Here is a 57,671-nt window from a genome sequence, read left to right on the forward strand (position 1 = left end):
GCATAAAAATAGATATAAATAAAAATTGAAAAAACTCTTTGGTGAGACACAAGTATCATGATTCAAGACACAAGACCTCTTTAATTTTAATAGCAATTGACAATCAGCAATTAGATAAAAAGTGAGCTGATAGAGTCATGGGTAACCACGTTGCTGATAGCCCGGGCAAACAGGTCTGAGAACGTCAATACCTTAATTTTTGGAGACTCATGCCTTAAAGGAATAGTGTCTGAAATCACCAACTCCTCTAACACAGAATTCTCAATACGCTCATAGGCCGGGCCAGATAACACGCCGTGCGTGGCAATGGCTCTCACGCTTTTTGCGCCTTTTTCTTTCAGCAACTCGGCGGCTTTGGTGATGGTGCCGGCAGTGTCTACCAGGTCATCTACCAATACCACGTCCATGCCTTCCACGTCCCCGATCACCTGCATAGAGGCAATCTCATTGGCACGTTTCCGGTGCTTGTCGCAGACTACCATCTCCACGCCAAATACTTTGGCAAAGCTTCTGGTTCTTACCACTCCTCCCACGTCTGGGGAAGCAAAGATAAGGTCCTGGCCCAGGTTCAGGCTGCGCAGGTAGGGCACAAAAATGGCCGAACCGTCCAGATGGTCTACCGGGATATCAAAGAACCCCTGGATCTGGCCCGCGTGTAAGTCACAAGTCATTAAGCGGTCTGCGCCTACGCACTGAATGGCGTTGGCCATTACCTTGGCCCCAATAGACACGCGCGGCTTGTCCTTGCGGTCTTGGCGGGCGTAGCCGTAATACGGCATTACCACTATCACTTTGTGCGCCGAGGCCCGTTTGGCCGCGTCTACCAGCAGCATCAGCTCCATAAGGTTGTCAGCGGGCGGAAACGTGGACTGAATCAGAAACACTTCACACCCACGCACTGACTCATTGTAATGGACAGAGATCTCTCCATCTGAAAAATGCTGAACAGTGAGATCGCCTAAGGGCACGCCATAAGCGGCAGCTACTTTTTCAGCGAAATATCTGGATGAACTTCCAGAGAAAATCTTAACCGTAGGATTCATGGGGAGAAGAGGTTGCTGAATGAAGTCGCAAAACTACTGCTTATTTTGGTAGGCTCAAACCCAAGAGGCAAAAAAGAACAGGTACTTTTTCTGAAAAAGCACCTTCGCAGAGCGCTGACTGTAAGGGATTTTATATTTTATAGTGGGTGTTTTTGCAGGTAGGCCGCGGTAAACGGATGTTCTTTGGTAACGCCTTCTTTCATAATGTGTTCTATGCGCCAGCCTTTTTCCTTGAGTACATCTGAGATGATAGCGCGGTGACAACGCCACCAAACCGCTTCAGAGCACATATAGGCGGTACGTTTTTCGGCTGCCACTTGCATGAGCGTGGTCAGGCCCGTGTTAAATTGCTCTGTCTCTGTGTAATCTGCATAGCCCCTAAATGATTCGCTCCGCCAAACGGTGTTCTTAGAATTGGGGTGGGGCTTGCGGCGTCCGCCTAACTCAATTTCTGGCAGGTACTCAATCCCCACCCCTGCCAAAGCTGCCTGCAACGCTTCTACGTTGAACTGAGGGTACTTTTTAGAACCTGGGTACCTTCTTACATCGGCAAGCACTTTAATCTCAAAATGGAGTAAAGCAGCCAGAAATTCTTCTGTGGTGCGAGTAGAATGACCAATAGTCCAAATAGTGGGGTGCGTATCTGCCATGGGTGCAAGCGAGAGGAAAGGTTTAAAGATCAGTAGTTCCCGAGATCTTTTCCTTCAGGGCTTTTACCAATTCATCTGTGGCGGAGTCACTATAGATACCGTAGGCGTTGACCAGGATCCCTTTCAGATGGTGCTTTTCAGAGGAGATGGCGTACACCACGGCCTCGTCGCCGGGGTCTGTGTTGCCTTCAAACCGGTAATGCTTGTCTACCACAAATTCCTCAGGAAAGAGCTGCAATGAGTTGCCGTGGCAGACCAGGCAATTGTCACTCAGGTTGAAATCCTCGGTGTACCCTTCTGCTTTGAGATGGTTCAGGACTTCTGAAACACTTGCCATGTTGTTCATAAAGAAAGGGCTTGCGTGAGAAAAGAGAGAAAAAGCCTGCAGTAGAAAAAGGAGATCGCTTTTCTGTTACCAAAGGTTTGTTTCTGTTCTTCGTAGAAGCACCGGGAAAGGTTTTATTCTGTTGCAGAGGCGAGCGAGGGCAATACAACAGTCTTCCGTCAGAGAATGGTAGACGACGGCAAGGGTCAGGCGGGCTGCTGAGAGCAAGCTGAATGGAAACAAAAAAGCCTTTCAGATTTCTCTGAAAGGCTTTCTAGGTTGTCCGACCAGGTTTCGAACCTGGACTCTTCTGAACCAAAATCAGACGTGTTGCCAGTTACACCATCGGACAATCTCCCTTAGACAGCATTGCTATCGTTTGGTGATGCAAAGGTAGGAAAGAATTTATTCAGCGCAATAGGCCCCGCTAAAAAAAATCAGAAAATTTATTCCATAATCTGCACCAGCGCGGTGCCATAGCTGTTTTTGATGGCCTCCATGCCATGGAAAACCACGCCATTTACCACCACATCCTCACCTTTTCCCACGCCAAGTTTAGTGAAAGTCAGGCTATTGACTGAATCTGCTTTTTCAAATGCCTCCTGTTAGGCGGACTTCCTGCTCGCCTCCACGCAGCTCGGGCTCTCGCCAAATAAATGAATATCTTTTCTAAAATCGGGGCCAGTTGTCTCCTGACAACCCAGGTGCTGGAAGACGTATGAAAGACTAGGCACGGCAATCATGGGTTTGTGAACCTGCGCAGCCAGTATGAATGGGAACGGGCTATGGCCTGCCTGGCGTCTACCATTTGACCCCTTCGCCTGCTGCGAAATTCACCTTTATCTTTCCTGCGGGAACCAGGCATTACCCCATTATATAAATAGTGTGTCGTAGTTCAACTTGCTTCACCACTCGCTGACCAACCAAAAAGCCTGGCCCGCAGTTTTCGCTTATTTCCGGAAAAACGCCCTTTAAACGGCTTTAATCCTTATATAATGTAATTCCCTCCTTCCCATTCTGAGCCCCCTGCTTACTCTCCAAAACTTTTTACCTACTTCCATGGAATTGCAGAGATAAACCTCTATTTTTGCAGCCTGAAAGAAGTGAGTACTATCTAAATAATTATAAACCAACCAAATGGCGAATATTGGCAGAATTACCCAGGTGATCGGTCCGGTAGTGGACGTAAGCTTCTCGGGTGAGAATTCTAAGTTGCCCAACATCATGGATGCCCTGGTAGTGGTGAAAGAGAACGGTGCCCGCGTGGTACTGGAAACTCAGCAGCACTTAGGCGAGGATCGGGTACGTACCATCGCGATGGACGCGACCGAAGGCTTAACCCGTGGCATGGAAGTAACGGATTTGGCGTCTCCTATCTCTATGCCTACCGGCGAGAATGTGTTAGGACGTCTGTTCAACGTAATTGGCGATGCCATTGACGGTATCCCTCAGCCCGTGAGCGAGATGGATCTGCCAATTCACCGCAATGCCCCTCGTTTTGAGGACCTTTCTACTTCTTCTGAAGTATTGTACACCGGTATCAAAGTAATTGACCTGATTGAGCCTTACTCCAAAGGGGGTAAAATTGGTTTGTTCGGGGGTGCCGGGGTTGGTAAAACCGTATTGATCCAGGAACTCATCAACAACATCGCCAAAGGCCATGGTGGTCTTTCTGTGTTTGCTGGTGTGGGTGAGCGTACCCGTGAGGGAAATGACTTGCTGCGTGAGATGATTGAGTCTGGCATCGTGAAATACGGTGACGAGTTCATGGAATCTATGGAGCACGGCGGATGGGATCTATCCAAAGTAGACCAGGAAGCCCTGAAAGAGTCTAAAGCTACCTTCGTGTTCGGTCAGATGAACGAGCCTCCTGGGGCCCGTGCCCGTGTAGCCTTGTCTGGTTTGACCATTGCGGAGTCTTTCCGTGACGGTGACGGTTCTGGCGCTGGTCGTGACATCCTTTTCTTCATTGACAACATCTTCCGTTTCACCCAGGCAGGTTCTGAGGTATCGGCCCTTTTAGGTCGTATGCCATCTGCGGTAGGTTACCAGCCAACGCTGGCCACGGAAATGGGTGCCATGCAAGAGCGTATCACGTCTACTAAGCGTGGTTCCATTACTTCTGTACAGGCCGTTTACGTTCCTGCGGATGACTTGACTGACCCGGCTCCAGCGACAACCTTCGCTCACTTAGATGCTACCACTGTACTTTCCCGTAAAATCTCTGAGCTTGGTATCTACCCTGCGGTAGACCCTCTGGATTCTACGTCCCGTATCTTGACCGCTGACGTGGTAGGTGCTGAGCACTACAACACGGCCCAGCGCGTGAAAGAGATCTTACAGCGTTACAAAGAATTGCAAGACATCATTGCCATCTTGGGTATGGACGAATTATCTGAAGAAGATAAATTAGTCGTACACAGAGCACGTCGGGTACAGCGTTTCTTGTCTCAGCCGTTCCACGTGGCCGAGCAGTTCACTGGCTTGAAAGGCGTGTTGGTTGATATCAAAGACACCATCCGCGGTTTCAACGAGATCATGGACGGCAAGCATGACAACCTTCCAGAAGGTGCCTTCAACTTGGTAGGAACCATTGAAGACGCCGTTGTGAAAGGTCAGAAAATGATGGCCGAAGCGAAATAGTTTTAATGTGCTAATGTGTTAATGTGCTGATGGAATAATTAGCACACTAGCACATTAGCCAATTAGCACATTAACAGATGTATTTAGAAATCATCACCCCAGATAAGAAAGTATTTGAAGGCGAAGTGATCTCGGCGCAATTTCCCGGCATTAACGGTGGGTTTGAAGTGCTGAACAATCACGCTCCCCTGATAAGTGCGCTGGCCAATGGCCCGGTACGGGTAACACCACCCGCCGGTGCGCAACTGGTCTTCCAGATTGACGGGGGTGTGGTAGAAGTTCTGGACAACAAAATCATTGTCCTGGCCGAAGCCGTTATCGCCTAACGATTTCCTGTTTTCATTCTGAAAGCCCGTTCTTCTGCAAAGAAGGCGGGCTTTCTCTTTTAGGCCCGTTTTCCTGAAAACAGGCCTAAAACGCATTTTCAACTTTCCCCGCTTTCTGCTTACCTTTAGAATTGTTAATTGCTGATTGTTCAATTGCTGATTGCTAATAATTTAATTTAGAAGTGTCCTTAGTTCTTTTGCCCTTGTTGGTGTTCTCACCAACAAACTGAATGCAGGGACTTTTCTACTTATCAATTGCTGATGGTTGATTGCTTAAAATTGAATTTATAAACGACTTCAGTTCTTACGCAGCCAAACCAAGCAACCAACTAAATTGTCATCCTGAAAGGACCTTGTGGGCGAACTAGAAAAGCCTTAGCGCACCGTCACTACCGCTCGCCACCGAGACCCTTCCAGGATGACAGAAAGGAAATGTCACCTTATTTCTTGTCCATTTTGGACTTAATTCTTAATTCCTAATTCTTAATTCATACGCTGTGTCAATATCGCCTAAAACCACGCCTATCTACCAGACTTCTGTGTTCACGTTTGAGGACCTAAATGCCCTGGAAGCCTATTTCTCTGAGCCGGGGCCGCAGTACATGTACACCCGGTATGGCAACCCTAACACAGATGAGCTGGCCCAGGAAATAAACCTACTGGAGCAGGGCCAGGGGGCGGTGGTCACGTCTTCGGGCATGTCGGCGATCTTGACGGCGGTGCTGGTGTATGCCAAGGCCGGGGACCATGTGCTGTGCGCCGAGGAAATCTACGGCGGCTCCTCTTCCCTGCTTTCGTCAGAGCTCACCCGCATGGGCGTGGAAGTGACGTATGTACCCACCGCCGATATCTATTCCCTGGAAGGATACGTGCAAGACAATACCAAACTGCTGCTGGTAGAGACCATCAGTAACCCCATGATGACCGTCATGGACCTGGCCCAAGTGGCGCAGGCATGCCAAGCCAAAGGCTTGAAACTGATTGTAGACAATACCTTCGCCTCTCCTATTCTCACCAACCCCTTGACGCTGGGCGCCGATATAGTGATTCATAGCGTCACCAAATACCTGTCGGGGCACAGCGATGTAACGGCCGGCGTGGTAGTGGCCAAAGAAGCGGCAGATGCCCAGCGGGCCGCCCAGATCATGCGCACCTGGGGCCTGAACCTGAGTCCGTTTGAAGGTTGGCTAGCGGCCCGGGGCCTGAAGACCCTGAAACTGAGAATGCGTGAGCACAGCGCCAACGCCCTGGTCCTGGCCCAATGGCTGCAACAGCACCCCAAAGTACAGGCGGTGTTCTACCCGGGCTTACCAGATCATCCGCAGCACGCCTTGGCCAAAGAGCAAGGCAAGGGAATGTTTGGCGGCATGCTTTCCTTCCGGATTGCAGATGATACGGAGTCTGTGAACCGTTTCATGCGCGCCTTAACCCATATCCCCTTCGCACCATCGCTGGCCGGCGTGACTACCTCTATCTCCTACCCCGTAGGCACCTCGCACCGCGGTTTAACCCCTGCCCAGCGCGAGAGCCAAGGCATCACGGTGGGGCTTATCAGGTTATCCGTGGGCATAGAAGAAGTAGAGGAGCTGCGGGCAGATTTGGCGCGCGGACTGGCGGCTATTTAGTTGTTCGTGTTTAGTTGTCCGGCTTTAGTTGGAAGGAAGCGGTTAGGGGGAATTTTCTTTGCTCGCAAAAACACCTCGGCTTTTCTAAAACGCAGCACTAACAACTAAAAACAGACAACTATCAACTAACTTCGCAGAATGTTTAAAAATGTAATGAGTTGGTTTGGTGGCAAGAAAGAGCCTTTGCCGGCAGATGATACTCCTTCTGATATGAAATACTTACTCGTGGGCCTGGGCAACATTGGCCCTGAATATGCCAACACGCGGCACAACATAGGCTTTATGGTGCTGGACCACTTGGCCAAAAAACACGGCGTTTCTTTTGATACCGGCCGGCATTCTTTTGTCACCGAATTCAAGACCAAGGGCAAGCATTTTACTTTGGTGAAGCCTACCACCTTCATGAACCTGAGCGGCAAGGCGGTGGCACATTGGCTGAGCGTGCTTAAAATTCCGGCTGAGCAGATGCTGGTGGTTACTGATGACCTGGCCCTGCCCTACGGCAAGCTGAGAATGAGGGCCAAAGGCAGCGCCGGCGGTCACAATGGGCTCAAGCACATTGAACAGACGCTGGGCAGCAATGAGTATCCGCGCCTGCGGTTTGGGGTAGACTCGCAGTTCTCTAAAGGACGGCAGGTAGATTATGTGCTCAGCCCGTTTTCAGAAGATGAGAAGATTGACCTCTCCACCCACATTGAGAAAGCCGCGGAAATGTGCGAGTCCTTCGGGACGATTGGCATGGAGCGGACCATGAACTTCTACAACAAATAATCCATTTCCCGAAAAACTTTGTTTTGGGGACGTTTCCCAATAATCGGCCCCAAAACAGGGAATCACGCTATAAAACTACCACCCTATCAAGGGGTTACCTCAAAAGCAGAAATGCGGCAAATCCACCTCCTGTACAGTATAAATACCGATACATCTCAGGTCTATTCTTTTTTAATAAGTAGCAAACAAGAACAGGGAATTGCCGCCCAAATAGAAACGTCAGATACCCCTTCTTTGGAATTATCCAAAAACATCTCCATTTTGTAGTGGATTTTCAAAGAATTGTATGATCCTTTCCCTTTACCGCAATGCCTATGGTGGTCTCTCCCGGGAGTCTTGGCTCCTAACGGCTGTCATCTTCATTAACCGTGCCGGTGCCATGGTGGTACCGTTCCTGAGCGTGTACCTCACAGAGGGGCTGGGCCTTCACATAAAGCAGGTGGGCATACTCCTGAGCGTGTATGGCATGGGAGCCATGGTGGGCAACTGTATTGGCGGGTGGCTCACAGACAAGATAGGACATTTCAAGGTACAGTTGTGTAGCTTCCTGTTGGTGGCGGTTTGGCTGATAGTGATGCTCTGGGTGCAGCGGTTTGAGTTTCTGGTAGGCGGTCTGTTCCTGCTGAGTGCCCTCACCGAGTGCCTGAGCCCGGCCACTGCCGCTGCGGTAAGTTCTTATTCCCCGCCCCAAAACATAATCCGCGCCTTCTCTTTAAACCGGTTGGCCATGAACCTGGGCTTCTCCATTGGCCCGGCCCTGGGCGGAATTTTGGCCATGGTTTCCTATCAGTTGCTCTTCGTGGTAGACAGCCTCACCTGTATTGCGGCCGGGGCCCTCTTTTACTTCTTGTTCCGGCAAAGGCAAGATAGCGTGGGGCCAGAAACGGAGCCAACTCAACCGGCAACCGTGGCGCCAGAATCCCACTCAGAGCGGTCCCCGTACCGCGACGGCCTGTTTCTCCTTTTCATTGCCTTGTGCTGTTGCTTCCTGATCTCTTTTTCGCAGGTTTTCACCACCATGCCTCTGTATTGGCACCAGGTGTACAGCCTGTCTAAAATGGAGATTGGCGCCCTGCTGGCTTTGGATGGCCTGATCGTGTGCCTAATGGAAATGATTATTGTCTACCTCATTGGCAACCGACCCGCCCCCTGGAAAATGATTGTGAGCGGGCTTTCCCTCATGGCCTTGGCTTTTTTGCTCCTGAACCTGGCCCATGGCCTGCCGGTGCTGATACTCTCCATCTTGTTGTTTGGCCTCTCTGAAATACTGTCCTTACCGTTCATTGCTTCGCTTACTGCCAGGCGGTCTGGCCCGAAGAACCTGGGGGCCTACATGGGCCTTTACACCCTGGCCTACTCGGCGGCCTATATTGTGGGGCCCCTGGCAGGCACCACCCTTATAGACAGCTTCGGGTTTGGGACCCTTTGGGCGAGCGCCGGCGCCTTATGCATGGTCACCGCCGGCGGACTGTTTCTGGTGGTGCGCAGACTGCAGATGTCCTGAGGAAACCCATCTCTGAAATAGGCTGTACTAAAGCTGTTTTGGAAGTGTTTTACCAAAAACAGCCCTAAAACGCCATCCTTGCTATTTTCCGTTTAACCTATCCCTTTCCCCACATAAGCCACTGTTCTTATCTAGGGCAGGCTTTTGGATTGGCCGCATTTGCCTACTTTTGTCCTTTGCAGCACCCCATGACCAGTATTCTTTCCCTTTACCGTAACGCCTTTGGCGGCCTCTCCAGAGAAGCCTGGCTGCTGGCGGCCGTCATGTTCATTAACCGCAGCGGGGCCATGGTTGTGCCGTTCCTGAGCGTGTACCTCACCGAGTCCATGGGCTTCAGCCTGAAACAGGCCGGTATTCTGCTGAGCTTGTTTGGGGTAGGTTCTATGTGTGGTACGTTTCTGGGCGGCTGGCTCACCGATAGAATTGGGCATTTCAAGGTGCAGTTCTTTAGTCTGGTGCTGGGCGGAGCCTGGTTCTTTGTGATGGTGCAGCTACAAAGCTTCGCATTTTTCGCCGGAGGTATCTTGATTCTGAGCACCCTCACCGAATGCCTTCGGCCCGCCAACGCCTCCTCGGTTTCTTCCTACGCCCGTCCCGAGAACGTGACCCGCGCCTTCTCGCTCAACCGGATGGCCATTAACCTGGGCTTCTCTATTGGGCCGGCACTGGGCGGGGTGCTGGCTACTATCTCCTTCAAATGGCTGTTCATGGCAGATGGCCTTACCTGCCTGGCCGCTGGGGCCTTTTTCTTCTTTTATTTCCGGCACCGCCAAGGCCATGCGCCTGTCCCCAAAGCACAACGGCCGGTGTCTTCCACCCCTGCCCGCACCCCCTACCGCGATGGGCTGTTTCTGCTCTTTGCCGTTCTGTGCTGCTGCTATGCGGTGGCGTTTTTCCAGTTCTTCTCCACCATGCCGCTGTACTTCCGGCAGGTGTACCAACTCTCTAAGCTTGAGATTGGCGGCTTGCTGGCCTTTAACGGATTGTTGGTGTTTCTGCTGGAGATGGTGATTGTCTACCTGCTAGGCGATAAGCACGCCCTTTGGAAACTGATTGTGGTGGGCTTACTGCTGTTGGCCACGGCCTTCTCGCTGCTCAACCTGGTGCATGGGTTTTGGGTACTGGTTCTTTCTGTGCTTCTGATGAGCCTTTCTGAGATGTTTGCTATGCCGTTTATGAGCACGCTCACGGTGCAGCGGTCGGGGCCGTATAACCGGGGCTCTTATATGGGCTTGTACAGCCTTTCTTACTCCGCGGCCCACATCCTGGGCCCGTACGTGGGCACCACCACCATTGCCAACCATGGCTTTGAAACACTTTGGTGGGGCGCCACCATGCTTTGCCTGGTAGCGGCGGTGGGTTTCTACGTGGTGGTGAAAAGGCTAAGTGCGACGAATTGATATTTCTGTTTCTGGCCTGTTTTCCGAAAAACGGCGCTAAATCGGAAAAGCCTTTTCTCCTTTCCCAACTTTTAGCCATCTTTCCTTAAACACCGTTTCCGTTATGAAATTTCTCTCTGCTTCGCTCCTATTAACCATAACCCTGGCCGCCTGCACCACCGTTAAACCAAGCCAAACCCCTAAAGAAATGATGGTCTACGTAGGCACCTATGCAAAACCAGACGCTGAAAGTATTTTTGGCTATCGGCTAAATGAGGAAACCGGCGAACTCACCCAGGTCCTGGCCGTGAAAGGCGGCGAAAACCCATCGTTTTTGGCTCTGGCCGCTGACCGAAAAAACCTGTATGCCGTCAACGAGACCACCGAGTACCAGGGCCAGAAAAGCGGGGCGGTCAGCGCGTTTGCCATAGACCCCAAAACCGGCGGACTCTCCTTCCTGAACAAGCAACCCTCTTTGGGCGGCGCGCCCTGCTACATCAGCCTGGACCCGCAGCATAAGGTGGCCATGGTGGCCAATTACGTGGGAGGAAACGTGGCCGCTTTTCCTATTGAATCTGATGGACGTCTGGGAGCCGCCTCTTTTACGGAGCAGCACACCGGCCAAGGGCCGAAGAAGCAGCAGAACGCCCCGCACGCCCATTGCATTATCCCGGACCCTTCACATGAGTTCGCGCTGGCCGTAGACCTGGGAATTGACCAGATTGTGCGCTACCAATGGGGCCCCGAAGGAAACCTGACCAAGACGGCTCAGCCCGCGTTTAAAGTCCAGCCAGGCGCAGGACCGCGGCACCTCACCTTTCACCCCAATCGGCGCTTCGCCTACGTGATCAATGAACTGAATTCCACCCTTTCGGCCTTGACCTATGATGCCGTGACCGGCACGTTCACTGAGGTAGAGACGGTGTCTACTTTGCCGGCTGGGTTCTCGGGGGAAAGCTTCTGCGCCGATGTGCACGTTTCTGCCGACGGCCGCTTTGTGTACGGCTCTAACCGGGGCCACAACAGTTTGGTGGTGTTCGCCATTGACGCTAAAACCAATAAACTCACGTTGGTACAGCACATAAGCGTAGAAGGCAACTGGCCCCGCAACTTCGCCCTCAGTCCTTCTGGTAAAACCTTGCTGGTGGCCAACCAACGCTCCAATAACATCACCAGTTATAAAGTAGATACTGCCACCGGTAAGCTCACGTACACCGGCCATTCCACTAATTTGCCGTCGCCGGTTTTCCTGCAGGTATTGCCCGCTTTCCCAGGCACGCCCAGAAAATAACGCCTTTCCTGTTTTAGGCTTGTTTTCCCTAAAACACCTCTAAAACACCTTCTCATTGGTAACTGCACCTGACGACTGCAACCTCTTCTCCCAGAGACGGTATAGCTGTACCAGATGTATTCCCAGAAAAAAATCATGAAGGCAGTTGTGATGACGGCGACTGGCGCGCCAGACGTGTTAAAACTCCAGAAGAAGAACGTTCCCGCGTTGCTCTCCCACCAGGTATTAGTAAAGGTGAAGGCCGCCGGCATCAACCGCCCAGACGTGGCCCAGCGGAAAGGCCATTATCCGCCCCCGGCGGGTGCCCCGGCAGACATTCCGGGCCTGGAGGTAGCGGGCATTGTGGAGGCCTGCGGTTCTGAGGTGACCCGTTGGCAGCCCGGCGATGCCGTCTGTGCGCTGCTGCCCGGGGGCGGCTACGCCGAATACGCCGTGGTAGACGCCCGCCATTGCCTGCCGGTTCCGCCTGACTGGACTTTTGCCGAGGCCGCCTCGCTGCCCGAAACCGTATTCACGGTCTGGCACAACGTTTTCCAGCGGGGCAACTTACAGCGCAGCGAGTCCTTTCTGGTGCATGGCGGAAGCAGCGGCATTGGCATCACAGCCATTCAACTGGCCAGGGCCTGGGGTGCCAAGGTGTACGCCACGGCCGGCAGCGAGGAGAAATGCCGGGCCTGCGTGGACCTGGGCGCCCATGAGTGCATCAACTATAAAACCCAGGACTTCGCCGAAGCCCTAAAGGGGAAAGGCGTAGACGTGATTCTGGACATGGTGGGCGGTGACTACATTGCCAGAAACCTTGATTTGCTCAAGCCAGACGGACGGCTGGTGTTCATCAATGCCATGCACGGCGCCAAAGGCGAGTTTAACGTGATGCAGGTCATGCAGAAGCGCCTCACCATTACCGGCAGCACCCTGCGTCCCCGCGACGCCGATTTCAAAGCCGCCCTCGCCGCCGACATTGAGCGCCAGGTATGGCCACTGCTCCTGGCCGGAAAATTCAAGCCGGTCATCTACCAGACCTTCGCGCTTGCAGAGGCCGCTCAGGCGCATGAACTATTGGAAAGCAGCCAACACATAGGTAAACTGGTGTTGCTGGTAGAGTAAGGAAGTTTTTGAAACCACTCAGCAAATAGAAACCACTGAGCACCCAATCAAGTAACTCATCACCTTCCTTCTTTTGTCATCTTGGAAAGATCTTGTGGACGGATGGTAGTAGCGTTTACTACAGTGCTTTTCTAGCTCGCCCACAAGGTCCTTTCAGGATGACAATAAAATAGGATGAAACAGAATAAAGCAGAGAGGCTCACCGTTTCTGACGGTGAGCCTCTCTGCTTTATTCTGTTTCTGTTTTGGGCCCGTTTTCCTAAAAACAGCCCCAAAACAGAAAACTCTTAACTCTTCTAAGAAACGCCTCCCCCGTTCACCACGGGTTTAGAGGGTTGCATGAAGGCCAGGCTACCGTCGGCGTTCTCGGCCATGAGCAGCATGCCCTGGCTTACAATGCCTTTGATCTCGCGCGGGGCCAGGTTCACCAGCACAGACACCTGCTGCCCGATGATCTCCTCGGGGTTGAAGTGCTCGGCGATGCCGCTCACGATGGTGCGTTGGTCCAGGCCGGTGTCTACTTTCAGCTTCAGAAGCTTCTTGGTTTTGGCTACTTTCTCGGCTTCTAAGATGGTGCCTATTCGGATGTCTATTTTAGAAAAATCCTCAAAGGTGATGTCTTCCCTGGCCGGCGCGGCTACGGCGTTTTCCAGCTCATTGGCTTTCTTGGTGTCCAGGAGTTTCTGCACCTGGGCCTCAATCACGCTGTCCTCAATCTTCTCAAACAACAACGCGCCTTCACCAATCACGTGACCCGCCGCTAGCAGTTCCGGGGAACCGGCTACATCCCATTTGCCGGCTTTGTACTGCAGCATATTAGCCAGCTTTCCGGCAGTTTCGGGCAGGAACGGCTCTGACAGGATGGTCAGGCTGGCGGAGATCTGCAGCGCGATGTTCATGATGGTTTCCACGCGCGCGGCATCGGTCTTGATGAGTTTCCAGGGCTCAGTGTCTGCCAGGTACTTGTTACCCAAGCGGGCCAGGTTCATGAGTTCGCCCAGGGCTTCCTTGAAGCGGTATAGCTCAAGGGAGGCAGCAATCTTTTCGGGGAAACCGGCCAGCTGGGCCAGCACTTCCTGGTCATAAGTTGTAAGCTCGCCGTGGGCTGGAATGGCGCCGTTGTAGTATTTGTGGGTAAGCACCACCGCCCGGTTAATGAAGTTCCCGAAGATGGCCAGCAGCTCATTGTTGTTGCGGGCCTGGTAGTCTTTCCAGGTGAAGTCGTTGTCCTTGGTCTCAGGGGCGTTGGCGCAGAGCACGTAGCGTAGCACATCGGCTTTGCCGGGTAGGTCTTGCATGTACTCATGCAGCCACACCGCCCAGTTGCGGGAGGTAGAAATCTTGTTGCCTTCCAAGTTCAGGAACTCGTTGGCCGGCACGTTGTCTGGCAGCACGTACTCGCCGTGGGCCTTGAGCATGGCCGGGAAAATGATGCAGTGGAACACAATGTTATCCTTCCCGATGAAGTGCACCAGTTTGGAGCCTTTGTCTTTCCAGTACAGTTCCCAGTCTGGGGTCAGATCTTTGGTGGCCGAGATGTAACCAATGGGCGCATCAAACCACACGTAGAGCACTTTCCCTTCGGCGCCTTCTACGGGCACGGGCACGCCCCAGTCCAGGTCGCGGGTCACGGCGCGGGGCTGCAGGCCCTGGTCTATCCAGCTCTTGCACTGGCCGTACACGTTGGTTTTCCAATCGTTTTTATGGCCTTCCACAATCCACTCGCGCAGCCAGGGCTCATACTGGTCCAAGGGCAGGTACCAGTGCCTGGTTTCGCGCAGCACGGGCGGCTCACCGCTTAAGGTACTTTTGGGGTTGATGAGGTCGGTGGCGTTGAGAGAGGTGCCGCAGCTTTCGCACTGGTCGCCGTAGGCGTTGTCATTGCCGCACTTGGGGCAGGTGCCCACAATGTAGCGGTCAGCGAGGAACTGCTGGGCCTTCTCGTCAAAGTACTGCTGGGTAGTCTGCTCTATGAACTTGCCTTCGTTGTACAGCTTCAGGAAGAAATTAGAGGCCGTCTCGGCGTGCGTCTTGGAGGAGGTGCGGGAATAGATATCAAAGGAGATGTTGAAATCACTGAAGCTCTGCTTGATGAGCTCATGGTATTTGTCAACGGCCTGCTGCGGAGTAATACCTTCTTTCTTAGCCCTGATGGTAATAGGAACGCCGTGCTCGTCTGAGCCGCAGACAAATTTCACGTCGCGGCCGCGGGACCGCAGGTAGCGGGCATAGATATCGGCGGGGATGTACACGCCGGCCAGGTGCCCAATGTGCACGGGACCGTTGGCGTAGGGCAGTGCCGCGGTAAGAGTATATCGTTGAGGATAAGAAGAATCAGCCATGTGGTTTCTGTTAGGCTGCAAATATAGCGAAAATGCAGGGAGGTTTTTCGTTCACCGGATGCTGGCACCCCTGAAATACGATGCGGTTACTGCACGCATGTTCCCTGATTGTTCCTCTTACTTCTCACCTGGGTTTTAACAAAAAACGCCGTCTCCTGAACAAATCAGGGAGACGGCGTTTTAGGGGTGTTTTTAGCGAAACGGCCTTAAAACAGAAGCACTAGTTGCGGCGCCGGCGGGTGGTGTCTGGCCTTGGGGGAAGCGCGGGACGTCGGATGGTGTCCGGGACTGCGGGTTGACGGCCGGGCAGGATCTTCTGGCTACGCATGGCAGGCGTTTGGTTGGCCGGTGCGTTGGGGTTTCGGTCTTCTATGTTCTTCTTCCGGTTAACGTCACTGGATTGCTCATTCATGTCGCGCACGGTGGGCATAGTGCTGTAGGTGCGTTGCGGCTCGGTGGGCTCCAGGGCTGCGTTGTCTCTGGAAGAAGTACACGCTCCCGCCAGGACTCCCAATAAAAGGAAAGAAACCATTGAAAACGTTTTACGGCTCTTTTCTCCAAAACTCTTCCAAAACGTCTTCATCGGTTTACCATTAGCGGGCGTTACTTTGGCTCAGGTCCTGGTCATCTAACTCCTGCACCGCCTTGTAGCCTACCTCCGTAAGCCGAAGGCCGGCTGGGTCTGGCGTGGCATAGCCCTGGTTGCGCAAATGCTCTTCGGCCCGTTTCTGGACATCCATGTAATGATTATGCTCGTCTTCCTTGTGCAGGAAAGGATAGATCTCTTCCCAGCCCAAGACCTCATCTGCCTGGGTGCCGTTGCTTTTAAAGGCCTTTAAAATAAGGAAACCGGTATTCTCAATGTTCTCGCTGTTGGAGCTCAGGTTATCTAAATCCATAGGTATAGGTGTTAAGGTCTGTGGCTTTACAGTACGAGAACATTTTGGCAAAGGATTTAACCGCGCTTGTTCTGCTGAATTTTCTCCAGGATTCCATCCCACAGATGGAGGCGCATGCGGTGGCAGGCCACGGCCTCCTCACGGCACTCTTCCCATTTCTGGTCATCGTTGCCGCAAAGCTCAGAGACCATTTGCATGGCCAGCGGCGAGTGCACTTCCTCATCCAGGTGAATGTGGCGGTCCATGTAGAATTGGAAACTGTCCAGGGTACCGGGGTAGCGGCGGTTCATGTCGCCAATGAGGCACCGGAACATGTCTGGCACCACGTCTTCGCGCCCGAAGGTGAAGGCGGCGGCAATGCGGTGCGGCTGCCCGCTCTGGATGATCTGGAACGTATGCTTCACAAAGTCACGGGTGTGGCTTGGCACGGGCAGTTTTTCCAGGAGCGTGTAAACAGATTTGCCACTCCGCAGGCCATCTATGAAGTCCTTCATCACCTGGGTATCGGCGCCGCATTCATCCATGGCCCGCACGTACAGCTCAAAATGGCTGATGGGCTGGCCCTCGGGGTCAATATCGGTTTCCTCTTCCAGCACTATCTCATTGATTAGGCGCCGGTTGGCCGCGTTGCCGTGCGGGGTCCAGGGCACGTCTACGCAGGTAAGGTGCCGCTGCAGGCTTTTGAGCAGACTCATGAAATCCCATACAGCAAACACATGGTGCTCCATGAAAGGCCGCAGGTCTGCCAGGTCATAGATAGACTCATACAACGGGTGCTCCATCAAGGCATCACGGTGGGGTTTTAATTCTGACTGGAGCCATTGAATGCGTTCATGGCAAATGGGCAGGGGCAAGGGTTGAGTTCTGGTTTTTTCCAAGATGGCGGTCATAAAAAAAAGAAGATTGATAAAGACAAAGCGTAGCAGCGGTATTACCCTGGGCCCTGCCAAAAGAGGGTTACCCCTTTTCAGAAAGGCTCTCCTAAGTTAAGGGTTTCTTGTGCTCGTGCATACGGGAAAAACGAACGCACGTTTTCCTCTAATTTAGGAAAGAAGCCCCTATTTGCCAAGTATGTTTTGTTTTGCGAGTCCGCCATAGTAGCGGCGCTTTAAAGACTTTGTCAAAAGATGAATATATGCCAGCCATCCATTATAACAAGGCTGTTCTAAGATTATGAGACGCGGTTTACCAACTGCCTTACCAACCATGACCTGGTTGTATTCTCTACTTGCTTTTAGGTTTGCCCCTATCCAAAACGTACTTATCAGAAATCTTTACCACCCCAGATGACTTGTCTGCCCCTGATGTTTCAAGAGAGGCTCTAACCAGAATATTTATAAATTAACGATTGTGTTTTATCTAAATTAAATATTATTCCTTTCTTGGCAGCAAGGGTTTCTAACGAAATAATTTCTTTTGTATTGCTCTGCTCATATTTTCCTGTTTACTTTAGCTTATCATTCTTAAAACCAGGCTAATTAGCCCAGGTTACAAGATTTTTAAAATCAACTTACCTGGTAGCTTTTGCCGCAGTTTGGACAATAGATATAAAATGGTAAGAATCAGATTAACCGGCATTTAAGCCAAAAGTGCATTAAAATTAAATAAGTACAATATAAATTAATATTACAAAAGTTAAATACAGCAAAGAAAAAAGCACCCCATTTACCAAAGCCCTAAAGTAATTACCTATTTGAAGTCTATTTGTATTGCGCTGAAACGGTGCCATAGCTGGAAACCCGGCATAGAAAGATTGGAAGTTATTTTAAGGGCGTTTAAAATTACCGAAGAGAAGTCAAAACAAGAGGCTGCCCCATTGAAAGAAGGGATGCATTAAAAGGCAGTACAGCAGGAATTTTTACCTATTTATCTTATTTCACAGAAAGGTCGCAAGCAGGTTGAATGCGATCTTTTTTCAAACCTGTTAGAAAGCTCGTTTGAATTTATTCAAAGGAGAAGAAGCTTCAGAAGGTTTTAAAAATGCGCATATTTTTTTTCCTGCTGAGGCTATCAAGCGCTTCCTGATTAAGGAAAAGCTTCCCTAACCCAGATTGGATAACAAAGAAAAATTAAAACTAACACCGCATACCACCTTACCCGCTTCCCTTTCCTGAGACTAACCTTCTCATAAAAGAAAGCAAAGCACTATTGAAGAACCCCATATTGAACTAGATGAAAACAATCTCTACTCAAAAGTCCTCCTTATTATTTGCTATCTGCCTCTTCTGGTTGTTACAGCTAGTGAGCCTGCAGGGCTTATTTGCGCAAGGAAATGTTACTCCTGTATTTAGCGTAAACCTGACTGGTCAGCCAAACGGGGAGTGGACCTCTCCTGAGATAAATAGAAATGGTCAGGTTTGTGGTGCTGATAAACAGGAAGAATGCGTTCAGTTTGACATCATTCTTGACAAAAACGCTGGTAGCCTAGACTTCAGCATTGTAGGGGGGCCTGTGCCTTCAGGCTCTATGACCTATAATATTGGATGCGGAGCACCTGTCCCGGTAGGCCAGCCCATATGCGTTTCAGGGCCAGGCCCTCACAGATTGACCATATGTATGCCAGGCAATGCTAAAAACCAATTTAGGGTTAGGTCTATTGCCGCTTTCACTCCTCAACCAGACGTATATGTATCAGGAGGCTGTTTTGCCAAACTGCAGGCGCCTATTGCCTTCAATGAAGCATCAGTTTCCTGGCAGGATATAACCGGAGGCGGGGCTTACAACAGTTATTTAAGCTGCATCTCTGGCTGTTCCACCCCAACCGTCACTCCTCCGCTTACCAATCCTCCGAAATTTGTGGACTATGTAGTCTGCGGGTCTTCCGTTCAGTCCCCTTGCTCAAGCACACCCTTCTGTGATACAGTAAGGGTTTATTTCTTTCCGGCCCCAGTAGTTTCTATTAATCCGCAACCTGCAATTATTTGTCCGGGCTCCTCGGGGGTGGAACTTACGGGCAATGTGGTAGGAGGAAGCGGGAATTTCACCTACTTGTGGACCGATGCCGGAGGCAATCTGCTAGGCACCAACAAAACGTTTATGGCTCCCGCTGTAGGCGAGTATTTTCTGGAAGTAAGAACCGAAAATTACCCCAACTGCAGCAAGTTCTCCACTTCGGTCAAGGTGGTCACAGACCTTACTGTTAATGCCGGTCCAGACCAACTGGTTTGTTCCCAAAATCCAGTCTCCTTGACAGGCGCAGTCACCGCGGCTACCGGGGGCATCTGGAGCGGCGGGGCAGGCACTTTTTCACCCAGCGCCACTGCTCTAAATGCCGTTTATACCCCTACCGCCAGTGAGATAGCTGCGGGATCTGTGAGACTTACCTTAACCTCAACCGGCAACGGAAACTGTACGGCAGTGCGGGATGAGGTGCTTGTTTCCTTTTACAGCATGCAGCTGACCTTGACCGGCACGCCTGTTATCTGTTCGGGATCTACCGGCAGCGTGACCGCAGCGGTCACAGGTGGCGTGGGCACGGTCACGTACAAATGGAACACCGGGGAAACCACGGCCTCTATTACCAATAAGCCGGCCGGTACTTATACTGTCACCGTGAGTGACGGGAACAGTTGCGCAATCTCAAAGTCATTTACGGTAGTAGAGAAGCCAGGCCCTTCTGACTTTACCATGACCCCCAAGGCAAGTACCTGCGGGGCCAGCAATGGGGAACTGGCCATCAGCGGGGTAATTGGCGGAACTGCTCCCTATACCTACAGCAAAGACGGCACCACTTTCCAGGCCTCTCCCACGTTCACTGCCCTGACTGCAGGTTCTTATACCCTTCAGGTGAAAGATGCCAACGGATGTATTGTCACTAAAACCATCACGCTCCAAAACATAGCCGGCCCCTCTGACTTTACTGCCTCAATTCAGGCAACCACCTGCGGCGCGAGCAACGGCAGTATCTCTGTTTCAAATGTAGTGAGCGGCACCGCTCCTTATACTTATAGTATAAATGGGGGTTCATTCCAGGCATCTACCAGTTTCTCAGGCTTGACCGCAGGTACGCATTCCATCACGGTAAAAGATGTCAATGGCTGTATTACCACCAAATCAGTGACTGTTGCCAACATTGCAGGTCCTACCGGGTTTGTGTTTGCGGCAGCCTCTTCTACCTGTGGGGCCAGCAACGGAAGTATCTCAGTAAGTTCAGTAACGGGTGGAACGGCTCCTTACACCTACAGCAAAGACGGCACTACTTTCCAGACCACATCCTCAATCTCAGGATTAGCCGCCGGTACGTATTCTATCACGGTAAAAGATGCCAACGGTTGTACCACCGTGCAACAGGTGCAGGTAACCAACATAGCCGGTCCTTCAGACCTGGCCGCCTCTTCCAGGGCCTCTACCTGCGGTAGCACTAACGGCGAGTTGACCGTAGGCCCTGTAACCGGCGGAACCGCTCCTTATACCTACAGCAAGGACGGCACCAACTTCCAGGCATCGGCTACCTTTGGTTCTTTACTGGCAGGTTCTTACACCATCACGGTGAAAGACGCCAATGGCTGTACCTTCGCCAAGGGCTTCACCGTTTCTGACATCGCTGGTCCTACGGCCTTTACCGCCAATACCACTTCTTCCACCTGCGGCGCCACTAACGGTAGCTTAACGGTTAGCGGCGTAACAGGAGGAGTTGCTCCTTATACCTACAGCAAAGACGGTAGTACGTTCCAGGCTTCGGCTACTTTCTCTGGATTGCTAGCTGGTACGCACACCATCACGGTGAAAGATGCCAATGGCTGTATCTTCGCGAAAGCGGTGACAGTCTCTGACATTGCAGGCCCCACCAGCGTCAGCCTCACTAATGCTTCCAGCACGTGCGGAGCCAGCAACGCCAGCATTACGGTAGGCGCGGTCACTGGCGGAACTGCTCCTTACACCTACAGCAAGGACGGCACGAACTTCCAGCCTTCCACTATTTTCTCGGGACTTCTGGCCGGCACCTACACCATTACCGTGAAGGACGCCAACGGCTGTACGGTTACCCGGCAAACCACCATTACCAACATTGCGGGTCCTTCTGACCTGTTAGCCACTTCAACAGCCTCTACCTGCGGAAGAAACAACGGTGTTTTAACTATTGGCAGTGTATCGGGCGGAACCACTCCCTATACCTACAGCAAGGACGGCGTAAACTTCCAGTCAGCCACTAGCTTTGGTTCGCTGCTGGCTGGTTCCTATACCATTACGGTGAAGGATGCCAATGGCTGTACCTTCGCCAAGGCCTTCACTGTATCTGACATCGCTGGTCCTACGGCAGTAGCGGCTACTTCGGCCCCGGCCGGTTGTACTAATGACGGTACTATCTCAGTAGGCACGGTAACGGGCGGCACCGCCCCCTACACCTACTCTATCAACGGTACTACGTTCCAGACTTCAACCTCCTTCACGGCACTGGCTGCCGGTACGTACACTGTCACTGCCAAAGACGCGAATGGTTGCCAGGTGACTACTTCTATTAATGTAGGCATCAACGTTCCTACCGCCTTTGCAACCACTACCACTGCCTCTACCTGCGGCAGCCCTAACGGAACGGTGACTATTACTTCAGTTACCGGCGGCACCGCCCCCTATACTTATAGCAAAGATGGTGTGACCTTCCAGTCGGCTGCTACCCTCACAGGTATGCTGGCCAGAACCTACACCATCACCGTTAAAGACGCTAAGGGTTGCGTATTCAGCCAAACAGTAACCGTAACCGATGTAGCAGCCCCTACTGATCTGGTTGCCTCTTCCAAAGCCTCCACCTGCGGAAACAGCAACGCGGAACTTACCGTGACCGGTGTCACCGGCGGAACTTCTCCTTACACGTACAGCGTAGACGGAGGTACCTACCAATCTTCTGCCACCTTCACCTCGCTCGCCTCGGGTAGCCATACTATCTTGGTGAAAGACGCCAATGGCTGTACCATTTCAAAAATGGTCACCATAGAAAATGTAGCGGGTCCTGCCTTCACCCTGGCAACGCAGTCTACTACCTGCGGGGCCAGTAACGGGAGCATTACAGTAAACGCCGTAACCGCTGGGACTGCACCCTTCACCTATAGTATTGACGGCACCAACTTCCAGGCCTCTGCAACCTTTGCGGCATTGGCGGCGGGTTCTTACACTATCACGGTGAAAGACGCCAATGGTTGTTCTTTAGCCAAGCAAGTGACTGTGTCTGATATAGCCGGTCCAACTGGTCTAACATTAGCTTCTACTTCTACTACTTGCGGAAATGCCAATGGTACCATCAACGCTAGTGGCGTAACCGGCGGAACGGCTCCTTACACCTTTGCCCTGGACGGAGGCTCCTTCCAGACATCCGCTAGCTTTACGGCATTGGCGGCCGGAGAGCATACCATCACGGTGAAAGACGCCAACGGCTGTATCTTTAGTAAGAAAATAGTCTTGGAAAACATTGCCGGCCCAAGTGACTTATTAGCTAACACCTCTGCTTCTACCTGCGGCGCCAATAATGGTAGCCTCACCTTGAGTGGCGTAACGGGCGGAACCGCTCCTTATACTTACAGCAAGGACGGCGTAAACTTCCAGACCTCTGCTACTTTCTCTGGAATCCTAGCCGGCACCTACACCATTACCGTGAAGGATGCCAACGGTTGTACTTTCGCGAAAGCCTTTACTGTATCAGATATAGCCGGTCCTACGGCCGTGGCCGCAACTTCTGCCCCAGCAGGTTGCGCCAATGACGGCACTATCTCAGTGGGCACGGTAACCGGCGGAACAGCTCCTTATACCTATTCTGTGAATGGTACTACGTTCCAGGCCTCTACCTCTTTTACAGCGCTTGCCGCCGGAACCTACACCGTGACGGCCAAGGACGCCAACGGCTGCCAAGTGACTACTTCTATCAATGTAGGAACCAACGTGCCAACCGCCTTTGCAACCACAGCCACTGCCTCTACCTGTGGCAACCCCAACGGTAGCATTACTATCAATGGGGTAACCGGCGGAACGGCCCCTTACACCTACAGTAAAAACGGCACCACCTTCCAGGCCTCGGCTACTTTTGCAGGCTTAATGGCTACCACCTATACTATTACTGTAAAGGATGCCAAAGGCTGTACGTTTGCGGCGCAGGTTAATGTTAGCAACATTGCAGGTCCTTCAGATCTAGTTACTTCTACCAAAGCCTCTACCTGCGGTAACAGCAACGCGGAGTTCACCGTGACCAACGTGACCGGTGGTACTGCCCCTTATAATTATAGTGTAGATGGTGGGACTTTCCAGGCTTCGGCCACTTTCGGTTCTTTAGCCGCTGGCACCCATACCATCACCGTGAAAGACGCCAACGGCTGTATTTTCACCGAGGATGTCACCCTGATCAACATAGCAGGACCTTCCTTTACCCTTGTCGCGCAATCTTCTACCTGTGGGGCTAATAATGGAACCATCACGGTAGGTGCCGTGACTGGGGGAACTGCTCCTTACTCTTATAGCCTGGACGGCACAAACTTCCAGGCCTCCACTACCTTCAACAACCTGTTGGCTGGTACTTATACCATCATGGTGAGAGATGCCAATGGTTGCGCCCTTGCCAGGCAGATTGTAGTAGAAAACATTGCCGGACCAGCTGGTTTAACGCTAGCCACCCTTTCTTCTACCTGCGGTGCCAGCAATGGTTCAGTTACCATTAATGGGGTGACGGGTGGCACCGCTCCTTACCTCTTCTCCATAGACGGTAGTACCTTCCAGAGCTCGGCCACTATCAGTGGCATAGCGGCCGGAGAGCACACCATCACGGTAAAAGATGCCAATGGATGTATCTTCAGCAAGAAAGTAACGGTAGAGAACATTGCCGGCCCAACTGATCTGGTGGCCAGTACCACTTCTTCTACCTGCGGTGCGAATAATGGTAGTTTAACTATCAGTAACGTTACCGGCGGAACAGCACCATACACCTACAGCAAGGACGGGGTAAACTTCCAGGCTTCGGCTACCTTTACCTCCCTACTTGCGGGCAGCCACACGATCATCGTGAAGGACGCCAACGGCTGTACGTTCTCCAAAGCCTTTACCGTTTCTGACATCGCCGGTCCTTCGGCGGTAGCGGCTACCTCGGCCCCGGCCAGCTGCTTGGACAATGACGGTAGCATCACGGTGGGTACGGTATCCGGTGGCACTTCCCCTTATACCTATTCTATCAACGGCACTTCGTTCCAGGCTTCAACTTCCTTCATGGCACTGGCTTCCGGTACGTATACCGTGACGGCCAAAGATGCCAACGGTTGTCAGGTAACAGCTTCCGTAACAGTGGGCAAGAATGTACCAACCGCCTTCGCCAGTTCTACGGTTACTTCCACCTGCGGTGGTAGCAACGGTAGCATTACCATTGGTGCTGTAACCGGCGGAACTGCTCCTTACACCTACTCTATCAACGGAACCACCTTCCAGGCTATTACCACTTTTGCTTCCCTGGCAGCCGGCACCTACACCATTACGGTGAAGGATGCCAAAGGCTGTACCTTTAGCCAGGGAGTGGCGGTAAGCAACATTGCCGGTCCTTCCTTTACCGTGGCTGCCAACAGCAGTACCTGCGGAAGCGCCAACGGAAGCGTTGCCATTAGCGGCGTAACCGGTGGCGTGGCTCCTTACTCCTACAGCAAAGATGGCGTAACTTTCCAGGCCTCTACCAGCTTTAGCAACTTACTATCCGGCACCTACGCCATCACGGTGAAAGATGCCAACGGCTGTGAGTCTTCACAATTAATAGTGGTGGAAGACATAAAAGGCCCAAGCGCTTTGCGTCTTGCCAGCAATGCCTCTACCTGTGGGGCCAGCAATGCCACCGTCACGGTGGAACTGGTAACCGACGGAACCGCCCCTTACACCTATAGCAAAGATGGCGTGACCTTCCAGGCCTCGGCTACCTTCTCAGGGTTGTTAGCTGGTACCCACACCATAACGGTGAAAGATGCCAACGGCTGTACTTTCAGCAAAGCCATTACGGTCACGGACATTGCCGGCCCGGCAGGCTTGACGCTTACTTCGGTAGCCTCTACCTGCGGAAGCAGCAACGGCTCCATCTCTGCGGGTGGGGTGACCGGTGGAACTGCTCCTTACACGTTTGCCATTGACGGTGCCAACTACCAGACCTCGGCTACCTTTAGTGCCGTACTGGCTGGCTCTTACACCATCACGGTGAAAGATGCCAACGGCTGTACCTATAGCAAGCAAGTGACGGTAACCGATAAAGCAGGACCTACTAACCTGCTTTCTACAACAGAGTCCTCTACCTGCGGTGCGAAAAATGGAACATTAACTATCAGTAGCGTTACCGGCGGAACAGCACCATACACCTACAGTAAGGATGGGGTAAACTTCCAGGCTTCGGCTACCTTTACCTCCCTACTTGCCGGCAGCCACACGATTATCGTGAAGGACGCCAACGGCTGTACCTTCTCCAAAGCCTTTACCGTTTCTGACATCGCCGGCCCAACCGCGGTAGCGGCTACCTCAGCCCCGGCCAGTTGCCAGGACAATGACGGAAGTATTACAGTGGGTACGGTATCAGGCGGAACTGCCCCTTACACTTACTCTATTAACGGAACTACGTTCCAGGCTTCTGCTTCTTTCACGGCGCTTAAGGCTGGTACTTACATCGTGACCGCTAAAGACGCCAACGGCTGCCAGGTAACGGCTTCGGTGACTGTGGGAACCAACGTCCCTACCGCCTTTGCCAGCACTACAAACTCTTCTACTTGTGGCAGCCCTAACGGTAGCATCACTGTAAACGGTGTAACCGGCGGAACCGCACCTTACACCTATAGCAAAGATGGCACTACCTTCCAGGCCTCGGCCACTTTCTCCGGACTGATGGCCGGCACGCACACGATAACCGTGAAAGATGCGAAAGGTTGTATCTACACTGCACCGGTGCAGGTTAGGGACATTGCCGGTCCGTCAGACTTGGTGGCATCCTTGAGGTCTTCTACTTGTGGTAGCAGCAACGCGGAATTAGTCGTTTCTAATGTCACGGGTGGCACTGCTCCTTACACCTACAGTAAAGATGGCGTGAACTTCCAGGCGTCTACTGCTTTTGCAGGAATGATGGCCGGTACCCATGCCATCACGGTGAAAGATGCGAATGGCTGTACCTTTACCAAGACCTTTACCCTCACGGATATTGCCGGACCTTCCGGTTTTACCGCCAATGCAACCTCTTCTACCTGTGGCAACTCTAACGGAAGCTTGTTAATAACCGCTGTGACCGGCGGCACTGCTCCTTATACCTATAGCAAGGACGGGGTGAACTTCCAGGCTTCGGCTACCTTCTCTGGCTTACTCGCTGGCACGCACACCATTACGGTGAAAGACGCCAACGGCTGTACAGTGGTGAAGCAAATTAAGGTGGATGACATAGCCGGACCTACCGGACTGGCCCTGGCCTCAGTTGCCTCTACCTGCGGAAGCAGCAACGGTTCAATCACGGTTAGCGGGGTTACCGGCGGAACGGCCCCTTACACCTTCACGATAGACGGAAGCACCTTCCAGAGTTCTTCCACCTTCACCGCCTTGTTAGCCAGAGAGTATACCGTGACGGTGAAAGACGCCAACGGCTGTACGTTCAGCAACAAAGTAATAGTGACAGATATTGCCGGCCCGACTAATGTATTGGCAACCGCTGTTTCCTCTACCTGCGGAAGCAGCAACGGGAAGTTGACTATTGGAAATGTAACTGGCGGAACGGCCCCTTACACGTACAGCAAGGATGGCGTAAACTTCCAGACTGCTACGGCTTTTGCCGATCTGAAAGCGGGCACCTATACCATTACCGTGAAGGATGCCAACGGGTGTATTGTCAGCAGAAGCTTTACTGTCTCTGACATTGCTGGCCCAACGGCCGTCGCTGCTTCTTCCCTGCCAGCTAGCTGCCAGGACAATGACGGTAGCATCACGGTAGGCACGATAACTGGCGGAACTGCTCCTTATACCTACTCCATCAACGGCACTTCGTTCCAGGCTTCTTCCTCTTTCACTTCACTTAAGGCTGGCACTTACACAGTATCGGCTAAAGACGCGAACGGCTGCTTGGTAACTGGCTCAGTGACCGTAGGCACCAACGTGCCAAACGCTTTTGCCAGCTCTACGGTAGCCTCTACTTGCGGGGCCAGCAACGGTAGCCTTACTATTGGTTCCATCACCGGTGGTACGGCGCCATATACCTACAGCAAAGACGGAATCACGTTCCAGGCCTCGGCTACGTTCTCCGGTTTGTTGGCTGGCACGCATACTATCACGGTGAAGGATGCCAAGGGCTGTATCTACACGGCACCAGTGAAAGTAAGTGACATTGCCGGTCCTTCTGATCTGGTGGCTTCCTTGAGTTCTTCTACCTGCGGTAACAGCAATGCTTCTCTTACTGTTAGTGGCGTAACCGGTGGCACCGCTCCTTACACCTACAGTGTGGACGGTACTACCTTCCAGGCTTCCGCTACCTTCTCTTCCCTAGATGCCGGCACCCACACCATCATGGTAAAAGATGCGAATGGCTGTACCTTCGCTAAGAGCTACACCATTTCTGACATTGCGGGACCTTCAGGGTTTATAGCAAGTGAAACCTCTTCTACCTGCGGAAGTAGCAACGGTAGCATTAGCATTGGTGCTATCACCGGCGGAACAGCTCCTTACTCTTATAGCAAGGACGGCGCAAACTTCCAGGCTTCAACATCTTTTGGTGGGTTACTGGCTGGCACCTACACCATCACGGTGAAAGATGCCAACGGTTGTACCATCAACAAGAAAGTAGTAGTGGAAGATATTGCCGGACCTACCGGGTTAACCCTGGCCTCCAATGCCTCTACTTGCGGAAGCAGCAACGGCTCTATCATGGTTGATGGCGTCACCGGCGGTACCGCTCCTTACACATTTAGCATAGACGGCAGCACCTTCCAGGCTTCGGCTACCTTTACCTCCCTTGTGGCCAGAGAATACACCGTGACCGTGAAAGACGCCAACGGCTGTACCTTTGTGAAGAAAGTAGTGGTGGAGAACATTGCCGGGCCTACCAATCTGGTAGCAACCGCTGTTTCCTCCACTTGCGGCAGCAGCAACGGCTCCCTGACCATTGGTAACGTAACGGGCGGAACGGCTCCTTACACCTACAGCAAGGACGGGGTGAACTTCCAGACTGCTACGGCTTTCGCCGATCTGATAGCCGGTGCCTACACCATTACCGTGAAAGACGCCAACGGGTGTATTGTCAGCAGAAGCTTTACCGTTTCTGACATTGCAGGACCTACCGCGGTAGCCGCTTCTTCTGCTCCGGCCAGTTGCCAAGACAACGACGGTAGCATATCCATAGGCACCGTAACCGGCGGAACAGCACCTTATACCTACTCCATCAACGGCAATGCGTTCCAGGCCTCTGCCTTGTTCACGGCGCTTAAGGCCGGCACCTACACGGTAACGGCTAAAGACGCAAACGGCTGTCAGGTAACTACTTCCATTAACGTAGGAACCAACGTCCCTACCGCCTTTGCTAGTACTACCGCCGCCTCTACCTGCGGAAGCACTAACGGCAGCATTACCATTGGCGCAATAACCGGCGGAACCGCACCTTACACCTATAGCAAAGATGGCGTGACCTTCCAGGCCTCGGCTACCTTCTCAGGGTTGTTAGCTGGTACCCACACCATCACAGTGAAGGATGCGAAAGGATGTACTTTTGCTCGTCCGGTAGTCCTGACGGATATCCCTGGCCCTACGGCTATCATCGCTTCTGCCAATGCCTCTACCTGCGGTAACCCCAACGGAATGGTGGCAGTAACAGAGGTGACCGGCGGCACGGCTCCTTACACGTACTCCATCAACGGTACCACGTTTCAAGCCTCGGCTACGTTCTCGGCTTTGACCGCTAAGGACTATACTGTCACGGTGAAAGATGCCAATGGCTGCGTGATCACGAAAGCGGTAAAAGTGAATGACATTGCCGGGCCTTCTGCCTTTGTTATGTCTCCTACCGCTTCTACCTGCGGCGCCAGCAACGGCCAGGTAACCGTTACGGGTGTAACCGGCGGGACCGCTCCTTACACCTACAGCAAGGATGGCAGCACGTTCCAGACTTCTGACATTTTCACAGGATTAGCAGCAGGCACCCACACCATCACGGTGAAAGACGCCAACGGCTGTCCATTGGTGAAACAGATAGCTGTTGAGAACATCCCTGGCCCTACCGCACTTGCCCTGACCTCTGTTTCTTCTACTTGCGGCGACAGCAACGGTAGCATTACGGCAGGTACGGTGACCGGCGGAACCGCTCCGTTCACCTACAGCAAGGATGGCTCAAACTTCCAGGCTTCAGCCACTTTCAGTGGTCTGTTGGCTGGGGCGCACACGATCACGGTGAAAGACGCGAATGGCTGTACCATCACGCAGCAGATCACCATTGGAAACGTGGCGGGCCCATCTGACCTGGTGGCTTCCCTGAAGGCTTCTACCTGTGGTAGCAGCAACGGAGAGTTGACCTTCACTGGCACCACCGGCGGAACCGCTCCTTACACTTACTCTGTAGACGGTACCACGTTCCAGGCATCGGCTACGTTCATGGCCTTAAAAGCGGGTTCTTACACCATCACAGTGAAAGATGCCAACGGCTGTACGTTCTCCAAAGCCTTCACTGTTTCTGACATCGCCGGTCCTTCGGCGGTAGCCGCTACTTCGGCCCCGGCCAGCTGCCAGGACAACGACGGTACCATTACGGCAGGAAACGTAACCGACGGAACCGCCCCTTACACCTATTCCATTAATGGCACCACCTTCCAGGCTTCCGCTACATTCTCGGCGCTGGCCTCAGGCACCTATACCGTCACGGTGAAAGATGCCAACGGCTGTACCGCCACAGAGGAAGTAGTCATTAACAAGAATGTTCCTACCGCCTTTGCCAACACCACTACAGCCACTACCTGCGGCAACAACAATGGTAGCATTACCATTGGCGCAGTCACGGGTGGTACCGCCCCTTACACCTACAGCAAGGACGGCTCAAGCTTCCAGGCTTCGGCTTCCTTCTCTGGGTTAACTTCGGGTAACCATGCCATCACGGTGAAAGACGCCAAGGGTTGTACCTTCACGGCTCTGGTACAGGTAAGCGATGTTCCAAAAATAACAGACCTTTCGGCTGCCACAGAAGCCACAACCTGTAACAACAGCAACGGTAAAATAACGGTGAACATGGTCACCGGCGGAACAGCTCCTTATACCTATAGCCTGGACGGTTCTGCTTTCCAAAGCTCTTCTGTCTTCGCCTCGCTGGCGGCAGGTTCTTATATCCTTGTGGTGAAAGACGCCAGTAATTGCACCTATTCTGAAGAAGTGCTGGTGGGGAACACCTCTGGTCCTTCAGACTTCAGATTCACGGTTCGCACTTCCTCTTGCGGCAATGCCAATGGGCAGGTGACAGTTAGTGACGTGACCGGCGGCGTAGCCCCATACACCTACAGCAAGGACGGCACTACGTACCAGGCCTCGGCTACCCTGGCAGATCTGGCAGCTGGTACTTACACCATTCTGGTGAAAGACACCAACGGCTGTATCTTCAGCAGAAAAGTAACTATAGAAGGTGTGGAAGGCCCGACGGCCTTCACACTGGCCTCTGTGTCCAGTACCTGCGGCAGCAGCAACGGAAGCATCACGGCTAGCAACGTAACCGGAGGAACCGCTCCCTACACCTACTCTGTAGATGGCACCACCTTCCAGAGTGCAGCCACCTTCGGGTCGTTGATGGCGGGAGCCTATACCGTGAGGGTGAAAGACGCCAACGGCTGTACCGTAGTGAAACAGGTAACGGTTGACAACAAGGGCGGCGTAACGGCCATTGCCTCGTCTACCACTCCTGCATCCTGCTCTGACAACGGAACCATCACCATTACCTCTTCTACCGGTGGTTCGGCTCCGTACACCTACTCCCTGGACGGCACCAGCTTCCAGGCTTCCAATACCTTCACCCCCCTGGCCCCTAAAGACCACAAGGTGTATGTAAAAGATGCCAATAACTGCGTAGCCTTCTTCACGGTAACTGTAGCCACCACCAGAATAACAGAGGCGGTGGTCTCTGCGACTCAGGAAACCTGCGGCGGGAAGAACGGATCCATCACGGTGGGCACGGTAACCGGAGGCGTCAGGCCGCTGAGTTACAGCATCAACGGAACCACCTTCCAGACGTCTGCCACCTTTGCTAACCTAACGGCCGGTGCTTACACCATCACCGTTAAAGATGCGGAAGGTTGTGTGCTGACCAAGACGCAGGCAGTGACCAACAGCACCGGGGCTGAGTCCTTCACCTTGGCAGGAATCAATGCCAGCTGCGGAGATAACAATGGCCGGATCTCTATCAGTCAAGTCGTAGGCGGTCAGAGTCCTTACCAGTACAGCATCAACGGCACCACCTTCCAGGGGTCACCAGAGTTTACCGGTCTAGCGGCCGGCACCTACCAGGTGACCGTGAAAGACGCCCAGGGCTGCACGCTGGTAAAATCTACTACCCTAACCAACAGCCTGCCACCTACCGCTCTTAAAGCAACTATCAAAGCTGCGGGCTGCGGACAGACCGAAGGACAGGTAACTGTAGATCAAGTAACTGGCGGAACCGCTCCTTACAGCTACTCACTGGATGGCGTGAACTTCCAGGCCTCTACTACCCTTACCGGGGTAACGGCAGGCACTTACCAGTTAACGGTGAAGGATGCCAATGGCTGCACCTATGCGCAGTCTGTAACAATAGGCAAGGTGGAAAGCAAAGTGGCCTCGGTGCAGCACATTACCTGCGCCGGTGAGAAAAACGGAAGAATCACTATCTCTACCGTTGGCGGAGACACCCAGACGGAGTACAGCATCAACAATGGGGTGACCTTCCAGAAAGAGCCGGTGTTCAACAACCTGGCCGGGGGTGTGTACCAGGTGGTGACCAGATTCTCTGCTACCTGCTCCGTGACTGTTGGCAGCGTGGAGGTGAAAGAGCCGCAACCAATTAAGGTAACAGTAGCCCAGGTTATCCAGACCCTGAATGGCAGTAACCTGGGTAACGCAGAGATTACCTCTATTACCGGGGGTACGGCGCCTTACACCTTCATGCTCAACAACGGTACCTTCTCTACCACCCAGACTTTCTCTGGCCTGAAAGAAGGAACGCACTCGCTGTTGGTGAAAGACAGCAATGGCTGTATCACTGAAACTTCCTTCGTGATTGATGCCTCAGCTGAGCTAGAAATCCCGAATGGTTTCACCCCTAACGGCGATGGAATCAATGACCTGTGGGTTCTCAAAAACCTATCCCTGCTGTACCCAAGCTGCAAAGTAGAGGTGTACAACCGGTGGGGCAGCAAGGTGTTTGAGTCCAGAGGCTATCAAAAGGCATGGGACGGAACCTATAACGGGGCAGCGCTTCCGGTGGGTACTTACTACACCATCATAGAGCTTGGAAACGGCAAGCCCGCGCTTAAGAAGTCTGTTACTATTATGCGATAGTTTTTAGCCAATAACTCATCATCAGCTATATGAAAAAGCACCTGTTCATCTTATTCTTTCTGCTTGGCGCCACTGTTGCAGTGGCCCAGCAGAGGGCAATATCCAGTCAGTACATGACGAACTATTTCCTGCTGAACCCGGCGGTGGCCGGGTATGAAAAGGACCTGAACGTGAAAGCGGGTTTCCGGAACCAGTGGGTAGGGTTTGAGGGCGCGCCCAAGACATTCTACGTGAGTGGGGAAACGGCGCTCTTCCAACACCAACGGTCCCGCGGAAACCGCAGAAGGCTCAAAGCCTTTCACGGGGCCGGCGGGTACGCCTACACCGATAAAACCGGCCCTACTACCCGGTCGGCGGTGCTGGCGTCCTATGCCTACCACGTGCCTTTGAGCCGCGAACTGTTTCTTTCCTCCGGCGTTTTTGCCGGGTTTCAGCAGTTCAAGTTCGACCCTAACAAGGTACAATTGGCAGACAATTCAAACGGCATTGACCCGGTAACCAGCAGCGGCATGATCAACTCCTTTATGCCCGACCTCACCATTGGTACTTTTCTGCACAGCGAGCAGTTTTATGTAGGCATTTCTTTGTTTCAGGTACTGGGCAACAAGATATTTGAAGCCGAGAATACCACCGATGCCAGCCGCTTAACCCGGCACTTGTACATGTCTGGGGGCTATAATTTTGACGTGCAGAAGAACATCACTGTGTCTCCCTCCCTGCTGTTGAAATATGCCGGCCCCGCCCCGCTGCAGGCAGACCTGAACGTGAAAGGTATTTACAGCTTCACCAAGCGGAAGAAAACCAAAGCGGATGACCAGGTATGGGCCGGCCTTTCTTACCGTACCCAGGATGCCCTGGTAGGCCTGGTGGGTTGTCAGTTTCTGGGCCAGTACCAGGTGTCTTACTCCTATGACATCACGGTCTCCCCGATGCGCAACTACAGCTCCGGCTCCCATGAGATTATGGTGGGCTACCGCCTGAAAATGTAACCTAGCGTACCAATGCCAGCACTAAACTCCCGGTGCGTTTTAAGCCTGTTTTTAGGAAAACAGGCTTAAAACGCACCGGGAGTTTTCTTTTTTTACCCCTCTTGTGACGTGCTAAATAATTTGACACGCTACATAAAAAGGACAAAGACCATACAGCCTTGGCGCACGCGTCTATTGGTGCCGGTACGCATTTTTAGAGGCTTTATTCTCTTTTGAATGCTTCTCTCCTTCTTTGTCATCCTGGAAGGATCTTGGTAGCGAACGGTAATGGCATTGAATACACGTTACTTCCATCCTCCCACAAGGTCCTTTCAGGATGACAAAAAATATAATAAGGAACAGGAAGGCAATAACTAAGGAAGAGTATTAATTATCTATATGTGTGGACCTAAGCCGATGTCTGTGCTATCTGTTTGGGTGGGTTTGACCGAGAGCTACCTGAGCTTTGCGCACAAATAAGCCCGGTTCTGTTTTGGGCCTGTTTTTTAGAAAACAGACCCAAAACAGAACCGGGCTTATTAATAAATCCTTAGCAGGAGGATACTCCGCCGAAGATCTTTTAACTCATGAACTGCTTAGTTCTTGGTGAATTTAAGGGCTACGGAATTGAGGCAGTATCTTAGGCCGGTGGGCTTGGGTCCGTCATCAAACACGTGCCCCAGGTGACCACCGCAGCGGGCGCATAGTACCTCGGTGCGCAGCATCCCATCACTGGTGTCTGGTTCTTCCAGCACAGCCGCGCTGTTGAGGGGTTTAAAGAAACTGGGCCAGCCGGTGCCAGAGTCAAACTTGGTATCTGAGCTGAACATGGGGTTTCCGCAGGCGGCGCAGGAATAGATGCCTTTCTGCTTGTTATTGTTCAAAGGTCCGCTGAACGCCCGCTCGGTGCCTTTTTCGCGGAGCACATAATACTGCTCAGAGGTCAGGATCTTCTTCCACTCTTCATCAGTCTTGGGCAAGGCATCCAGCAGGTTGGTGCGGTTCAGGTTCTGGGTTTGCTGCGCGGTGAGCGTTTGCTGGCCAGAGGAGGCCGTGGTGCGGGCGGGTTCCTGCTGCGCGCAGCCAGAGAATAGCCAGACAAAGGCCAAAAGGGAAAATATGATGGGAGTTTTCATAACACTTCTTCTAAATGGGTAAGAGACATTCACGCTATTATATACGACAGGGCCCTACTGCCCGGATGTAGGCTTTCCGGCCTTCTTCTGGGCCAGACCAGCCGGCCACGGAACTTAGCCGGAAGGCTTTCTGTTTCTCCTAACAACTAAAGAACCCCGTAAGTTATTGGACAAAAGCACTTTTTCATATTAATTATAAAAAAGCGCCGGAAAACCACTACCTTTGCGGGCTGAAAACAACCTCTGAATGCAAAGTATCCGCAACATCGCGATTATTGCCCACGTGGACCACGGTAAGACCACGCTGGTAGACAAAATCATCCACGCCTCAAAAATTTTTGACGCCCACCAACACTTCGACGACCTTATCCTGGACAACAATGACCTGGAGCGGGAGCGCGGTATCACCATCGTTTCCAAGAACGTATCGGTGCGTTACAACAATGTTAAAATCAACATTATTGATACGCCTGGTCACGCCGACTTTGGAGGTGAGGTAGAGCGCGTGTTGAAAATGGCCGACGGTGTTCTTTTGTTGGTAGATGCCTTTGAAGGCCCTATGCCACAGACCCGTTTCGTGCTTGGTAAAGCTATCCAGTTAGGCCTGAAGCCAATTGTGGTGGTAAACAAAGTGGACAAGGAAAACTGCCGTCCAGACGAGGTACACGAAATGGTCTTCGACCTGATGTTCAACCTGGACGCCACCGAAGATCAGTTAGATTTCGTGACCCTGTACGGTTCCAGCAAGCAAGGCTGGATGAGCACAGACTACCTGAAACCTACTGATAACATCATCCCTCTTTTAGATGCCATTGTTGACGTCATTCCTCCGGCTCCTTCTGAGCAAGGAACGCCTCAGATGCAGATCACTTCTTTGGACTACTCCTCGTTTGTGGGTCGTATTGCCATTGGCCGTGTGAAGCGTGGCACCATCACCGAAGGCGCTAACATGAGCCTTTGCAAGCGTGACGGTTCTATCAAGAAAGTAAAAATCAAAGAACTTCAGGTATTTGAAGGCCTGGGTCGCGTGAAAGTAGAATCTGTTTCTGCTGGCGAGATCTGTGCCGTAACCGGTATTGAAGGCTTTGAAATTGGCGATACTCTGGCGGATTTTGAGAACCCAGAGCCATTAGAGCGCATCTCTATTGATGAGCCTACCATGAACATGTTGTTCACCATCAACAACTCTCCTTTCTTCGGGAAAGAGGGCAAGTTTGTAACATCGCGCCACTTACGTGACCGTCTGTTCAAAGAGATGGAGAAAAACCTGGCTCTGCGTGTTGACGAGACCGATAAAGAAGATACCTTCTTAGTGTACGGACGTGGTATTCTCCATTTGTCTGTACTGATTGAAACCATGCGCCGCGAGGGCTACGAATTCCAGGTAGGCCAGCCACAGGTTATCTTCAAGGAAATTGACGGCCAGAAAATGGAGCCAATGGAGCACTTGGTGGTTGACGTTCCTGAAGAATCTGCCGGTAAGGTGATTGAGTTGGTAACCCAACGTAAAGGTGACCTGACCATCATGGAGCCGAAGGGCGACTTACAGCACTTAGAGTTCAACATTCCTGCGCGTGGCCTGATTGGTCTGCGTAACAACGTGTTGACTGCTACTGCTGGTGAGGCCATCATGAACCACCGCTTCCAGAGTTATGAGCCTTTCAAAGGCACTATCCCGGGTCGTATCAACGGTTCGTTGATCGCGATGGAAACTGGCCCAGGAACGGCTTACTCTATTGACAAACTTCAGGACCGCGGCGTATTCTTCGTTGATCCGGGTGAAGAGGTGTACATGGGCCAGGTAATTGGAGAGCACTCTCGCCAGAATGACCTGACGGTGAACATCCAGAAAGGAAAGCAGCTGACCAACATGCGTGCTTCCGGCTCTGACAACAACGTGAAGATTGTTCCTAAGAAGCAATTCTCTTTGGAGGAAGGCATGGAGTACATCCAGAAAGATGAGCTTTTGGAGGTAACGCCTAAGAGCATTAGAATGCGTAAAATCTACTTAGACGAGAACGAGCGCAAGCGCTGGGGAAACAACTAAGCAGCCTATTTTATAGATAAAAGAAGAAGCCCGGCCAAATGGTCGGGCTTCTTCTTTTATGGGTGTTTTGGAGCTGTTTTTGGCAAAAGGGGCTAGAAACGAAATCCCTACCCAAAAGCGACTCTCCTTTTCTCAGCATTGCTCAGCGTAATCAACTCCACCACCCTAATTACATCACGCGCCTGTTCAGGGGTAACGGCCAGCGGGGCTTCCCCCACAATAGCTTGGTACACGTTTTCATAGAAGCTGCGGTAATGACCGGTTTCACTTTCAATTTTGCCCTGGAAGTGCAGCCCTTTGTGTTCGGTGTTGAGGTGGCCCCAGATGCTTTCCGGCTCTACGCCCCAATCAGGAGCCAGGTGCGGGAGCAGGCCGTCGTTGAGGGCTTTCTCCTGCACGTCCATGCCGTATTTCAGGAAAGAGCCTTGGTCGCCATGCAGGGTGTAACGCGGGCTCAGCTCGCGCACCAGCAATCCCGCTGAGAGCGTAACTGTGACTTGATCATAGTAAAGGTGGGCTTCAAACTTATCTATCACGGGGCTTTGGGGCCGCTGAATCCGGACATCGGCAGAAATCTCATTGGGCTTCCCGAACAGCACCAGCGCCTGGTCAATTAAATGCGAACCCAGGTCAAAGACAATACCGGAGCCGGGCGTGTCTTCCTCTTTCCAGGTGTTGCCTTTTAGGGTGGGCCGGAAGCGGTCGAAATGGGCTTTGTACTCTACCAGGTTGCCCAGCATGCCGGTATTTACCACTTTCTGTACCGTCTTGAAATCACTGTCCCAGCGGCGGTTGTGGTATACCGTAAGGATTTTGTTTTGCTGGCGGGCCAGTTGGATCAGTTCATCGGCTTCCTGGGTGGTGGTGGTAAACGGCTTTTCCACCACCACGTGCTTTCCAGCCAGGAGCGCCTGTTTGGCCAGGCTGTAGTGCGAGGTGTTAGGCGTGGCCACCACCACCAGGTCAATAGCCGGGTCATTCATAATATCATCGGCCTGCGCAGTGATCTGGGCCTGGGGATAGCGGCTGTGGGCAATCTGGATGTTTTCTTCCCGAGACTCCCGTATTCTTATCAGTTCTAACCCGTCTACTAACTGAATGAAAGGTCCATGGAAAATGCGGCCGGCCATCCCGAAGCCAATCAGGCCTACTTTTATTTTATTTGTTGCTGTCTCACGCATGCTTATGAATGTATAATATCTACTGATAGCCTGTTCCCAGATCAAACATACGGCAAAAGCTTCTCTCTTCTACCCGCCACTTTCCTGGGGTTTAAAAATGGCAGTATTTATAGTGAGACCGCCCCGTATTTATACCAAAATTTTGTACAAAATACCCACTCCCGATTTGTGGAATTACCTAACCCAAACTTTTGATTAGTGCCTTTCTATACTCATAATCAGGTATTTTTAGAAATTTCATGGGCAAAAGGGCAACAATCTGCCCAAATAAAGTAGACATCTCTGGATAATTTATATCTTTGTACATATTATAATTATCAACAGTAATGAAAAACGGTAAAGTAAAATTCTTCAATGATTCCAAAGGTTTTGGCTTCATTAAAGACGCAGAATCCAATGAGGAGTATTTCGTACACGTGTCTAACCTAGTGGACGAAATCAGAGAAAATGATGATGTAACTTTTGAGCTGAAAGAAGGCCGCAAAGGTTTGAACGCTGTAAATGTGAAACTTGCTTAAGTTTTAATATATATCAGTTCTCTAAAAGGGCCTCACCATCGTGAGGCCCTTTTTTATTCCATTTGGTTCCCTGCTTGCCTGTCTTATGCCCTGCTCCTCCGCCCACTTCATGCAGCCCCCAGTAGTAAGGGAAGCGGCGCAGAAAGGTCAGTTTTTTTTACAGTATCTGGCGTAAAACTCGTCCAACTTACCGCTTCTTTCAGTAGATTACATAATGAAAGCTGTACTACTGGTTTAAAGGAGTTTCGTTCCTTTTTGTAGTGCCCACTTTCATTAGCCTGATTTCTTTACCTTTTATTTTTCATGCGTCCGTTTAACATCCTTTTTCCCTCTTTGCTGCTGTCTGCCGGCATCGGCTTTTTCTCCTGTTCTAAGCCAGATGCTAAGAAGGAGGCAGGTTCTGCCGCCTCGGTGGCGCCTATTGTCAACACCGCCAGCCAAACCGTTCCGGCTGCCCCGCAGACTACCGCCCAGGCAACCGAGACTGCTTCTCCGGCCGCTGAGAGTAAGTCTGCCACTGCCGCTACCATTCTTGCCAGGCCGCAGGTACCAATTCTGTGCTACCACCAGATACGCGAGTGGAAAGCGAGCGACGGCAAGGTAGGCAAAGACTACATTGTGAAGGTTACTGAGTTTAAGGCCCAGATGAAGATGCTGGCCGACAGCGGGTACCATACTATTCTGCCCGACCAGCTGCAGGACTACCTCACCAAAGGTACGCCCCTGCCCTCTAAACCCATCATGCTCACCTTTGATGACACCAAACTGGACCAATACACCGTGGCCAAGCCCGAGCTGGAGAAGTACGGTTTCAAGGGCGTGTTCTTCATCATGACCGTTTCCATCGGTCGGCCTAACTACATGACTAAGGCACAGATCAAAGAATTGTCTGATGCCGGGCACGTGATTGGCTCACACACCTATGATCACCATAATGTAAAGAAATACCAGGGCCAGGACTGGGTGACCCAGATTGAGAAACCCACCAAGCAGTTGGAGGCCATCACGGGCAAACCTATTAAGTACTTCGCCTACCCATTCGGTCTCTGGAATCCAGAGGCGATCCCAGAGCTGAAAAAACGTGGTTTTGACGCCGCCTATATCCTTGCCACCAAGCGTGACCCTAATGACCCGTTGTATACTATTAGACGAATTATCGCTAGCGGCTACTGGAGTTCCAAAGGGCTGCACAATAGCATCAAGAATAGCTTTTAAGTAGTGTAGTGGCAATCACTGTTGATTGCTTAGACAAGGCAAATATGAATGGGCAGCCATAAAGGATTGCCCTATAAACCAGAAAGCGTTTCGGGGCTGTTTTTGTTAAAACAGCCCCGAAACGCTTCTTCTTTTAATAGCCATTGATCCAGGCCCAAGTGTCTGCCTGGACTCGCCTGTATATCGGTTTCTACTTCTTCTGTTTCACTTTATTTGTCATCCTGGAAGGATCTTGCGGGCGAACGGAAGTAGCATGTATTCAATGATATTACCGTTCGTTACCGAGATCCTTCCAAAATGACAACAGATAAGGAAGGGTCCTTTCAGGATGACAATTTGTTTAAGGAATCATCTGACTTCCTAAAAACGAACAACCAATAACTAGCACTTCTCCAACGCCTGCAGAATATCATTCAGAATATCATCCACATACTCCAAGCCTACGGAGATCCTAATCAAACCGGGAGTAATACCTACGGCTTGGCGTTCTTGCTCAGTGAGTTTGGCGTGGGTGGTGCTGGCGGGGTGTGAGGCAATGCTGCGGGTATCGCCTAGGTTGGCGGTAAGCGACATCAGTTTGAGGCTGTCCAGGAACTTTCGCCCACTATCCAGCCCGCCTTTCAGCTCAAAGCAGAACAGTCCGCCGCCGTTTTTCATCTGCTTTCTGGCAATCTCCATTTTGGGGTGCGAGGGCAGGAACGGGTATTTCACGCTGGCCAGTTTGGGGTGGTTTTGCAGTTTGGTGGCAATGGCCAGGGCGTTGGCCGCGTGGCGTTCCATGCGCACATCCAACGTCTCCAGACTTTTGCTCAGCACCCAGGCGTTGAACGGCGACAAGGCTGGGCCCGAGCTTCGGCAGAACAGGAAAATCTCTTTGATCAACTCCTTCTTACCCACTACCACGCCACCTAGCACGCGCCCCTGGCCGTCAATCCATTTGGTAGCCGAGTGCACCACCAGATCAGCTCCGAACTCAATGGGCCGCTGGTTCACTGGCGTGGCAAAGCAGTTGTCTACGTTAAGGATGATGTTGTGCTTTTTGGTGAGCTTGCCAATCACTTCCAGGTCCAGAATATCCAGGCCGGGGTTGGTAGGCGTTTCAATGTAGAGCATCTTGGTGTTGGGCCTGATGGCGGCTTCCCACTCCTCGGGGTTGTCAGCGGACACATAGCTATACTCAATGCCGTACTTGGGCAGGTATTTGGTAATGATAGTATGGGTACTCCCGAAGATGGAATTACAGGCCAACAGATGGTCGCCGGCTTTCAAAAGGGCCATAAACGAGGCAAACACCGCACTCATGCCAGAGGCCGTGGAATGACCCGCCTCCGCTCCTTCCAGCACGCACATCTTGTCTGTGAACTCCTGCACCGTGGGGTTGCTGAACCGGCTGTAGATGTTATCATCCGTCTCATCGGCGAAGGCAGCGCGCATGTCCTCGGCGTTGTCAAATAGAAAGCTGCTGGTCAGGAACATGGGCGTGGAGTGCTCCATCTCATTGGTGCGTTCTGTCTGCAGCCTGATGGCCTGGGTAAGTGGGTGGTATTCCATTTGGTTAATGTGCTAATTGGGTATCACGTATCAAGTAGCAAGACACATGATTTTCTTGAGGATGAAATTTTATGTTTTCTAAGACTTCCCCTTGAGGAGGTGTTTACAACTTCAGAGGTTATTATTCCTGATTCTTCCTCCTGTTTTGGGCCTGTTTTTCTTGAAACAGGCCCAAAACACCATTCTGTTCTCATCTCAGGACTCAGGACACAGAACTCGTTACGCAGTAACCTTCACTTCCCAGGTAATCTCCGCCCCGGCTCTACGCAACGTCTCGGCTACGGAGCAGTATTTTTTCATGGAGAGTTCGCAGGCGCGCTCGGCTTTGGTTTGGTCAATGTCGCCTTGCAGGTCAAAGATTACGTGAATGGTTTTCCAGAGCGACGGTTCTTTGCCGGCTTCGCGCTCGCCAGAGATATCCATTTTAAACGCGGTCACGGTCTGCCGCTGCTTCTTCAGGATCATAACCACGTCTATGCCGCTGCAACCGCCTAGGGCCATCAGGAGCATCTGCATGGGCCGTACGCCGTAGTCCTGTCCGCCGCCTTCCCGGCTGGTATCGGTGCCAATTACGTGGCCGTTTGCGTCTTTGGCATCAAAACCATAGTCGCCGGCTACCCGGTTCATCTCAATTCTTATCATATTTATTACGGTTTTAAACCTGTAGCTATTTACTTTGTAAAAGTTAAAGGTACTACATGAATTATTTTCAATACAACCAGCCTTTTGAATTAGAAGGCGGGCAAACGCTTCCAGCACTCACCATCGCTTACCACACCTTTGGTACCCTCAACGCAAAGAAAAGCAATGTGGTCTGGATTTGCCATGCCCTTACCGCTAATTCAAACCCGCTGGATTGGTGGGACGGAATTGTGGGCGAAAATAAAGTCATTGACCCGACCAGGCACTTCATTGTCTGCGCCAACATACTGGGCTCCTGTTACGGCACCACCGGCCCTTTGAGCATAAACCCTGAGACGCAGCAGCCTTATTACAATACCTTCCCGCAGATAACCATCAGAGATATGGTGAAAGCGCATACGTTGTTGCGCGAACATTTGGGACTGGAGAAAATCCATATTCTAGGAGGCGGCAGCTGTGGCGGCTATCAGGTTCTGGAATGGGCCTTGACCGAACCTGATGTGGCAGAGAACCTCTTCCTGTTGGCTACCTCCGCTGCCGAAAGCACCTGGGGCATTGGCATTCACACCACCCAGCGCCTGATGCTGGAAGCCGATGGCACTTGGGGCCAACCTACCCCGGAGGCCGGCAGCAAAGGCCTGAAAGCGGCCCGCGCCCTGGGCATCCTCACTTACCGAAATTACCAAATACTGGCCCAAAACCAAACCGACCCAGACCCCGAGAAACTGGACAACTACCGTGTGTCTTCGTACCTAAATTATCAGGGTGATAAACTGGTAGCCCGCTTCAACGCCTACAGCTACTGGTTCCTCACCAAGTCCCTGGACAGCCACAATATCTCGCGTGGGCGCGGCGGCCATCTAGAGACCGTGCTGGCCGGCATTCTGCAAAAGACCCTCATCATTGGCATTAGTAGTGATATCCTGTGCCCCGTACAACAACAGCAGTTCCTGGCCCGCCACCTGCCTTACGCCACCTACGTAGAGATTGACTCCAACTACGGCCATGACGGTTTCATCATTGAAGGCGAAAAAATCTCGCACCATTTCTCCCACTGGCTAGCCGAAGTGGAAAAGCAGGACCCCGTTTCCGGCTCCATGCAGCAGGTGTAGTTTAGCAAGAATTTCGACAGGGGTTCTACACAGCAGACTCCCCCTTTGAAGGGGGCAGGAGGATGTTTACATAGGAGAGAAAACAGCAAAAGAAGGAAATGCGCTCGGACAGGTCAAGCCCTGTCCCTACGGCAAAAGGGCATAATTCTGTTTTAGGCCTGTTTTCCGGAAAACAGGCTTAAAATATCCCTACCGCCTTCAGCAGGATTCTCAAGCTCCAGATAATCACCAGAGACCCTACGGCGATGAACATGGTTTTGAGGGGCAGTTTACCGGCCAAACGGGCCGCGATGGGCGCCGCTATTACTCCGCCTATGATTAGGCCCAGAATGATGGGCAGGTGCCCCAGGCCCAGCAGGGCGAAGAAGGTTAAGGAACTGGCCAGCGCCACAAAGAACTCCGTAATACTCACTGACCCGATGACAAACCGCGGGGTGCGGCCTTTAGAAATAAGCGTGCTGGTCACCAGTGGGCCCCAGCCCCCACCCCCAAACGAATCCAGGAAACCACCGGCGCCGGCCAGCAGTCCCGCCTTCTTTATTTTCTTGCGTTCCTTCGTTTTCCTGAACGCGTTGTATACAATTCGGGCGCCCAGAATCAAGGTGTAGGTGGCCAACACCGGCCGTACATACCCGGCGTACTCCTCCCCCACCCAAGACAGCAACATAGCCCCCAGGATCGCGCCAATCACGCCCGGTATCAGCAGCACCTTGAACAGTTTCTTATTGACGTTCCCGAACTTGTAATGACTGTAGCCCGAGGCCCCGCTGGAGAAAACCTCTGCCGTATGGATGCTTCCGCTGATGGCGGGCAGGTTCACACCCAACGACATTAAAATGGTGGTGCAGGTAACGCCATACCCCATGCCCAGGGCGCCGTCTACCAACTGCGCCACAAAGCCGGCCATGATCATCCAGTAAAACAGCGGGTCAATGGAAGTGGCAAAATTTCCTACCTCCTGCAAAGAAAGATAAGGCGAAAGTACCAGCCCCAGCGTGGTAAAGAGGAGCGCAAATAAGCCTAAAAAGGCAATCTTCCCGAATCTCCCCGACGGTTGCTTCCTGGCGGCAGTAGGTTCGGTGGCCAGTACTTTGGTGATGTCGTTAAGCTGGGTCACCTTGGCGGAGAAGTCTCCTTTGAGGCGGTTGCGGATGAGTTGCAGGTTATCCAGCACCTGGTCCAGTTCCTCGGGCAGTGCGTCATGAAAGGTTTCTTTCAGGCGCTTGGCCAGCGTAGGCGACTTGCCATTGGTAGAGATGGCAATCTTGAGGTTGCCTTTCCTAACCACGGAGCTCAGGTAGAAATCACAGAGCTCAGGCTGGTCCGCCACGTTCACCAGTTTGCCCTGACGCTTGGCTTCCAGGCTAATCTCGCGGCTAGCCTGGCGGTCATTGATGCCCACAATCACCAGATCGGAGCCAGCCACGTCTTCCGGGCTGAACGCCTTGGCTACCAGCGAGATGTTCTCGTTCTCCAGGGCTAGCTGCAGCACCTCCGGGCTGAACTGAATGGCTACTACTTTAATGGTGGCCCGGGGCGAATTCTGCAGCAGAGCCGTCAGTTTCTCGGTGCCCACGTAGCCCCCGCCCACCACCAGCACGGTTAGGTGCTCCAGTTTCAGGAAAACCGGGAACAACTCATTTTGCTCTTTCAAAGTGGTAGTGGACATTGGTGATTGCTATATTGTTGATTGCTGATTGTTAGTTTGTTCTTCTGGCGCGAGTCTCCAGACTCGTGCAGACTCAGGGAGTCAAGGTCTGTTTTCAATTCTATGGCGCGGAAGTCACTTATAACTTCTTGAAATGAAAGACCAAAATACCGGTTTCGCTTCTTGCGCAGCGAGGGTAGTCTGGAGACTACCCAGCATCCGTAGTCACGACTCTAAAGACTCGCGCCAGCCATAGCAGATACTTTTCCGTTTTGGGCCTGTTTTTAAGAAAACAGGCCCAAAACGGAAAGTCACTTCTACTATACCAACTTTCGGTTGGCGAACTCACTGAAGCGTTCACCCGGAATGCGTTCCTGTTTGAAAGTGGCAAACACCTGGTCTAGCTCTTCCAGAATGGAGGTTTCATCCACGTTCTCGCGGTAGATTTTGTTCAGGCGCTCCCCTTGCGCGTCTGCGCCTAACTGAAGGTTGTAGCGGCCGGGAGCCGTGCCTACAAATCCAATCTCGGCCATATAGGAACGGGCGCATCCGTTGGGGCAACCGGTCATCCTGACAATAATCTCCTCGTCCTGCAAGGCGTGTTTCACCAGCAGTTCATCAATCTTGGTAATGAGGTGAGGCAGGTAGCGCTGTGCTTCGGCCAAGGCCAAGGGGCAGGTGGGCAGGGCCACGCAGGCCATGGCGTTCTTCCTGAGCAGCGAGGCCCCTTCTGTGTGCAGCACAATGTTGTATTTTACCAGAATCTGGTCAATAAGGGCTTTGTCTTCCGGGGTGATGTCACTCAGGATCACGTTCTGGTTGCAGGTAAACCTGAAGTTGGCTTTGCCGGTCTGGGCCACCTCCAAAAAAGCAGATTTCAAGGCCGCATTTCCCTCATCTACCACGCGTCCGTTCTCCACAAACACGGTGTAGTACCACAACCCTTTGTCGTTTTGCTTCCAGCCGTAATGGTCTACGCGGCTACGGAAGATATAGGGCCTTGCCGGCTCCAGCGCAAACCCAATACGGCTTTCCAGCTCCTTCCGGAAGCCGTCTACCCCCATGCGGTCAATGGTGTATTTCACGCGGGCCTTCTTGCGATCTGTGCGGTCGCCAAAATCACGCTGCACGGTTAAGACCTCATATACGGCCTTGAACAGCTTCTCATCAGACTCCTGGGTACTCACAAAACCAAGTACCGAGGCCAGCCTGGGGTACGTGTCAGGGTTACCGTGGGTAGAGGACAGCCCGCCGCCTACGGCGATGTTAAAGCCCAGCAATTCATCTTTCTCAATGATGGCAATAAGCCCCAGATCCTGGGCAAACACGTCGGCGTCATTGTTAGGCGGGATGGCCAGGCCAATCTTGAACTTGCGGGGCAGGTAGCGGTCCTGGTAGAGCGGGTCTTCCTCTTCTTTCTTGTCTATGATTTTCTCGTCTTCCAGCCATACCTCATAGTAGCCACGGGTCTTGGGCAACAGGTACTCACTTATGCGATCGGCGTACTGGTGCACCTGCTCGTGCAGCGGAGACTCCAGCGGGTGTGCCGTGGCCACCACGTTCCGGTTCACATCGCCGCAGGCGGCAATGGAATCTAGCCCCACCGCGTTAAAGGCTTTGTGCGTGGGGCGGGTACGCGACTTTACAATGCCATGCAACTGAATGGTCTGGCGGGTGGTGATTTTGATGACGCCCGTAGAGTTCTCGCCGGCAATGTGGTGCGTGGCTACCCACTGCTCCGGGGTAAGGAAACCACCGGGCAGGCGAAGCCTGATCATGAAAGAGTACAGGCGGTCCAGTTTTTTGGCGGCGCGTTCCTCGCGGCGGTCGCGGTCGTCCTGCTGGTACATGCCGTGGAATTTAACCAGGGCCTGGTCATCTTCCCTGATGGCTCCTGTGATTTCATCCAGCAGGCTTTCATTGAGCGTGCCTCTTAAACCGTCGCTTTCCTCTTTGATGCGCTCAATAGGCGACAGATTCTTTTTATCAATTGACATGGTAAACCGGTCTTTATAATGGACAGGAAGCATGCCTCCTGCAGTTATTTCTAGTGGGTTGTTTTGGGCCTATTTTTCAGAAAATAGGCCCAAAACAGATTCTTTTCAAGTACTTCTTCGTCCCCCTTCGGAGGGGGTAGGGGGAGGATTATTCATGCAGATTAGTCCTCCCGAGAAGCCATTTCTCTTCCTCCGTTGGTTCGGCAATCGGTTTCTCATCTGGCCTTGTCGTCCCTCTACCCCCTTCAAAGGGGGACGGAATGCGTAAACTTGAAGCAGGTGCAATTAATAGACATCCTTGAGGTAGCGGCCTTCTTCCTTGAGTTTGTCCAGGAAGCTTTGCGCATCTTGGGCAGACAGGCCGCCTTGCTGGGCAATGATCTGGAGCAGGGTGTTCTCCACGTCTACGCTCATGGGTTCTTTGGCCCCGCAGACATAGAAATACGCCCCTGAACTTATCCACTCATAGACCGCGGCCGCGTTTTGGAGCATCTTGTGCTGCACGTATATCTTCTCTTGCTGGTCACGTGAGAAAGCCACGTTCACCTTATTTAGCACGCCGGTCTCGGCCCAGCTCTGGATCTCGGTTTGGTACAGGAAGTCGGTGGCGAAGTGCTGGTCCCCGAAGAAAAGCCAGTTGCGGCCCTCAGCGCCGGTGGCATCACGGTGCGCCAGGAACGCCCGGAACGGGGCCACGCCGGTGCCCGGCCCCACCATGATGATATCCTTCTCAGGGGCAGGCAGCTTGAACTGGTGGTTCTTGTGGATGTAGAACTCAAACTGGGCATCTTCCGGCAACTCAGAAAGATAATCTGAGCAATGGCCGCACTGCTCCTCCTCGTTCACCCTGAACTCGTCGCGGGCCACCGTCAGGTGCACCTCGCCGTCAAAGGCCTCCAGGGACGAAGAAATAGAATACAGGCGGGGCGTGATGGGCTCCAGAATCTGCAGTACTTCCTTGAACTGATCGGTGTCCTTGACCGGATAGATTTTGAGCAGGTCCAAGAGGTCAATTCTGGTAGCCGGGATATTCTGGTTGACCACCTGCGCGTACTGTTTCACCACCCGCTCGGGCAGGAAAGTCACATTCAGTTTTCTTGAAAGCAGCTCCTGCGCCGGGTAGGTGTTGTTCCGGAAAGCGATAGGCGTCTCAGGGGCCAGTTCGGTGACTTTTAAGATGGCAGTAACCGTAGCAGGCTTATTCACGGGTACCACACCCAGCGCGTCGCCGGGCTCGTATTCCAGTTCTTCGGCGGCAATTTCTATATGATGCGTTTTTTTCCGGGAGCCGGTGTCATTGAGCAGCAGGTTGGCCAGCACGGTACCGGTATAGGTTTTCTTGCCGGCTTTCTTTACCGCTGCTGCCCCATTCACCTGGTCGGGGGCTGCGGCTGGCGCCGATGAGGTGAGGGCCTGCAGCACGCTCTGGAGCCAGGCGTTGGCCTCGTCCTCAAAATCCACATCACATTTCTGAATGGGCGTAATGCGGTTGCCGCCCAGGCGCTGCAGTTGGGTATCTACGTCTTCGCCGGCCTTGCAGAACAGCGGGTAAGAGGTATCGCCCAAGGCGAGGACGCTGTACTTGAGTTTACTCAGTTTGGTATCCGTCTGGTGAATATGGTCATAGAATTTCTGGGCCGCCGCCGGGGGCTCGCCTTCGCCCTGGGTGCTTACCACGGCCAGGAAGTATTCCTCCTTCTCTAGGTCATTGAGGCGGTACTGGTCCAGGCTGACCACGCGGGTATTGATACCGGTCTTCTTGGCCTTGCTGGCGAACTCAGTGGCCACCCGCTTGGAGTTACCGGTCTCGGTGCCGTAGGCAATAGTCACGCGGCCCACCACCGGCTTGGCAGCGGCGGCCACCACTTCGGGGGCGGCTTCGGGCAAAGCTATTCCCTGGGAAATAAGCCCGGCCAGGTATCCGTTCATCCAGATCAACTCTTCTTTGCTGGACTGACCTACTAGGGCCTTAAGCGCATTTAATTTTACTTCTGCTAACATGGCAATCACTAATTATTGTAAGACCAAGCTGACTTGTTCAGAGACCGGCTTGAAGTAATATTCTCTAGTTGGGTTGTTGGTGAACCACTTGAACTCCTGGTGCAGGTTCACCACCTTGCCTATGATCACCAAAGAGGGCGACACAAACGTTTTACCGGCCAGGTTCTGCTCAAAGTCATACAGGCTGCTCACGTGCACGTGCTGCAGCGGCGTGGTGGCCTGCTCTACCACGGCCAGTTGCTTCTCCTCAGAAATGCCGTGGCGGGTCAGCTTCTCTACCACCTCTCCCAGCCGCTCACTGCTCATGTAGAACACCAGTGTGTCTTCGGTCTGGGTCAGTTCCTGCCAGTAGCCGTCCGTGAGTTTGCTATAGGTGTAGAAGGTCAGGAACCTAACGGCGGTGGAATGCTGCCGCGCCGTGAGCGGAATGCCCGCATAGGCCGCCGCCCCCAACGCTGCCGTAATGCCTGGTATGATCTCATAGGGAATCTCATGCGCCACCAGGGCCTGCAGTTCATCCAACACATTGGAGAAAATGGAGACATCGCCGCCTTTGAGGCGCACCACCTGCTTGCCCAGTAACCCGAACTCCACCAACAGCTCATTGATAGTAGCCTGCGGCGTGGTACCATAGCTGCGACACTGTTTACCCACGTACACAATCTGGGCGGTGGGCGCGGCGTAGCGGTGCAGGATCTCCTCGCTCACCAGCCGGTCTACCAGAATCACCTCTGCCTGGGCCAGGGCTTTCACCGTCTTGATGGTGATCAGATCCGGGTCGCCGGGGCCGGCCCCGGCGATGATCACTTTTCCTGTTTTCTGGTGTGTACTCATTGTTTTGTTGGTTGGTCCAATTTCCGGTAAGGGGAAATGGGTAAGTTTGGTGGAAGGAGCGGTTCTGTTTTGAGGCAGTTTTCTTAAAAACAGGCGTAAAATGGTATTTCCCCTCCTTGGCCTGTCTGGGGACAGGCCAACTCGTTTCTGGTTCCTCGGGCTGTCAGGGGACAGACCGAGATGATGTATAACCAGAGAAATCACTGGGAACAAAGGCAAAAGGCTGTAGGGTCCCCTCCTCCGCTTCCTGTTTTGGCCATTTAATTCACAGCCAAAGGCTTAAGAAGGGCTAAACAGAAGGGGGAGGCTAAAAATAAACGGCTGTTTTAAGGCTATTTTTTAGATTTCAGGCCAGAACGGTTTTTCACTGGCCACCGAGTCAATCATACAGGCGCCTACCGTCACGTTGCTGGTTTCATCAATCAGGATAGCCCCGCCGTTGGCCCTCAGTTTTTTGTAAGAGTCAAACGGGATAGGTGATGCCGTTTTGATGGTGGCTTTTACCACGTCATTGAGACCCGCCGAGGCCGGCAATGCTTCTTTCTCCAGCGTGTTCACGTTCAGTTTGTACTCCAGTTCCTTCACCACGCAACGCACGGTGCGGCTGTTGATCTGGAGCAGGTATTTGTTGCGGGCCACCAGCGGGGTATTGCTCATCCAGCAAAGGACTACCTCAAATTCCTGGGCCACCTCTACCGGTGCTTCTTTCTGCACAATCACATCGCCGCGACTGATGTCCACGTCATCTGCCAGGTGCAGGACCACGCTCTGCGGCGCGAAGGCTTCCTGCACCTCGGCCCCGGCCACCTCTACGGCGGCAATGGTACTTTCCACGCCAGAGGGCTGCACCACCACCTTGTCGCCTTTGCGGTAAATGCCGCTGATGATCTTGCCGGCGTAGCCGCGGTAGTCCGGCAGCTCCTCGGTTTGTGGCCTAATCACGTACTGCACCGGGAAACGGCCCTCCGAAAGGTTGATGTCTTCGTGCACTTCCACGCTCTCCAGGAGCCCCAGCAAGGAATCTCCGTCATACCAGCGCAGCGCCGCAGATTTCTCCACAATGTTGTCGCCGTTCAGGGCACTGATAGGAATATAGGACACGTTTTTCAGGCCCAGAGATTTAGCCACCTGCGCGTAGTCAATGACAATATCATTATACACGTTCTGCGAGTAGTTGACCAAGTCCATCTTGTTCACGGCTACCACCACGTGCGGCAGGTTGAGCAAGGACACAATGATGGAATGCCGGCGGGTCTGCTCCACCACGCCGTGGCGGGCATCAATAAGGATAATGGCCAGGTCTGAGTTGGAGGCCCCGGTCACCATGTTGCGGGTGTACTGGATATGGCCCGGCGCATCTGCGATGATGAACTTTCGCTTGGGCGTGGAGAAGTACTTGTAGGCCACGTCAATGGTGATGCCCTGCTCCCGCTCCGCGCGTAGGCCGTCGGTTAAAAGGGCCAGGTCAATCTGCCCTTCGTCGCGGTTTTTGGTGCTGCGCTCCATGGCCTCCAACTGGTCTACCATGATGGACTTGCTGTCATACAACAGGCGGCCAATCAAGGTACTTTTGCCATCATCTACGCTCCCGGCGGTTAAAAATCTTAAGATGTCCATTGGTATAATGTGCTAATGAAGCAAGGTGCTGATGTGCTAATTAAATTTTTGTTTTAATGGTGTTTTTGGGAAAACAGGGCTAAAACACATTTTGACTTTTAGCAGAAGCACTCGCTTTTATATTTTCTATCAATTCAGGTCTTTACTTTCAATCCCTTTCCTCTACCTTTTTTGTCATCATGGAAAGATCTTGTGGGCGAGCTAGATAAACTTTGTAGTAAAGGCTACTACCGTTCGCCCACAGGGTCCTTTCAGGATGACAGAAGAGCGGAAGGCGGAGCTAATCATTCTCTCAATCATTCAATCTTTCAATCACTCATTAAAAGTACCCGTTCTTCTTCCGGTCTTCCATGGCGGCTTCTGAGACGCGGTCGTCTATGCGGGTCTGGCCTCGTTCGCTGGTGTTGGTGGCGATGATCTCCTTAATGATGTCATCCAGGGTGGAGGCGTTGGACTCAACGGCGGCGGTACAGGTCATGTCGCCCACGGTGCGGTAACGGACTACTTTGCGGGTGACCACGTCTGTGTGGTGCAGCTGCACAAACTCGTTGGTGGCTACCAGGCGGCCTTCAAACTCCAGGACCTCGCGCTCGTGCGCAAAATAGATGGAAGGCAACTCGATATTCTCCCGCTTGATGTAGTTCCAGATGTCCAGCTCGGTCCAGTTACTGATGGGGAACACGCGCACGTTTTCGCCTTTCTGGATCTTGCCGTTATAGGTGTTCCAGAGCTCGGGGCGCTGCAGCTTGGGGTCCCAGGAGCCGAACTCGTCACGCACGGAGAAGATGCGTTCTTTGGCGCGGGCTTTCTCCTCATCGCGGCGGGCCCCGCCAATGCAGGCGTCAAATTCAAACTCCTCAATAGTGTCTAGCAAGGTGTAGGTCTGCAGGCCGTTGCGGCTGGGCAGCTTGCCTTTCTGCTCGGTGAGGCCCTTGGCTTTGATGGTGTCCTCCACGTTGCGCACAATCAGCTTTTCGCCCAGGTGGGCGGCCAGATAGTCTCTGAAATCAAGGGCCTCCTGAAAATTGTGGCCGGTGTCAATGTGTACCAGTGGGAAAGGCAGCTTGCCGGGCCTGAACGCTTTAAGCGCCAGGTGCACCAACACAATGGAATCTTTTCCGCCGGAAAACAAAAGTGCCGGACGCTCAAACTGCCCCGCTACTTCTCTGAAAATATGAATCGCCTCTGATTCTAACTGGTCCAGGTAATCTAATTTATAGGAACGCATACGCTAAGTATCTATCTAAACAATTTTGGCTAATGAGTTGGCTACCCCGGGCTCCTGCTCGGTCACGTGCAAGCCGCACTCTTTTTTACTGCTGTCTTCCCACCACCACCGGCCGGCCCTGAAATCTTCGCCGGGCTGGATGGCCCGGGTGCAGGGCGCGCACCCAATAGAGATGAAGCCTTTGTCATGCAGGTGGTTGTAGGGGATGTTGTGCTGTTTGATGAAAGCCATCACCTCCTCAGTAGTCCAGTGCAACAACGGGTGGAACTTGATGAGCTGGTTGCCCTCGTCCCACTCAAAGGCGGGTAGGTCGCCTCGGCCCGGGGAGTGCTCGGCCCGGAGGCCAGTCACCCAGACGGCATTGCCGGCCAAAGCCCTTTTAAGCGGCTCCACCTTTCTGATGAAACAGCAGTCTTTGCGGTTCTGGGTAGACTCATAGAAGGAGTTGGGCCCTTTGGCGTGCACAAACTCCTCCAGCAAGGCATTGTTGGGGTAGTAGGCCTTGATGCGGGTTTGGTAGGCATCATTGGTTTTGTTCCACACCGAATAGGTTTCTGGGAAAAGGCGGCCGGTGTCCAGCGTGAAAATGCTGATGGGCAGCGCGGTTTCCAGAATCTGGTGGGAGATCACCTGGTCTTCAAAGCTGAAGCTGGAGGAAAAGGTCACTTGGCCCGGGTAGCGGTCGGCCAAAAAAGCCAGCACCTGGTCTAGGGTGAATCCTTCGGTCTCCTGGATAAGTTGAGACACATGCTCTTGTTGCGAAGAGGCCATGACAAGAAAATAGGTAATAAGAAAAAAGAATATAGTAAAGGGGTACCCAATGGGCACAAGAAGAAATGGGCTGCCAGTTTCTTAGCAACAACAGCAGCAGGAGCTGCAACAGCAGAAGCGCATTCGCTCTATGTGGGATGAGTAGACCATGTAGTCTTTTATCTAGCTGTTAAGATGATCGCAAAGATAGGAACCGATTTTTCTAAACCAAATTTTCCCTATCAATTTAGTAGAGATTTAAAATAAAAATTTAGCAGCCAAAGAAGCTACTGCTTTCATATCTCATACCCAATCATGAGTTGTGTTAACGGATTCACAAGCAACACTGTTCCGTTTTAAAGGTATTTTTCAGAAAACAGGCAAAAACCAGGATCGTGGCCTAGAATTAAGGGGCTTGTTGCCAGACTTGTGCCTAAAGATGAATGCTATATTTCTTGTTAAAAAACTCTTAAAATTACCTAACCTCTAGTTTCAATCCTGCTATTTCCCATACTCTAAAAAACTGCCCCATAAACAACCAGAGTTACCTAAGAGCCTGCCTTTACCATCACACATGAAGGCACAATTCCATTGAATCCGTTTCAGGCCCGTTTTCCGGAAAACGGGCCTGAAACGGATTTGCTTTCTCAGCCTTTTAAAAAAATCAGGTAACCTCAATACCTACAATACGGTACATGGTAAATCTGGCAGCGGCTGGCAACCCCGGTGCCCGGAAAAACCTGAATGGCAAAACATACCTATGACATGGGTCTTATTGGCAACTGTGCTTATTTGGCACTCATCCACAAAGACACCAATATTGAATGGCTCTGCTGGCCGCGCTTTGACAGCAGCTTTATCTTCGGGCCGCTTATTGACCGGCAGAAGGGCGGCGAGTTCTCTGTGAAACCAGACGCCGACCACTTCACCTCTCACCAATACTACAAGGAGAACACCAACATCCTGTGCACCGAGATCACCTGTGAGCAGGGCTCTTACCGGGTAACCGATGTGGCGCCCCGTTTCCGGCAGCACCAGCGGTACTACAAACCCCTCATGATCATCAGGAAGGTGGAACCTTTGTCCGGTACGCCGCGCATAAAAGCCACTTGCCGGCCTATGGGCAATTACGGGCAGTTGGAACTGAAAAGAAGGCGCAGCAGCAACCACATCGCGTTTCTGGGCCTGGACGAGGAAGTGCGCCTGACCACCAATGCTTCTTTGAGCTACATTCTGGAAGACCAGTTCTTTGTCCTGAACGAGACGCTTTACTTTGTCCTGACCTACGGCGCGCCGCTGGAAGCTAATCTGCAGAACACTGCCGAGGAATTCCTGAGCCAGACCACGCGCTACTGGCGCATGTGGGTGAAGAACACCAGCATCAGCACGTTCCACCAGGAGCAGGTGATCAGGAGTGCCCTGGCCCTTAAGATCCATCAGTATGAAGACACGGGGGCCATTATTGCCTCCCCTACCACCAGCTTACCAGAACACCCCGGCTCCGGCCGAAACTGGGACTACCGCTTCTGCTGGATGCGTGACACGTACTACATTCTCAACGCGTTCAACAATATTGGGCACTTTGAGGAGATGGAGCGCTACTTTCATTTCATTGCCAACATCACGGCCAAAGACACCCAACGCTACCAGCCGCTGTACTCCATTAGCGGGCAAAGCAAGCTAACTGAGATTGAGATGGACCTGGACGGCTACCTGGGCAACAAACCCGTGCGCATTGGCAACGACGCCTACACCCACATCCAGAATGATGTCTACGGCCAGATTCTGGTGGCCCTGCTGCCGCTGTACGTAGACCGCCGGTTTAATGACGCCGAGCGCATTGACTCCCAGAAACTGATCTACAAGACGCTGGAGAAAATAAAGCAGACCATGCATGAGCCAGATGCGGGCCTGTGGGAGTTCCGTGATTTTGCCCAGTTCCATTGCTACACGTACCTCTTCCATTGGGCCGGGGCCTCGGCTGCCCGCAACGCGGCCCGCTATATGGGCGATGACCAGTTGGCCCACATGGCCACCGAACTCATGCAGGAAGCTGCCCGCAAAATTGAGGAATGCTATGATCCGCAGCGTGGCGTGTACACCCAGGCCATTGGCAAAAACCATCTGGATGCCAGCACCCTGCAGTTGATCATGATGCATTACATAGACCCCGCCTCAGACCTGGCCAAATCTCACCTGGCGGCCATGGAACGCGAACTCAAAACCCCAGAGGGGCTTTTCTACCGGTACAAGCACGCCGATGATTTTGGGGTGCCGCAAAGCACGTTCCTGATCTGCGCGTTCTGGTACATTGAGGCCCTAGCCTGCGTGGGCCGCCTGGATGAGGCGATAGCTGAGTTTGAGAACATCCTCAAATACACCAACCATTTGGGTCTGCTCAGCGAAGACGTAGACTCCAAGGACGGAAGCCAGTGGGGGAACTTCCCGCAGGCCTACAGCCACGTGGGCTTGTTAAACGCCGCCTACCGCATCTCTAACCGCCTGGACAGACCGTCATTTTTGTAAGAGAGTAATTAGCGTTAATTTCTTCACAAAAACAGAAAGGCCCACAAGTTGTGGGCCTTTCTGTTTTTGGCCTGTTTTCAGGAAAACAGGCCAAAAAGACTATTCAATTAATTGGTTTCTCCAACAAAAATCTAATCACTAACAACTAATCACTTCTTCCTTCCAGCTTACTCGCAAAGCGCCTTCAGCAGTTTTCTTACTTCCTGCGAGTTGTCCAGGCTGAAGCGGGCGTGGGAGCGGGCACTGCCAACCTTGATGGTGAACGCCTCCTCCGGCATCACGCTGAACATGTCCTCATCGGTGCGGTCATCGCCTATGCAGAGGATAAGGTCATGGGGGAATTGTTCCAGCCAGCGGGTAGTGCCAATACCTTTGTTTACTTCCACGTTCTTCACCTCCACAATCTTATCGCCTTCCATGACCTGCAGGTTAATGTTGGCCGCCATGAACATCAAATAATTGCTTAGCTCCCGGGCCCGCAGCTCGGCTAGGGTCGGGTCCACTTTGCGGTAATGCCACACCAGGGAGAAGTCTTTCTCCTCAATAAAAGAACCGGGGGTACGGCTCACGTGCAGTTCCATAATGGGCCGTACCTCGGTTTTCCAGGCGTCGCTTAGGTGCTGGAGCATTTCCCATTCGCCTTCGTGCTTCTTGAGCCACACGCCGTGTTCCGCAATAAAATCTACGGGCAGGTGCCCCAGCCATTTGTGCAGCGTGTTCCGGTCACGGCCGCTCACAATCACCAGCCGGTTTTTGGGGTCCTGGGCCAGGCACCGGAGAATTTCCAGCAGTTCTTCATCTGGGAACGCGTGGGTAGGGTCTTTCTTGAAGGACGTGAGCGTACCGTCATAGTCCAGAAATAACATGCGCTGGTTCGCTTTCTTGAAATTCTCTGCCAGTTGGGTGCTTTCTTCCTCAGAAAGGTATTCCGTGGCCATGGACATCTGCTTCACTTTTATATATTCCAATCGGTTCATAAATATTTCTACCCAGTGGTGAATGTTATAGCGGCGCACCAGGTCCTGCATGTGTTCCATGCGCAGCATTTGCTCTTCCTCGGGCATGGTAAGGGCCTCATGGAGCGAGCGCACTATCTGGCCCAGGTCATTGGGATTGATGAGAATGGCATCGGCCAACTCACGGGAGGCCCCGGCCATCTCGCTTAAGATCAGCACCCCTTTATGGTCCAGTTTACTGGCGATGAATTCTTTGCAGACCAGGTTCATGCCGTCGCGCATGGGCGTGACCAGGGCAATGTCTGCCACGCAGTACAGGGCGGAAAGTTCTTCAATGGGGAACGAGCGGTAAAAGTACTGGATGGGGTTCCAGGTGATGGTGCGGAAAGAGCTGTTGATGCGGCCCACCAGCTCATCAATGGTTTCTTTTAGTTGCCGGTATTTCTCTACCTGGTCGCGGGAGGGTACCACCAGCATGGAGAGTGTGACTTTGCCCAGGAACTCGGGGTGCTCTTTCAGGAACAGCTCATAAGCCTGCAGCCGCTGCGGAATCCCTTTGGAGTAGTCCAGGCGGTCAATGGAGAGTACGATCTTCTGGTCTGGAAGGGCGGCGCGGTATTCCTCTATCTTGGCCTTGGTCTCCGGGGAATCTGCCAGGGCGGCGTATTTGTCATAGTCAATCCCCATGGGGAAGGCGTCTACCATTATGTGGCGGTAGCCGTTGTCAATCAAGCCCTGCGCCGTGTTAAGGCCCACAATCCGGCTCACGGAGCTGAGGAAGTGGCGGGCATCATCATAGGTATGAAAACCGATCAGGTCGGCGCCCAGCATCCCCCTCAGGATCTGCTCGCGCCAAGGCAGCAGCCGGAACACCTCAAACGAAGGAAACGGAATGTGCTGAAAAAACCCGATGCTGCTTTTGGGAAGTTCTTCGCGCAGGAGCTCCGGCAGCAGCAGCAATTGGTAGTCATGTATCCAGATGGTATCGCCGGGCTCGGCGGCTTCCATGACGGCGTCACAGAACTTCTGGTTCACGGTCTGGTAGGCTTGCCAATAGGCGTCTTCATATACCGCGTACTGGCTGAAATAGTGAAAAGTAGGCCACAGGGTCTCATTGCTGAACCCTTCATAATAGTCGCGTATCTCAGATTCAGTGAGGAAAACCGGCAGCATGCTCTGCTTAGACAGGTCATCATGCACCTGCTTTTCCTCGGCCTCGTCCTCAAAATAGGTGCCGGGCCAGCCAATCCAGACGTTGTGGCCTTGTTTGTAGATAGAGCCTAAACCAGTAGCCAACCCCCCTTCACTTGTCTCATAGGCCAGTCCTTCTTCGGTTCGTTGCACTTTAATAGGAAGCCGGTTTGAGATAATG

At 52.6% G+C, this 57,671-nt stretch carries 35 protein-coding genes and 1 tRNA gene (2 of these 36 only partly in view); 15 read left to right on the plus strand and 21 right to left on the minus strand.

Features of this window, described 5'->3' with window-relative positions; translation table 11 throughout:
* The 5 genes from TH63_RS13890 to TH63_RS13910 all read right to left on the minus strand — a co-directional run.
* Nucleotides 1-4, minus strand: partial view of a 50S ribosomal protein L25/general stress protein Ctc gene (locus TH63_RS13890; RefSeq protein ID WP_048921467.1) — the start only. The gene continues 581 nt to the left of window position 1, outside the view; 4 of the gene's 585 nt are visible here — the first part of the coding sequence; the start codon lies at nt 2-4; its stop codon lies beyond the left edge, outside the window.
* Between the two features lie 106 nt (nt 5-110).
* On the minus strand, nt 111-1,043 hold the full coding sequence (locus TH63_RS13895) for a ribose-phosphate pyrophosphokinase (protein WP_048921468.1): 933 nt from the start codon (nt 1,041-1,043) through the stop codon (nt 111-113).
* Between the two features lie 137 nt (nt 1,044-1,180).
* Complete coding sequence (locus TH63_RS13900; protein WP_048921469.1) at nt 1,181-1,693, minus strand: DUF488 domain-containing protein; 513 nt, start codon at nt 1,691-1,693, stop codon at nt 1,181-1,183.
* Nucleotides 1,694-1,715: 22 nt separating this feature from the next.
* Complete coding sequence (locus TH63_RS13905) at nt 1,716-2,039, minus strand: hypothetical protein (protein ID WP_048921470.1); 324 nt, start codon at nt 2,037-2,039, stop codon at nt 1,716-1,718.
* A 258-nt stretch (nt 2,040-2,297) separates the two neighbouring features.
* Nucleotides 2,298-2,370: transfer RNA gene (locus TH63_RS13910), tRNA-Gln, on the minus strand.
* Between the two features lie 785 nt (nt 2,371-3,155).
* On the opposite strand from TH63_RS13910, the gene atpD reads away from it, so the two are divergent.
* The 8 genes from atpD to TH63_RS13950 all read left to right on the plus strand — a co-directional run bounded on the left by atpD (nt 3,156) and on the right by TH63_RS13950 (nt 12,664).
* Nucleotides 3,156-4,661, plus strand: coding sequence for a F0F1 ATP synthase subunit beta (gene atpD, locus TH63_RS13915; RefSeq protein WP_048921471.1), 1,506 nt, complete (start codon nt 3,156-3,158; stop codon nt 4,659-4,661).
* 77 nt (nt 4,662-4,738) lie between these two features.
* Nucleotides 4,739-4,987 carry an ATP synthase F1 subunit epsilon gene (gene atpC, locus TH63_RS13920; RefSeq protein WP_048921472.1) on the plus strand — a complete coding sequence of 83 codons (249 nt, stop codon included), beginning with the start codon at nt 4,739-4,741 and terminating at the stop codon, nt 4,985-4,987.
* A 497-nt stretch (nt 4,988-5,484) separates the two neighbouring features.
* Nucleotides 5,485-6,612, plus strand: a complete 1,128-nt coding sequence (locus TH63_RS13925; protein ID WP_048921473.1) for a trans-sulfuration enzyme family protein — start codon at nt 5,485-5,487, stop codon at nt 6,610-6,612.
* A gap of 210 nt (nt 6,613-6,822) precedes the next feature.
* The gene (pth, locus tag TH63_RS13930) at nt 6,823-7,383 is read left to right on the plus strand and encodes an aminoacyl-tRNA hydrolase (RefSeq protein WP_048922851.1); all 561 of its coding nucleotides are present in this window, start codon (nt 6,823-6,825) and stop codon (nt 7,381-7,383) included.
* A 286-nt stretch (nt 7,384-7,669) separates the two neighbouring features.
* Nucleotides 7,670-8,887 (plus strand): MFS transporter, encoded by a 1,218-nt coding sequence (locus tag TH63_RS13935; protein ID WP_048921474.1) that lies wholly within the window; start codon nt 7,670-7,672, stop codon nt 8,885-8,887.
* Nucleotides 8,888-9,075: 188 nt separating this feature from the next.
* Complete coding sequence (locus TH63_RS13940) at nt 9,076-10,287, plus strand: MFS transporter (RefSeq protein ID WP_048922852.1); 1,212 nt, start codon at nt 9,076-9,078, stop codon at nt 10,285-10,287.
* A gap of 103 nt (nt 10,288-10,390) precedes the next feature.
* Entirely contained in the window at nt 10,391-11,557 is a 1,167-nt protein-coding gene (locus TH63_RS13945; protein ID WP_048921475.1) for a lactonase family protein, read from the plus strand.
* 135 nt (nt 11,558-11,692) lie between these two features.
* Nucleotides 11,693-12,664, plus strand: coding sequence for an NAD(P)H-quinone oxidoreductase (locus TH63_RS13950; RefSeq protein ID WP_048922853.1), 972 nt, complete (start codon nt 11,693-11,695; stop codon nt 12,662-12,664).
* A gap of 296 nt (nt 12,665-12,960) precedes the next feature.
* Here TH63_RS13950 and metG read toward each other — a convergent pair whose 3' ends face one another.
* The 4 genes from metG to TH63_RS13970 form a co-directional block, all read right to left on the minus strand.
* Nucleotides 12,961-15,006, minus strand: coding sequence for a methionine--tRNA ligase (gene metG / locus TH63_RS13955; protein ID WP_048921476.1), 2,046 nt, complete (start codon nt 15,004-15,006; stop codon nt 12,961-12,963).
* A gap of 220 nt (nt 15,007-15,226) precedes the next feature.
* Nucleotides 15,227-15,538, minus strand: coding sequence for a hypothetical protein (locus TH63_RS13960; RefSeq protein WP_156180621.1), 312 nt, complete (start codon nt 15,536-15,538; stop codon nt 15,227-15,229).
* A 61-nt stretch (nt 15,539-15,599) separates the two neighbouring features.
* On the minus strand, nt 15,600-15,905 hold the full coding sequence (locus tag TH63_RS13965; RefSeq protein WP_048921478.1) for a hypothetical protein: 306 nt from the start codon (nt 15,903-15,905) through the stop codon (nt 15,600-15,602).
* Between the two features lie 56 nt (nt 15,906-15,961).
* Complete coding sequence (locus TH63_RS13970; protein WP_076606496.1) at nt 15,962-16,795, minus strand: DUF3050 domain-containing protein; 834 nt, start codon at nt 16,793-16,795, stop codon at nt 15,962-15,964.
* Nucleotides 16,796-18,941: 2,146 nt separating this feature from the next.
* On the opposite strand from TH63_RS13970, the gene TH63_RS20370 reads away from it, so the two are divergent.
* Both TH63_RS20370 and TH63_RS13980 read left to right on the plus strand, forming a co-directional pair.
* Nucleotides 18,942-32,372, plus strand: coding sequence for a gliding motility-associated C-terminal domain-containing protein (locus TH63_RS20370; protein ID WP_197088562.1), 13,431 nt, complete (start codon nt 18,942-18,944; stop codon nt 32,370-32,372).
* A gap of 29 nt (nt 32,373-32,401) precedes the next feature.
* Nucleotides 32,402-33,361 (plus strand): PorP/SprF family type IX secretion system membrane protein, encoded by a 960-nt coding sequence (locus TH63_RS13980; RefSeq protein WP_048921480.1) that lies wholly within the window; start codon nt 32,402-32,404, stop codon nt 33,359-33,361.
* Nucleotides 33,362-33,936: 575 nt separating this feature from the next.
* Here the strand turns inward: TH63_RS13980 and msrB are convergent.
* Nucleotides 33,937-34,476, minus strand: coding sequence for a peptide-methionine (R)-S-oxide reductase MsrB (gene msrB / locus TH63_RS13985; protein WP_048921481.1), 540 nt, complete (start codon nt 34,474-34,476; stop codon nt 33,937-33,939).
* A gap of 247 nt (nt 34,477-34,723) precedes the next feature.
* Between msrB and typA the strand changes: the two genes are divergently transcribed.
* The gene (gene typA / locus TH63_RS13990; protein WP_048921482.1) at nt 34,724-36,523 is read left to right on the plus strand and encodes a translational GTPase TypA; all 1,800 of its coding nucleotides are present in this window, start codon (nt 34,724-34,726) and stop codon (nt 36,521-36,523) included.
* A gap of 107 nt (nt 36,524-36,630) precedes the next feature.
* Here the strand turns inward: typA and TH63_RS13995 are convergent, their stop codons facing one another.
* Nucleotides 36,631-37,704, minus strand: coding sequence for an oxidoreductase (locus tag TH63_RS13995; RefSeq protein ID WP_048921483.1), 1,074 nt, complete (start codon nt 37,702-37,704; stop codon nt 36,631-36,633).
* Between the two features lie 326 nt (nt 37,705-38,030).
* On the opposite strand from TH63_RS13995, the gene TH63_RS14000 reads away from it, so the two are divergent.
* Together TH63_RS14000 and TH63_RS14005 are read left to right on the plus strand one after the other, a co-directional pair.
* Entirely contained in the window at nt 38,031-38,222 is a 192-nt protein-coding gene (locus TH63_RS14000; RefSeq protein WP_048921484.1) for a cold-shock protein, read from the plus strand.
* Between the two features lie 303 nt (nt 38,223-38,525).
* Nucleotides 38,526-39,437 carry a polysaccharide deacetylase family protein gene (locus tag TH63_RS14005; protein ID WP_048921485.1) on the plus strand — a complete coding sequence of 304 codons (912 nt, stop codon included), beginning with the start codon at nt 38,526-38,528 and terminating at the stop codon, nt 39,435-39,437.
* Nucleotides 39,438-39,818: 381 nt separating this feature from the next.
* Here the strand turns inward: TH63_RS14005 and TH63_RS14010 are convergent, their stop codons facing one another.
* Nucleotides 39,819-40,988, minus strand: a complete 1,170-nt coding sequence (locus TH63_RS14010) for an O-succinylhomoserine sulfhydrylase (protein ID WP_048921486.1) — start codon at nt 40,986-40,988, stop codon at nt 39,819-39,821.
* A 219-nt stretch (nt 40,989-41,207) separates the two neighbouring features.
* Complete coding sequence (locus tag TH63_RS14015) at nt 41,208-41,630, minus strand: OsmC family protein (protein WP_048921487.1); 423 nt, start codon at nt 41,628-41,630, stop codon at nt 41,208-41,210.
* Between the two features lie 56 nt (nt 41,631-41,686).
* Between TH63_RS14015 and TH63_RS14020 the strand changes: the two genes are divergently transcribed.
* The gene (locus TH63_RS14020; RefSeq protein ID WP_048921488.1) at nt 41,687-42,742 is read left to right on the plus strand and encodes a homoserine O-acetyltransferase family protein; all 1,056 of its coding nucleotides are present in this window, start codon (nt 41,687-41,689) and stop codon (nt 42,740-42,742) included.
* A 178-nt stretch (nt 42,743-42,920) separates the two neighbouring features.
* Here TH63_RS14020 and TH63_RS20865 read toward each other — a convergent pair whose 3' ends face one another.
* The 7 genes from TH63_RS20865 to TH63_RS14055 form a co-directional block, all read right to left on the minus strand.
* Nucleotides 42,921-44,411 carry a TSUP family transporter gene (locus TH63_RS20865; RefSeq protein WP_048921489.1) on the minus strand — a complete coding sequence of 497 codons (1,491 nt, stop codon included), beginning with the start codon at nt 44,409-44,411 and terminating at the stop codon, nt 42,921-42,923.
* 299 nt (nt 44,412-44,710) lie between these two features.
* Nucleotides 44,711-46,387, minus strand: coding sequence for an assimilatory sulfite reductase (NADPH) hemoprotein subunit (gene cysI / locus TH63_RS14030; RefSeq protein WP_048921490.1), 1,677 nt, complete (start codon nt 46,385-46,387; stop codon nt 44,711-44,713).
* Nucleotides 46,388-46,672: 285 nt separating this feature from the next.
* Nucleotides 46,673-48,388 (minus strand): diflavin oxidoreductase, encoded by a 1,716-nt coding sequence (locus tag TH63_RS14035; RefSeq protein ID WP_048922855.1) that lies wholly within the window; start codon nt 48,386-48,388, stop codon nt 46,673-46,675.
* Nucleotides 48,389-48,400: 12 nt separating this feature from the next.
* Complete coding sequence (cobA, locus tag TH63_RS14040) at nt 48,401-49,222, minus strand: uroporphyrinogen-III C-methyltransferase (protein WP_048921491.1); 822 nt, start codon at nt 49,220-49,222, stop codon at nt 48,401-48,403.
* Between the two features lie 339 nt (nt 49,223-49,561).
* Nucleotides 49,562-50,839 (minus strand): sulfate adenylyltransferase subunit 1, encoded by a 1,278-nt coding sequence (locus TH63_RS14045; RefSeq protein WP_048921492.1) that lies wholly within the window; start codon nt 50,837-50,839, stop codon nt 49,562-49,564.
* Between the two features lie 319 nt (nt 50,840-51,158).
* The gene (gene cysD, locus TH63_RS14050; protein WP_048921493.1) at nt 51,159-52,067 is read right to left on the minus strand and encodes a sulfate adenylyltransferase subunit CysD; all 909 of its coding nucleotides are present in this window, start codon (nt 52,065-52,067) and stop codon (nt 51,159-51,161) included.
* A gap of 15 nt (nt 52,068-52,082) precedes the next feature.
* Nucleotides 52,083-52,838 carry a phosphoadenylyl-sulfate reductase gene (locus tag TH63_RS14055; RefSeq protein ID WP_076606666.1) on the minus strand — a complete coding sequence of 252 codons (756 nt, stop codon included), beginning with the start codon at nt 52,836-52,838 and terminating at the stop codon, nt 52,083-52,085.
* A 723-nt stretch (nt 52,839-53,561) separates the two neighbouring features.
* On the opposite strand from TH63_RS14055, the gene TH63_RS14060 reads away from it, so the two are divergent.
* A complete protein-coding gene (locus TH63_RS14060; RefSeq protein WP_048921494.1) occupies nt 53,562-55,343 on the plus strand; it encodes a glycoside hydrolase family 15 protein in 1,782 nt (593 codons plus the stop codon).
* Between the two features lie 167 nt (nt 55,344-55,510).
* Here TH63_RS14060 and TH63_RS14065 read toward each other — a convergent pair whose 3' ends face one another.
* On the minus strand, nt 55,511-57,671 hold the 3' portion of the coding sequence (locus tag TH63_RS14065) for a bifunctional alpha,alpha-trehalose-phosphate synthase (UDP-forming)/trehalose-phosphatase (RefSeq protein ID WP_048922857.1). 14 nt of this gene lie beyond the right edge of the window; the window shows 2,161 of its 2,175 coding nt (coding positions 15-2,175); the start codon falls outside the window, past its right edge; it ends in the stop codon at nt 55,511-55,513.

The sequence above is a fragment of the Rufibacter radiotolerans genome (genome assembly GCF_001078055.1).
Classification (GTDB): domain Bacteria; phylum Bacteroidota; class Bacteroidia; order Cytophagales; family Hymenobacteraceae; genus Nibribacter; species Nibribacter radiotolerans.

Coding starts and splice junctions, on each gene's coding strand:
- TH63_RS13895 (WP_048921468.1), bottom strand. CDS start 1,043: ATGAATCCTACGGTTAAGATTTTCTCTGGAAGTTCATCCAGATATTTC.
- TH63_RS13900 (WP_048921469.1), bottom strand. CDS start 1,693: ATGGCAGATACGCACCCCACTATTTGGACTATTGGTCATTCTACTCGC.
- TH63_RS13905 (WP_048921470.1), bottom strand. CDS start 2,039: ATGAACAACATGGCAAGTGTTTCAGAAGTCCTGAACCATCTCAAAGCA.
- atpD (WP_048921471.1), top strand. CDS start 3,156: ATGGCGAATATTGGCAGAATTACCCAGGTGATCGGTCCGGTAGTGGAC.
- atpC (WP_048921472.1), top strand. CDS start 4,739: ATGTATTTAGAAATCATCACCCCAGATAAGAAAGTATTTGAAGGCGAA.
- pth (WP_048922851.1), top strand. CDS start 6,823: ATGAAATACTTACTCGTGGGCCTGGGCAACATTGGCCCTGAATATGCC.
- TH63_RS13935 (WP_048921474.1), top strand. CDS start 7,670: ATGATCCTTTCCCTTTACCGCAATGCCTATGGTGGTCTCTCCCGGGAG.
- TH63_RS13940 (WP_048922852.1), top strand. CDS start 9,076: ATGACCAGTATTCTTTCCCTTTACCGTAACGCCTTTGGCGGCCTCTCC.
- TH63_RS13945 (WP_048921475.1), top strand. CDS start 10,391: ATGAAATTTCTCTCTGCTTCGCTCCTATTAACCATAACCCTGGCCGCC.
- TH63_RS13950 (WP_048922853.1), top strand. CDS start 11,693: ATGAAGGCAGTTGTGATGACGGCGACTGGCGCGCCAGACGTGTTAAAA.
- metG (WP_048921476.1), bottom strand. CDS start 15,006: ATGGCTGATTCTTCTTATCCTCAACGATATACTCTTACCGCGGCACTG.
- TH63_RS13960 (WP_156180621.1), bottom strand. CDS start 15,538: ATGGTTTCTTTCCTTTTATTGGGAGTCCTGGCGGGAGCGTGTACTTCT.
- TH63_RS13965 (WP_048921478.1), bottom strand. CDS start 15,905: ATGGATTTAGATAACCTGAGCTCCAACAGCGAGAACATTGAGAATACC.
- TH63_RS13970 (WP_076606496.1), bottom strand. CDS start 16,795: ATGACCGCCATCTTGGAAAAAACCAGAACTCAACCCTTGCCCCTGCCC.
- TH63_RS20370 (WP_197088562.1), top strand. CDS start 18,942: ATGGCTCCCGCTGTAGGCGAGTATTTTCTGGAAGTAAGAACCGAAAAT.
- TH63_RS13980 (WP_048921480.1), top strand. CDS start 32,402: ATGAAAAAGCACCTGTTCATCTTATTCTTTCTGCTTGGCGCCACTGTT.
- msrB (WP_048921481.1), bottom strand. CDS start 34,476: ATGAAAACTCCCATCATATTTTCCCTTTTGGCCTTTGTCTGGCTATTC.
- typA (WP_048921482.1), top strand. CDS start 34,724: ATGCAAAGTATCCGCAACATCGCGATTATTGCCCACGTGGACCACGGT.
- TH63_RS13995 (WP_048921483.1), bottom strand. CDS start 37,704: ATGCGTGAGACAGCAACAAATAAAATAAAAGTAGGCCTGATTGGCTTC.
- TH63_RS14000 (WP_048921484.1), top strand. CDS start 38,031: ATGAAAAACGGTAAAGTAAAATTCTTCAATGATTCCAAAGGTTTTGGC.
- TH63_RS14005 (WP_048921485.1), top strand. CDS start 38,526: ATGCGTCCGTTTAACATCCTTTTTCCCTCTTTGCTGCTGTCTGCCGGC.
- TH63_RS14010 (WP_048921486.1), bottom strand. CDS start 40,988: ATGGAATACCACCCACTTACCCAGGCCATCAGGCTGCAGACAGAACGC.
- TH63_RS14015 (WP_048921487.1), bottom strand. CDS start 41,630: ATGATAAGAATTGAGATGAACCGGGTAGCCGGCGACTATGGTTTTGAT.
- TH63_RS14020 (WP_048921488.1), top strand. CDS start 41,687: ATGAATTATTTTCAATACAACCAGCCTTTTGAATTAGAAGGCGGGCAA.
- TH63_RS20865 (WP_048921489.1), bottom strand. CDS start 44,411: ATGTCCACTACCACTTTGAAAGAGCAAAATGAGTTGTTCCCGGTTTTC.
- cysI (WP_048921490.1), bottom strand. CDS start 46,387: ATGTCAATTGATAAAAAGAATCTGTCGCCTATTGAGCGCATCAAAGAG.
- TH63_RS14035 (WP_048922855.1), bottom strand. CDS start 48,388: ATGTTAGCAGAAGTAAAATTAAATGCGCTTAAGGCCCTAGTAGGTCAG.
- cobA (WP_048921491.1), bottom strand. CDS start 49,222: ATGAGTACACACCAGAAAACAGGAAAAGTGATCATCGCCGGGGCCGGC.
- TH63_RS14045 (WP_048921492.1), bottom strand. CDS start 50,839: ATGGACATCTTAAGATTTTTAACCGCCGGGAGCGTAGATGATGGCAAA.
- cysD (WP_048921493.1), bottom strand. CDS start 52,067: ATGCGTTCCTATAAATTAGATTACCTGGACCAGTTAGAATCAGAGGCG.
- TH63_RS14055 (WP_076606666.1), bottom strand. CDS start 52,838: ATGGCCTCTTCGCAACAAGAGCATGTGTCTCAACTTATCCAGGAGACC.
- TH63_RS14060 (WP_048921494.1), top strand. CDS start 53,562: ATGGCAAAACATACCTATGACATGGGTCTTATTGGCAACTGTGCTTAT.